This window comes from Bradyrhizobium sp. 2TAF24, from assembly GCF_052115025.1.
GTDB lineage: Bacteria > Pseudomonadota > Alphaproteobacteria > Rhizobiales > Xanthobacteraceae > Bradyrhizobium_A.
In genome coordinates, this window is record NZ_JBFRFW010000007.1 from 55,251 (window position 1) to 111,358 (window position 56,108).

Here is a 56,108-nt window from a genome sequence, read left to right on the forward strand (position 1 = left end):
AGCTCGAGGTCGCCGTCGCCTCGGACCAGGTCGACAAGACCATCGACGCCATCACCGGCGCGGCCAAAACCGGCCAGATCGGCGACGGCAAGATCTTCGTCATGAGCCTCGAACACGCGGTGCGCATCCGGACCGGCGAGTCCGACGCGGCTGCCCTCTGATTTCGCGCTTTTCATTCACTCAGGAGTAAAACATATGACGTTCAAGCGTCCTACCGGCGCGGGATTGGCAGCTCTTGCCGTCGGCGTTCTCGCCGCGACTGCCGCGCATGCCGAACCCACGGTCAACAAGGGCGACAATGCCTGGATGCTGACCTCGACGGTGCTCGTGCTGTTGATGACCATCCCCGGCCTTGCGCTGTTCTACGGCGGCCTCGTCCGCTCCAAGAACATGCTGTCGGTCCTCGCCCAGGTGTTCTACACCGTCTGCGTCGTCTGCGTGCTGTGGGCGCTCTACGGCTACAGCCTCGCCTTCACCGGCGGCTCGCCCTACATCGGCGGCTTCTCCAAGGCCTTCATGATGGGCATCACGCCCGACTCGATGGCGGCGACCTTCACCGCCGGCGCCAACATCTCCGAGCTCATCTACTTCTGCTTCCAGATGACCTTCGCGGCGATCACGCCAGCTCTCATCGTCGGTGCCTTCGCCGAGCGCATGAAGTTCGCGGCGATCGCGCTGTTCATCCCGCTGTGGGTGACGATCATCTACTTCCCGATCGCCCACATGGTCTGGTACTGGGCCGGCCCGGACGCCATCGTCGATGCAGCGAAGGCGCTGGCGGCGGCGGCTCCCGATGCCAAGGCGGCGGCGCAGGCCAAGCTTGACGAAGTGATGGCCGATGCCGGTCAGGTGTATCTGTGGGGCGCCCTCGACTTCGCGGGCGGCACCGTGGTGCACATCAACGCCGGCATCGCCGGCCTCGTCGGCGCCCTGCTGATCGGCAAGCGCACCGGCTACGGCAAGGAGCTGATGGCCCCGCACTCGCTGACCATGACCATGATCGGCGCTTCGCTGCTGTGGGTCGGCTGGTTCGGCTTCAACGCCGGCTCCAACCTCGAAGCCAACGGCGGCGCCGCGCTTGCGATGACCAACTCGTTCCTCGCCACCGCCGCTGCGGCGCTGTCGTGGATGTTCGCCGAGTGGATCATCAAGGGTCATCCCTCGCTGCTCGGCGCGCTGTCGGGTGCGGTGGCGGGCCTTGTCGCGGTGACGCCGGCGGCCGGCTACTCCGGCCCGATGGGCGCCATCGTGCTCGGCCTCGTGGTCGGTGTGGTCTGCCTGTTCTTCTGCACCGTCATCAAGAACGCGCTCGGCTATGACGACTCGCTGGACGTGTTCGGTGTGCACTGCATCGGCGGCATCGTCGGCGCGCTCGGCACCGGCATCCTCGTCAACCCGGCGCTCGGCGGCACCGGCGTGATGGACTACGTCGCCGGCAAGATCGGCGACTACGACTTCACCACCCAGATGATCGCGCAGTTCAAGGCCGTGGCCACCACGCTGGTGTGGTCGGGCATCGGCTCGGCGATCCTCTACAAGGTGGTCGACGTCATCGTCGGTCTGCGCGTCAATGTCGAGAAGGAACGCGAAGGCCTCGACGTCACCGAGCACACGGAGCGCGCCTACAACATGTAAGGCGGCGCTTCTCAAGGGACACGGTTGGGGCACTAACCCGGCAATGCCCCGTCCGTACGAAGGGCCCCGGCGCAAGCCGGGGCCCTTCACCTTTTCGGAACCGGCATAATCACTGCCGCCGGTCCCGCGCTCTCGCCGATGGTTAATCGCGTCTTAACCTCGCCGCATCTATGGTGATCTGATCCGGTCCCGTTCGATCTCACGGTGCGATCGACAGATCAAAAGTGCTGGCGTTTCAAGATGGTTACACCCGCTTCTCCCTCCCCGGCGCAAGGCAGCCAGGACAGCGAGCGCTCGCCGTTCGCGCGGCTGACCGACCTGCTGAGGGGACTTGAGCCGGGCAAGCCGCTGATCAACCTGTCGCTCGGCGAGCCGCAGCACCCGGTGCCGGCCTTCGTCGGCCCGGTGCTGACCCAGCATGCCACCGAGTTCGGCCGCTATCCCGCCGCCAAGGGCATCGAGCCGTTCCGCAAGGCCGCCGCCAGCTGGCTCGACCGCCGCTTCACCCTGCCCCGGCCGATCGATCCGGACACCGAGGTGCTGGTACTCAGCGGCAGCCGCGAGGGGCTGTTCTTCGCCGCCATCGCCGCGTCGCGCCATGTCGGGCCGCGCCCGGGCAAGCCCGCGATCCTGCTGCCGAACCCGTTCTATCCCGCCTATGCGGCCGGCACCGATGCCGCCGGCTGCGAGCGCGTGCTGCTGCCGACCACGCCGGACAACGGCTTCCTGCCCGACCTCGACGCCCTCGACGAGGCGACGCTGGCGCGCACCGTGGCGTTCTTTCTCGCCTCCCCCGCCAACCCGCAGGGCGCGGTGGCCTCATCAGACTATTTCAGGCGTCTGAAGGCGCTCGCCGACCGCCATGGCTTCGTGGTGCTGAGCGACGAGTGCTATTCGGAGATCTATACCCATGCCGCGCCGGGCAGCATTCTCGAATGCGCCGGGCCCGACTTCGCCAATGTCGCCGTGTTCCAGTCGCTGTCGAAGCGCTCGAACCTGCCGGGCATGCGCGTCGGCTTCGCCGCCGGCGACAAGGCGTTCCTCGCCCGCATGCATGAACTGCGCAACGTCGCGGCGCCCACGGTGCCGGTGCCGCTGCAGCATGTCGCCGTCGCCGCCTATGGCGACGAGGCGCATGTCGAGGACAACCGCGCGCGCTACCGCCTGAAGTTCGACCTCGCCGACCAGATCCTGGGATCGCGCTTCGGCTACAAGCGCCCGGCCGGCGGCTTCTGCCTGTGGCTCGACGTCTCCGCCCATGGCGGCGACGAGGCCGCCACGGTCAGGCTGTTCAAGGAGGCCGGGGTGCGGGTCATTCCCGGCAGCTATCTGGCGCGACAACAGGCTGACGGCAGCAACCCCGGCGCCGGCTACATCCGCGTCGCGCTGGTGCAGGAAAGCGACATCACCGCGGATGCGCTGCACCGCATCGTCGCCGTGCTGGACGGGGCCCCCGCGCAGGAGGCGCGATGAGCATGCCGGCGATCGAGCGCGTCATTCCGCTGGTCGGCCAGCTGCCGGACCCGCTGCGCGAGATGGTGGTGCGCCGCCTGCGCGAGCTTGCCGGCCTCGGCCTCGTCGCGCTTTCCGGCGTCATGGCTGCCGCGCTGATCACCTGGTCGGTGCAGGACCCGAGCCTCAGCCACGCCACCGCTGGCAAGATCCACAACATCATGGGCTTCCCCGGCGCCATCGGCGCCGACCTGCTGATGCAGATCATGGGGCTCGGCGCCGTCATGATCGTGCTGCCGGTCGCGGTGTGGGGCTGGCGCATGATGACCCACCGGCCGTTCGACCGCGAAGCGCTGCGGATCGCGAGCTGGATTCTCAGCGCCACCATCGCCGCCGGCTTCTGCAGCTGCTGGCCGCGCTCGGCGACATGGCCGCTGCCCACCGGGCTCGGCGGTGTGGTCGGCGATGCCCTGGTGCGGGCGCCCGCGGTCATTTTCGGGCCCCCCGGCTTTACCTATCGCGCTGTTCTCGGCGGCATCCTGTTCGTGGCCATGGCGGTGACGTTCCTGTTCGCCTGCGGCCTCGGCGCGCAGGAAAGCATCGCCGACGCGCGCACCCCGGCGCGCGACGAGGATGACGATCTGCCGATGGACGAGGACGAGGAGCGTCGCTCGGTGTCGCTGGGATGGCTGGTGCACGGCCTGCTCAGCCTGAAGGCGCAGCTGTGGCGCGCGATGCGGATCGGCTATGGCCTGCTGGTCGCCAACCGCGAGACCGCGCGGGCCGCGCCGCTGGAACGGCGCGAGCCGCGGCTCGGCGACCGCAAGAGCCCGTCGATCGCCCCGCATCACGACGACGACGAGGAAGACGACGACTACGCCGCCGCGGCCGAGCACGATGTCGAGGCGGAAGATGTCGGCGAGGACGAGGAGGACGACGAGGAGCCGGTCGCCCCGCCGCCGCGCAAGCGTGCGGCGAAGCCCGCGCCGCCCGCGAAGAAATCGTCCGTCGCGTTCGCCCTGCCGCCGCTGTCGGTCCTCGCCGCACCCAAGGCCGGCGACCGCAAGCCGCTCAGCAAGGCCGAGCTCGAGCACAACTCCAAGGCGCTCGAGGGCGTGCTGCAGGACTTCGGCGTCCGCGGCGAGATCACCAATGCACGGCCCGGCCCCGTGGTCACGCTGTACGAGCTCGAGCCGGCGCCCGGCATCAAGTCGTCGCGCGTCATCGGCCTCGCCGACGACATCGCGCGGTCGATGAGCGCGCTGTCGGCCCGCGTCGCGGTGGTCCCCGGCCGCAACGCCATCGGCATCGAGCTGCCGAACGAGCACCGCGAGAAGGTCTATTTCCGCGAGATGCTGTCGACCAAGGAGGGCGCGGAGTCGACCGCCAAGCTGCCGCTCTGCCTCGGCAAGAACATCGGCGGCGAGCCGATCGTGGTCGATCTCGCCCGCATGCCGCATCTCCTGATCGCCGGCACCACCGGCTCCGGCAAGTCGGTGGCGATCAACACCATGATCCTGAGCCTCGTGTACCGGCTGCGCCCGGACCAGTGCCGCCTGATCATGGTCGATCCCAAGATGCTGGAATTGTCGGTCTATGACGGCATCCCGCATCTTCTGACCCCGGTGGTCACCGACCCGAAGAAGGCGGTCGTGGCGCTGAAGTGGGCGGTGCGCGAGATGGAGCAGCGCTACAAGAACATGGCCAAGCTCGGTGTGCGCAACATCGACGGCTACAATGTGCGGCTCGCCGAAGCGCGCGCCAATGGCGAGGAGCTGACCCGCACCGTGCACACCGGCTTCGACAAGGAGACCGGCAAGGCGATCTACGAGGAAGAGAAGCTCGATCTCGATCCGCTGCCCTACATCGTCATCATCGTCGACGAGATGGCCGACCTGATGATGGTGGCCGGCAAGGACATCGAAGGCACCGTGCAGCGCCTCGCGCAGATGGCGCGCGCCGCCGGCCTGCATGTCATCCTCGCGACGCAGCGTCCCTCGGTCGACGTCATCACCGGCACCATCAAGGCCAACTTCCCGACCCGCATCTCCTTCCAGGTGACGTCGAAGATCGACAGCCGCACCATTCTCGGCGAAATGGGCGCCGAGCAGCTGCTGGGACAGGGCGACATGCTGTACATGGCCGGCGGCGGCCGCATCAGCCGCGTCCACGGCCCGTTCGTGTCCGACGACGAAGTCGAGAAAGTGGTGCGCCATCTCAAGGCGCAGGGCTCGCCGGAATATCTCGAAGCCGTCACCACCGAGGAAGAGGCCGAGGAGGATGGCGCGGTGTTCGACTCCACCGGCATGGGTGGCGGCGAAGGCAACGACCTGTTTGCGCAGGCGGTCCAGATCGTCAAGCGCGACCGCAAGGCCTCGACCAGCTACATCCAGCGCCGGCTGCAGATCGGCTACAACCGCGCCGCCTCGCTGATGGAGCGGATGGAGCAGGAGGGTATCGTCGGTCCGGCCAACCACGCCGGCAAGCGCGAGATCCTCGTTGGTGAGGAAGAAGAGCGCTACTGAGCCGTGGTGACATCAGTGATACAGCACCTGCGGACCGGGTCGCGAAATCGCCACAGCTTTGGGCTAGCGCCAGCCGGGAAAACGGCTAGTGTCCCGGTTCTGACATTCGCACCCTTTCGCGGCGGACTCTCTGCGCATGTTGGAGCCATCGGAGACACCAGCAAGTACAGGTTTCCAGTATGGTTTTTGGATCAGACATTCGCTCGGGGGACTCACGGCAAATGCTGAGCGAATATCAGATCCGCCACACTGGTCTACCGGCCCTCGGCTCATTCGCCCCCCGCTCGAGGGAACTGGTCTTTCACGCACGCCGGATTCGACTTTGCCGGACAGACGCCGCACCGGACGGATCAAACCATTGAGCATGATTGCAGATCGACCATCGGCCTCTTCGGCAAGGGCGCGCGCCGCGCATCTGCGCTGCGCTGCGACCGGCCTTGCCATCGCGCTGCTCGCCGGCGTGCTGGTGCCGGCGGCCATGGCCCAGGCGATCCCGCTGCCGAAGCCCGCGCCGAAAGGGCGCGACGGCAACACGGCGTCGACCGTGCGCTCGGTGACGCCGGCAGCACCCGCAGCGGCGGCTGCGGCGACACCACCCGACCCGGTGATTCCCGATCCGCGCAACCGCGCGGTCACCAGCATCTTCACCACCTTCGACACCAACCAGCGTGCGCAAGCCGCCAAGATCAGCAGCTACCTGTCGTCGCTGCAGAACCTGTCCGGCAATTTCGTACAGGTCGGTCCCGACGGCACGCGATCGACCGGCAACTTCTACATCCAGAAGCCCGGCAAGGTGCGCTTCGAGTATGATCCGCCGAGCAAGATCGCGATCATCGCCGACGGCTCGTCCGTGGTGGTGCGCGACACCAAGCTCGCAACGCAGGACCTCTATCCGCTGTCGCAGACGCCGCTGCGCTTCCTGCTGTCCGACCGCATCGACCTGATGAAGGACACCAATGTGGTCAGCGTCAGCGCCGACGACATGTTCGTCAGCGTCACCATCGAGGAGAAGCAGCCGCTGGTCGGCACCAGCCGGCTGATGCTGATGCTCGGCGCCAAGGACAACCAGCTCAAGCAGTGGACGATCACCGATCCGCAGGGCTACGACACCACGATCGCGATCTACAACCTCGACAGCATCAGGAAGATCGATCCCGGCCTGTTCAAGATCGACTATGCGATCGATCAGTACCGCAATCCGCAATAGTCCGGCGCCGTTTCACACACGATCCCGCTCATGCGCCTGACGCTGACCACCTGGAACATCAATTCGGTGCGCCTGCGCATCGAGCTGGTGGCGAGGTTCATCAAGACGGTCCGGCCGGACGTGCTGTGCCTGCAGGAAACCAAGTGTCCCGACGACGCCTTTCCGCTGAAGCGCTTCAAGCGCCTCGGCTATGAGCATGTCGCGCTGAACGGGCAGAAGGGCTATCACGGTGTCGCCATCGTCTCAAAGCTGCCGTTCGATTCGCGCGACGCCCGCAGCTTCTGCGGCAAGCTCGACGCCCGCCATGTCTCTGCGACCTTCGGCGCCGCCGCGGGCCTTGCCGCACCGCTGACGGTGCACAACTTCTATGTGCCGTCCGGCGGCGACATTCCCGACCCGGCGCAAAATCCGAAGTTCGCCCACAAGCTGTCGTTTCTCGACGAGATGCAGGCCTGCGATCCGCTGCATCCCTCGGCGACTGATCGCCACGTCCTGGTCGGCGATCTCAACGTCGCGCCGCACGAGCATGACGTGTGGTCGCACAAGCAGTTGGTCGACGTCGTGTCGCACACCCCGATCGAGTGCGAGAAGCTGCTCGGCGTGCAGGCGCGCGGCCAGTGGATCGACGTCGCGCGGCAACGCATTGCGATGACGGAGAAGGTCTACACTTGGTGGAGTTATCGCGCCGCCGACTGGGTGGCGTCGAATCGCGGCCGCCGGCTCGATCACATCTGGGTGTCCCAGGCGCTCGGCGACCGTGTCGGCGATTTTGCCATCACCAGCGCCGCGCGTGGCTGGGAGCGTCCATCCGATCATGTGCCGGTAAGCGCGACGCTCGAGGTTTAGCGGGGCAATGCTGTTGTTCTCCGATTGCGTCAGCGACCTGGCGATAGTTCGAAGCGAGGCTCGGTTGGATCAGCAATCGCAAGATCAGGCGAGCCAGCGGCTATCTTCGCCGCCTGCGCCAGGCCGCGGGGAAGGTCGTCACCAGTGCGCGTCGCACGCCGGGCTTCCGCGGCTCACCCCGCATCGTCTCTGCGCGATGGTCGGCAGCCATTGACAAACAGGCGCACGGCCATACGGAGGCGCCGATCCTCGTCTTCGGCGCTTTCGCGAATGCCCATCAGTGCGAGACGCTGCGGAATACCGATCACCGAAATAAAGAATTGCTCGATCATCAGCTGCGGATGCTGAAGCTCGATCTCGCCGCGATCGGCATAGAATCGGAACATGTGTTCGACGGGGCCGAGGGCGCGCTCGCGATTGCGCTCGACGAAGCGCTTTGCGATGTCGGGAAATTGCGGGGCGGACGATACGAATAGTCGATGCAGCGCAATCGCCTCCGGCTGCAGCGCCATGGTGACCCATTTCTGTCCGAATTCGTAGAGGTCGCGTTCGACGCCACGGTGCGACGGCTTGATGGCATGCAGCGTGTCTTCCAGACTGCCGAGGAAGCTATGCTCGGCAGCGGCGATGAACAGCTCGGCCTTGTCGCCATAGCGCGCATAGATGAATCGTTTCGCAACGCCGGCCTGCTTGGCGATCTCCTCGACTGAAGTCGCATCAAAGCCGCGCTCCAGGAACAGCCGCATCGCGGCTTCCAGAACCGTGCCAAGGCGCCGCTCGGCCTCCGCGCGGGTCGGACGCCCTCCGGGGCCGCGTTTGAATTCAGCAAGCTCTGTCATCCCAGCCGGTCCATCGGTGTTGTCATAGCACAGTTTTGGGCTATAATGCAACGATACCGTTTCGTTGCAAACTATCGGGTGGTTCGATGCGCGGCCGAGCGTTCATGTTTAGTGTCGTCCTGATTGCGATCGCCGTTGGGCTCGGCGTCTGGTGGTACCCGCGCGCGCCGGCTCGCATCGTTTGGCAGGGCTATGCCGAGGCCGATTATGTGAAAGTCGGCCCGACCCAGCAGGGCCTGCTGACAGCGGTGAACGTCGTCCGCGGCAGCGAGGTCGAGATCGGCGCGCCGTTGTTCGTGCAGGATGAAACGGCGGACCGCGCAGCACGCGATCAGGCCGCGCGCCAACTTCAGCAAGCCAGGGATCAGCTTGCGAATCTCGAATCCGCCGGCAAGCCGACCGAGATCGACCAGGCGGAAGCCAATCTCGCCGACGCCCGCGCCACCGTCGAACGCACCAAGGTCGATCTCGATCGTGCGCAGTCGCTCATCAGGGATGGCGCCGTCACGGTGCAGACACTGGATCAACGGCGAGCGGACTTCAGGTCGGCCACCGCGCGCGTTGCTGCGATGGAAGCGGCACTGGCGCAGGCCCGCGCGCCCATGGGACGTCAAGGTGAAATCAAGGCGCAGCGCGCCGCCGTCGAGGCGGCGCAAGCCGCGCTCGAGATGGCCGAGTGGCGGCTATCGCAGCGTCGGGTGTGTTCACCCGTGAGAGGCCGTGTGGCCGATGTGCTCGCCCGACCCGGAGAAACCATGGCGGCCGGCGCGCCGGTCGTGTCGCTGCTGCCGCCCGGCAATATTTTCGTGCGCTTCTTTGTGCCTGAGGCGTATCTGGCGCGTATTCATCGTGGCGACGCCGTAAGACTCAATTGCGACCGCTGCCGCGCCGGCATCAGTGCGAGGGTCTCGTTTGTCTCACCACAGGCCGAATACACCCCGCCCGTCATCTACAGCGAGGAAAGCCGCGCCAAGCTCGTCTACATGATTGAGGCAAGGCCGCAACCCGAAGACGCTCTGCTGTTCAATCCCGGTCAGCCCGTGACAGTCGCGCCGGCCGCGGAGGTGCGCCAGCCATGAGCGAATTCGTCATCGACGTTCGCGACCTCCACAAGAGCTTTGGCGCGCGCAGCGTGGTCGACGGACTGACGCTCAAAGTCGCGCAAGGCGAGATCTGCGGGTTTCTAGGTGCCAATGGCAGTGGCAAGACCACCACCATCCGCATGTTGTGCGGCCTGCTCACGCCTGACAGCGGCGAGGGCACTTGCCTCGGCCTCGACCTCCGCAAGGCGGGACCGGCGATCCGCCGCCAGACCGGCTACATGACACAAAGATTCAGCTACTACGACGACCTCACGGTCAGGGAGAATCTGGAGCTTGTCGCCGGCGTCTATGAAATGGTCGATGGCAACGAGGCGGTCCGCGCCATCGTCGCACGGATGGGGCTCCGCGCTTACGAGACCCAGCTCGCGGGACATCTGTCCGGCGGCTGGAAGCAGCGGCTCGCGCTCGCGGCCTGCGTGCTGCATCGGCCAAAACTGTTGCTGCTGGATGAGCCGACCGCCGGCGTCGACGCCAAGGCGCGCCGCGAGTTCTGGGACCTCATTCACGACATGGCCGGTGAAGGCCTGACCGTGCTCGTCTCGACCCACTACATGGACGAGGCGGAGCGCTGCAATCGCATCGTCTATCTCGCCGATGGCCGTATTGTCGTTAGCGGCACTGCCGACGAAGTCGTCCGGGGCGCCGGCCTCATCATTTTCGAGGCTGCGGGCGACGGCATCGACGAGGTCACTCGCCGTGTCCGTCGCATGCGGGGCGTCGAGGCGGCGGCGGTGTTTGGACACGCCTTGCGCGTCGCCGGCAATGACCGCGCTGCCCTGGAAGAGGCTACGCGCGCATTTCCAAGCCTCGACTGGCATGAGGCCGAGCCGCGCCTCGAAGACGTATTCATTCATCAATTGGCCGCAAAGGAGGCGGTGCAGTGACCGGCTTCTCCTTTAAGCGGTTGTATTCGCTGCTGCGCAAGGAATGGATCCAGGTGCGGCGCGATCGCATGACGCTCCGCCTGATCATTGCCCTGCCGATCATGCAGCTCTTTCTGTTCGGCTACGCGATCAACTCTAATCCGAAACATCTGCCCACAGGGCTCCTGCTAGCCGAGCCGTCGAAATACGAGCGGACCATCGTCTCCGCCCTGCAGAACACCGGCTACTATGACGTCCGGCTGTTCTCGTCTGAGGCCGAGGCCGAGCGCGCGATCGAAACCGGCCAGGCGCTGTTCGTCGTCAACGTGCCCGCCAACTTCGACCGGTCGGTCGATCGTGGCGAGCAGCCGCAGATCCTGATCGATGCCGACGCCACGGATCCGACGGCGATCGGCAATGCTACTGCTGCGCTGTCGGCCGTCGTCAGCGAAATCAACCGCGACCTGCCACCGATCCGGCAGGGTCAGTCGACCACGCAACCGTTCCAGTTCGTGCTTCACGCCCGCTACAATCCCGAGCAGCTCACAGTCCTCAACGTCGTGCCCGGCCTCACCTGCATCGTGCTGCTGATGTCCACGCTCCTGATCACGACGCTTTCCATTACGCGCGAGCGCGAGCGCGGCACGATGGAGAACTTGATGGCAATGCCGGTCCGCCCGATCGAGATCATGCTCGCCAAGATCGTTCCCTACGTCATCATCGGATACGTCCAGGTGATCCTCATCCTTGTCATCTCGTCGGTCGTGTTCCAGCTTCCGATCCGCGGATCGATCCCGCTGCTTTTGCTTGCGCTTGGATCGTACATCGCAAGCAACCTCGCGCTCGGCCTTGCCTTCTCCACGGTTGCGACGAGCCAGATGCAGGCGCAGCAGCTCGCACAGTTCACGTTGCTGCCGTCCGTCATGTTGTCGGGTTTCATGTTCCCATTTGCCGGCATGCCGATCTGGGCGCAGTGGCTCGGCGAAGTGTTTCCGACCACGCACGCTATTCGCATCGTGCGCGGCGTGCTGCTCAAGGGCAATGGCTTCGCTACAATCGCACCGGAGCTCTGGCCAATCGCACTGTTCACGCTCGCCGTCCTCGCCGCCGCGGTCTGGTCCTATCGGGAAACGCTGGACTGATCTGCGTCGTCGCTGGGAGCGCCCATCCGATCATGTGCCGGTGAGCGCGATGCTCGAGGTTTAGCGCACAGTCCGTTTGGGTTGAGCTCTATTCCGTCATCCTGACGTGCGAGCGGAGCGAGCCTCGAAGGATGTACGGCCGGAGTCTTGGACACTCGGGCCGTCGCCCTTCGAGGGTCCCGCTTCGCGTGACCACCTCAGGGTGACGGATGACCTCGAGCAAACCTCAGATCATCATCCTCCGGCAGACGCCGACCGCGTCAGCTCAGCTTGCCGCTGACCAGCAGGATGTCACTGGCGATCTGGCTGGTGCGGCCGGCGAGATCGTCGCGCAGCCGCTGCGCCGCGTCGGGATGGGCTTCGAGCACGCGCTGAAACAAGCTGCGTGAGATGCGAATGGTCGACGATGCTTCGATCGCGGTAACCGTCGAGGGCCGCTGCATCGGCACGATCAGCGCCAGCTCGCCGATCAGCGCGCCCGGCCCGGCGATCACCTCATGCTGGCTGCCATCGTCGGCGCTGACGCGAAACGTCCCGCTCTGCACCACGAAGCCCGCGTCGGCGGTGTCGCCGCTGCGAAACAGGATCTCGTTGCGCGCGACATCGCGCTGCTCGGAGCCAAAGGCGAGATTGCGCAAGGCCTCACGTCCCAGCAGCCGCAGCGTGGGGACGCGTTCGAACAAGGCAACATCGTCGTCAATCGACATCCAAGACCGTGCAATCGGAGCGCTCGCCGTCCGCGGCATGAAGCCGCGGACCAACAAGGCGAATCATGCTCCGAATCGTATCACGGTACCAGCTTGTAGCCGCCGGATTCCGTCACAAGGATCTCCGGGGTGGCGGCGTCGCGTTCGATCTTCTGGCGCAGGCGGTAGATATGGGTTTCCAGGGTGTGCGTGGTGACGCCCGAGTTGTAGCCCCACACTTCCTGCAGCAGCGTTTCGCGCGACACCGGTTGCTGGCCGGCGCGGTAGAGGAAGCGCAGGATCGCGGTTTCCTTCTCGGTCAGGCGCACCTTCTTGCCGCTGGTCGCGGTCAGCATCTTGGAGCCTGGCCGGAAGCTGTAGGGGCCGACCGAGAACACCGCGTCCTCGCTGGCTTCGTGCTGGCGCAGCTGGGCGCGAATCCGCGCCAGCAGCACCGCGAAGCGGAACGGCTTGACGACATAATCATTGGCGCCGGATTCCAGGCCAAGGATGGTGTCCGAATCGGTGTCGTGGCCGGTGAGCATGATGATCGGCGACTTGAAGCCGCCCTTGCGCAGGCTGCGCACCACCTCGCGGCCATCGGTGTCGGGCAGGCCGACATCCATCAGCACGAGATCCGGGGTGTTGGCCTTGGCCGCCTGGGCGCCCTTGGCGCCGGTATCGACCGCAGAGGCTTCGAACTCCTCGTGCAGCGACAGCTGCTCCACCAACGCCTCGCGGAGATCGGTGTCGTCATCAACGATCAGGATCTTGCGGGCATTCGCCATTGCGTCCAATCCTTAAAGTTGGCGGGTTTTCGGTGCCGGAATAGAGCACGTGCCGCCAAAAGTGCAAGGTAGAGTTATCGGCTCGCATGGGAACACGCGATTTTCCAATCACTTATCGAACACCGAAGCGTGATCGGGCAGCTGCCGTGATCGCCGTGCGCGCCGCCGCCGGCCATCCCAGCCGGGGCTGGCTGATGGTCGACGGGCAGACCATTCCTGTGGCGCTCGGCCGTGGCGGAATCAGGGCCGACAAGCGCGAGGGCGACGGCGGCACCCCGCGCGGCGTCTTCCGGCCCCTGCGGCTGTGGTATCGGGCCGACCGGCATCCGCGCCCCGGGACCTTGCTGCCGGTCCGCGCCATCACCCCGACCGACGCCTGGGACGAAGACCCCCGCAGCCGCCACTACAACCAGGCGGTCCGTCGTGCGGTGGAGGCCCCGGGCGACCACCTGCGGCGGGCCGACCACCTCTATGATTTCATCATCGAGATCGACCACAACACCCGTCCCCGGGTGGCGGGCCGCGGCAGCGCCGTGTTCCTGCATCTGGCACGGCCGCAATTCGGTCCAACCGCCGGATGCGTGGCGATGACCCAAGGCGCCATGCTGCGGCTGCTGCGGCGCCTCGGCCCGCGGACGCGGATCGTTATCGGGCGGTAAGCGGCGGCCGGTGGCCGAAGATCGCCGAGCCGACCCGCACATGGGTGGCGCCGAACTGGATGGCGATCGCAAAATCGGCGCTCATGCCCATCGACAGCAGCTTGAGACCGTTGCGCGCGGCGATCTTCGCCGTCAGCGCGAAGTGCGGTCCCGGCGCGTCCTCGACCGGAGGAATGCACATCAGGCCGGCAATCTCGAGCCCATAGGCCGAGCGGCAGCGCGCGATGAAATCATCGGCATCCTGCGGCGCGATGCCGGCCTTCTGCGGCTCCTCGCCGGTGTTGAGCTGCACGAACAGTTGCGGCTTGCGCGCCTGCTTCTCGATTTCCCTGGCAAGCGCCTCGCACAGGCTCGGCCGGTCCACCGAATGGATGGCGTCGAACAGCGCAACCGCTTCCTTCGCCTTGTTCGACTGCAGCGGACCGATCAGATGCAGTTCAAGGCCCGGATGGGCGGCGGTCAGCGCCGGCCATTTCGCCTTGGCCTCCTGCACGCGGTTCTCGCCGAAGACCGTCTGGCCCGCAGCGATCACCGGCACGATGTCATCGGCCGCGAACGTTTTCGACACGGCCACCAGCGTCACCGACGCGCGATCACGCCTGGCGTCGCGGCACGCGGCCGCGATCTCGCGCTCCACGAGCGCGAGCCCTGTTGGTAAAGAAGTGGTTACGATCTGCGGGTCCGTGGCTGCCATGGCGTCAATCGAATCTTGAATTTTGAAGGTAGCTCAAATTTTAGCGAAAGTTGGAAAGCGATTTTGAGTTCCCCCACCGTATAGGTTCGCGACGGGGCAAGGGGGAGCATGTCGGTGTCTGGTAGTCATCTCGGCAACAGAACGTCAAGACTGAAGGCGCTGTTCGGCATTCGCACGCGCCTCGTGATCCTGGCCCTGATCCTGGTGGTCCCGCTGATGCTCGACCGCGTGCTGGTGCTGGAGAACGCGCGCAGCAATCAATTCAAGGCAGCGACCGACGAGCTGATGAAGCTCGCCAAGCACAGCGCCGCCGCCCAGCGCGAAGTGATTTCCTCGGTCGAGGCCATGCTGCGCTCGACCGCCTACATCCATGTCGCCTCCGAACAGACCGGCCGGAGCTGCGCGATCCTGCGCGCCAGCCTGCGTGTCGAGATGCCGTGGATCACCAGCCTGTCGGTGGTCGGCCCCAATGGACGCATCACCTGCTCGACCGCGCCGACCTATGTCGGCCTCGATATCAGCGACCGGCCCTATTATCACAAGACGCTGGAAACCCACGGCTTCGTGCTCAGCGACCTGATCCCGAGCCGGCTGACCGGCAAGCCGCTGCTGCTCGCCAACTATCCGACCTCGGCGGTCGAAGGCGGCGAGCCATCGGTGATCATCGCCGGCCTCAATGTCGACTGGATGGCCAAGCTGATGTCCAATCTCGGCGAGCGCCCCGGCGTCGAGGCCCTGCTGATCGATGGCAAGGGTACCGTGCTGGCCGCCCAGCCGAACGGCCAGGACATCACCGGCCGGCCCTATGCGGGCGTCGATCCGCAGGTCAATCCGAATGCGGACACCGGATCGACATCGGTGACGATCAACGGCGTCAAGAAGTTCATCTCGTTCGTGCGGCTGTCGGGTACCGATGCACGCCTCGTGGTCAGCATCGACCATGACGCCATGCTGGCGCCGATCAACCGCGACATTCAGAAGGCCTATGTCCAGCTTGCCTTTGTCAGCCTGCTTGCGCTGCTCGGCGCCTGGCTGGTGGGTGAGCAGTTCATCATGCGCCCGATCCGCACGATGACAAGCATGGCCAACCGCTTCGGCCAGGGCGACCTGACGGCACGCGCCACCGCCGACAGCCTGCCGGCTGAGTTCAAGCCGCTCGCCACCGCGTTCAACGGCATGGCCGCCCAGCTCGCCGAGCGTGAGCGCGACCTGATCGCCAGCAACGACCGTCTCACGGTGATCGCGTCCGTCGACATGGTGTCGGGCCTCGCCAACCGCCGCGGTTTCCAGAGCCGGCTCGAGTTCGAGTGGCTGAAGACGCAGCAGACCGAGGGCAAGCTGGCGCTGATGATGATCGACGTCGACCATTTCAAGCTGTTCAACGACAGCTACGGCCACCCTGAAGGCGACGCCTGCCTCGGCCGGATCGGCGAGACGCTGGCGCGCATCGCCAACGACACCGAGGGGTTTGCCGCCCGCTATGGCGGCGAGGAGTTCTGTCTGCTGCTGCCGGGCGTCGACGCTTCCCGCGCCATCGCGATCGGCGAGGCCGTCCGCGAGGCGGTCGCCAGGCTGTCCATCCCGCACATCATGAGCGAGCATGGCCATGTGACCGTCAGTGTGGGCGTCAGCGCGGTGTTCCCGAACCTCGAACAGTGCCCTTCCGAGCTGATCGAGGCCGCCGATGCCGCCCTCTACGCCGCCAAGCACCAGGGCCGGAACCGGGTCGTCGCGCATGGCCTTGCCGCGCCGGTCGTCCCCGTCATCTCGATGGCCGGGTGAGGACTGCGAAATCGCCGCCTGGCGGCGATTCCGCCCCCTAAAACATTGACCCGCCGCACTCTTTCATGTCCTAGTCGGCCGCCCCGGCCGTCCCGGTTCTGGCGTTTGCATCCGTTCGCCATGAACGCCGATACCACCGCCAGATCCGATAAGACACCGGCATCATGATGATTTAAGTGCGGTTTTGGATTTGTCGTGGCAACGACGGACCGGCGGAGACGCCGGGAGCAATGCCGGACCCGCCGACGGACGCATAAAGACTGCAGATGACCAACGAACGCTACAACGCCCGTGACGCCGAACAGCGCTGGCAGCGCATCTGGGACGACCGCGCCATCTTCACCACGGCCAACGACGACCCCCGGCCGAAGTACTACGTGCTGGAGATGTTTCCCTATCCGTCGGGACGCATCCATATCGGCCATGTCCGCAACTACACGCTCGGCGACGTGATCGCGCGCTACCGGCGCGCCCAAGGCTACAACGTGCTGCATCCGATGGGCTGGGACGCCTTCGGCCTGCCTGCCGAGAACGCCGCGATCGAGCGCAAGATCGCGCCGAAGGCCTGGACCTACGACAACATCGCGGCGATGCGGAAGCAACTGCGGACCATGGGGCTGTCGCTCGACTGGTCGCGCGAGTTCGCAACCTGCGATCCCACCTACTACAAGCATCAGCAGAAGCTGTTCCTGGATTTCCTCAAGGCTGGACTGGCCGAGCGCGAGAAGCGCAAGGTGAACTGGGATCCGGTCGACATGACCGTGCTCGCCAACGAGCAGGTGATCGACGGCCGCGGCTGGCGCTCCGGCGCGCCGGTCGAATTGCGCGAGCTGACCCAGTGGGTGTTCAAGATCACCACGTATGCGCAGGAGTTGCTCGACGCACTGGATACGCTGGATCGCTGGCCCGACAAGGTCCGCACCATGCAGCGCAACTGGATCGGCCGTTCCGAAGGCCTGCTGGTCCGCTTCGCGCTCGCCGCGGGGACGCCCGGCGGCGCGAGCGAAATCGAGGTCTTCACCACGCGTCCCGACACCCTGTTCGGTGCCAAGTTCGTCGCTGTGTCGCCGGATCATCCGCTCGCCACCGAAGCGGCCAAGAGCAATCCGAATCTCGCCGCCTTCATCGAAGACTGCCGGCGCATCGGCACCGCGCAGGAGGCGATCGACACCGCCGAGAAGAGGGGCTTCGACACCGGCATCAAGGCCAGCCATCCGTTCGACCCGAACTGGACGCTGCCGGTCTATGTCGCGAACTTCGTGCTGATGGACTACGGCACCGGCGCCATTTTCGGCTGTCCGGCCCACGACCAGCGCGACCTCGACTTCGTCAACAAATACGGCCTCGGCAATACCCCGGTGGTGTGCCCCGAGGGCCAGGACCCGGCGACATTCGTGATCACCGACACTGCCTATGACGGCGATGGTCGCATGATCCATTCGCGTTTCCTCGATGGCCTGACCATCGCGGAAGCGAAGGAAGAGGTCGCCAAGCGGCTGGAGACCGCGCAGCTCGACGGCAAGCCGGTCGCCAAGCGCCAGGTCAATTTCCGGCTGCGCGACTGGGGCATTTCACGCCAGCGCTACTGGGGCTGCCCGATCCCGGTGATCCACTGCCCGGCCTGCGACGTGGTGCCGGTGCCGGAACAGGATCTGCCGGTGGTGCTGCCTGACGACGTCACTTTCGACAAGCCCGGCAACGCGCTCGATCATCATCCAACCTGGAAGCACGTCACCTGCCCGCAATGCGGCGGCAAAGCCCAGCGCGAAACCGACACGATGGACACCTTCGTCGACTCGTCGTGGTACTTCGCGCGCTTCACCGATCCCTGGAACGAGCAGGCGCCGACCACCCGCACCGTGGTGGACCGAATGATGCCGGTCGACCAGTACATCGGCGGCGTCGAGCATGCGATCCTGCATCTGCTGTATGCCCGCTTTTTCACCCGCGCCATGAAGGCCACCGGCCATATCGCGTTCGACGAGCCGTTTGCCGGCCAGTACACCCAGGGCATGGTGGTCCACGAGACCTATCGCAAGCCCGACGGAACCTGGGCCTCGCCCGGCGAGATCAGGATCGAAACCGTCGGCAACGACCGCCACGCCACCCTGCTCTCGACCGGTGAGACCGTGACCATCGGCTCGATCGAGAAGATGTCGAAGTCGAAGCGCAACACCGTCGACCCCGACGACATCATCGCGACCTACGGCGCCGACACCGCACGCTGGTTCATGCTGTCGGACTCGCCGCCCGATCGCGACGTGATCTGGAGCGAGGAAGGCGTCAAGGGCGCCAGCCGGTTCGTGCAGCGGCTGTGGCGCATGGCCAACGAATCCGCCGAGATCGCCAAATCGGCGCCGCCAGCACGGCCGGCCGCCTTTGGCGCGGAAGCCCTGGCACTGCGCAAGGCCGCCCATGGCGCCCTCGACAGGGTTTCGGCCGGCATCGAGAAGATGCACTTCAATGTCTGTCTGGCGCATATCCGGGAATTCGCCAATACGCTGGCGGACGCCCTGGCGCGCTCGGGCCCGTCCTCGGCTGATGTCACACCCGACCTGGCCTGGGCGATCCGCGAGGCGGCGAACATCCTCGTGCAGCTGTTCAGCCCGATGATGCCGCATCTTGCCGAGGAGTGCTGGGTGGCGCTTGGCCAGTCCGGGCTGGTATCCGAGGCCGCCTGGCCCCAGATCGAGCGAGACCTGCTGGTCGAGGACACGATGACTCTCCCGGTCCAGATCAATGGCCGCAAACGCGCCGATGTCACAGTCGCCCGAAATGCGGCCAGCGGCGAAATCGAAGCTGCCGTTTTGGCCCTCGATGAGGTAAAACGGGCGCTGAACGGGGCTGCCCCGCGCAAGATTATCGTGGTTCCTCAGAGGATTGTGAATGTCGTGGCTTGATCCGCGCCTTGTTCGGAACGCCGGCCGGTGGCTCACCGTGGCCGCGCTGGCCGCATTCACGGCGGGCTGCTTCCAGCCGATGTATGCCGAGCGCACGGACGGCAAGCCGGCCCTGCGCGCACGGCTGCAGGGCGTCGAGGTGCCGTCGTTGAGCTATCCCACCGCCTCGCGGGAAGCCCGGGTCGGCCTCAACATTCGCAACGCCCTGATGTTCAGCCTCTATGGCGAGGGGGCCGGCGGCCCGCCGACCCATCGCCTGTTGATGAGGCTCAGCACCTCGCGCACCTCGATCATCCTCGACCCCGGCACCTCGCTGCCGGCGGTCGAGAACTACGCGCTCGACGTCACTTACGAGCTCAAGGACAACGCCACCGACAAGACGGTGCTGACCGGCAATACCTTCGCCAGGGTGTCCTACGACATCCCCGGCCAAGAGCAGCGCTTCGCCAAGACGCGCGGCCTGCGTGACGCAGAGGACCGTGCCGCCAACTCGATCGCCGAAAACATCTCGAACCGGCTCGCGGCGTATTTCTACGCCGGCAGCTGACCGCGGACGACAGCCCTTGGTCGCGCTTCGGGGCAAGGAGATCGACAGCTTTCTGGCAAAGCCCGATCCCGGCCGGCCCATCATCCTGTTGTATGGACCGGACACCGGGCTCGTGCGCGAGCGCGCCGATGCGCTGATGGCCTCGGCGGTCGACGATCCCAACGATCCGTTTTCCCTGATCCGCCTCGACGGCGACGAGCTCGCCGGCGAGCCGTCACGGCTGGTCGACGAGGCCATGACCATCCCGCTGTTCGGCGGCCGCCGCGCCATTCGGGTGCGCGCCGGCAGCAAGAATTTTTCCAGCGGCATCGACACCCTCGCCGAGATGCAGCCCAAGGATTGCCGTATCGTCATCGAGGCCGGCGAGCTGCGGCCCGACGCGCCGCTGCGCAAGGCCTGCGAGCGCGCCAGGACCGCGGTTGCGATCGCCTGCTATCCCGACACCGAACGTGACCTCGCCAAGCTGATCGACGACGAGCTGCGCAGCTTCGATCAGCGGATCGCCCAGGACGCCCGCGCCACGCTGATGTCGCTGCTCGGCGGCGATCGCCAGGCGTCACGCAACGAGATCCGCAAGCTTGCACTCTATGCCCGCGGCACCCGCGAGGTGACGCTCGAGCATGTCATGGCCGTGGTCACCGACGCCTCGGCGCTCGCGCTCGACGCCATCGTCGACGGCGCGTTTGCCGGCAAGCCGGCCGACGTCGAAAGCGCATTCACCAAGGCGGTGGCCGCCGGCACCTATCCCGGCATGATCGTCGCGGCGGCGCAGCGCCAGGCGGCGCTGCTGCACAAGGCGCGGCTGTCGGTCGAGGATGGCATGCCGGCATCCTCCGCCGCCGAGGCCGGTTTTCCGCGGCTGCACTTCTCGCGAAAAGGCGCGGTCGAAGCCGCGCTGCAAGCCTCGACCTCCGATCGGCTGATGAAGATCATCGCCCAACTCGCCGACGCCGCGTTCGAGATGCGCAAGCAGTCCGACCTCGCGGCTGCGATCGCCCAGCGCGCGCTGCTGGCCATCGCGGTCAACACGCGACGGCGCGGCTGAGGCCAGCGCTTGCCCATCGGCGGGGAATGCAAAGCTCACATTGGATGATGTCGCGTTCCGCCCTGAGGCTGGATCGTGCAGAGCATGGCTGTCAAACGACAACAGCTCCGACAGGGAATGTCGCAGCCGTTTCAGGTGAGCCAGCTGACAGCTAACCCTGCTCGAGCCGGCGGACGATCTCGTCGAGCTGATCGAGATCGCTGTATTTGATCTGCACGGTGCCGCCGGGGTCGCGGTGCTCGACGCTGATCTTCATGCCGAGCGCGTCGCTGATGCGCTTCTCCAGCGCAATCGTGTCCGCGTCCTTGGCGGCCTTGGCGGCGCGCGGCTTCTGCGGCTTGCGCTCCGGCACGCCGGCCTCGTGCGCGAGCTCCTCGGTCTGGCGCACGCTGAGGCCTTCCGCGACGATGCGCTGTGCGGCAGCGACCGGATCCGGCACGCCGATCAGCGCGCGGGCATGGCCCGCGGAAATCTGGCCGGACGAGATCAGCGCCTGCACGTCGTCGGGCAGCCTGGTCAGCCGCATCATGTTGGCGACATGGCTGCGGCTCTTGCCGACGACCTTGGCGATGGTCTCCTGGGTGTGCTTGAACTCGTCGGCGAGCGCGTGGTAGCCGCGCGCCTCTTCCATCGCGTTGAGGTCCTCGCGCTGGACGTTCTCGATGATCATGATCTCGAGCGCGTCGGTGTCGCTGACCTCGATCGGAACGATCGGCACCTCGTGCAGGCCGGCGCGCTGCGACGCGCGCCAGCGCCGCTCGCCGGCGATGATCTCGAAGCGATCGGTCGAGCCCTTGAGCGGACGGACCACGATCGGCTGAATGACACCGTGCTCCTTGATCGAGGCCGCGAGCTCGTTGAGCTCGCCGTCGTCGAAGCTGCGGCGCGGGTTGCGCGGATTGGCCTTGAGGAATTCGATCGGCACCTTGCGCTGCGCGCGCGGCCGCTCGGCATGCGCTGCGGCTTCGCCGCCGACGTCGCCGATCAGGCTTGCCAGACCACGTCCCAACCGCGAGCGCGCCTCATCGGCCATCGCCATCTCCCTCGGATTCAACTTCGCGCTCCACTCTCGGCATGACTGTCAGAAACGAAGCGGCGCGCGCGACCATTCGCGCGCAGCCGGAAACACGTCAGTGCGTGCGCAGCTCACGCTCGCGCTGGATCACCTCGGTGGCGAGCTTGAGATAGGCTTCGCTGCCGACGCATTTGAGGTCGTACACCAGCACCGGCTTGCCGTAGGACGGCGCCTCGGAGATACGCACGTTGCGCGGGATCATGGTGTCGTAGACCTTGCTGCCCATGAACTGGCGCACGTCGGCGACGACCTGGTTCGACAGGTTGTTGCGCGAGTCGAACATCGTCATGACGATGCCGTGGATCGACAGGTTCGGGTTCAGCGTCGAGCGCACCTGCTCCACGGTCTGCAGCAGTTGCGACAGACCTTCCAGCGCGAAGAACTCGCACTGCAGCGGCACCAGGATCGCGTCCGACGCGGCCATGGCGTTGACCGTGATCAGGTTGAGCGACGGCGGGCAGTCGACCAGCACATAGGTGAAGTCCTGGCCCTCGGCATGATTGTCGTTGAGCGCGGCGATGGCGTTGCGCAGGCGGAAGGCGCGGTCCCGCGCGGTGCCGAGCTCGAGCTCGAGGCCCGACAGGTCGAGGGTCGAGGGCGCGATGTGCAGCCGCGGCACCGCGGTTGCCACGATCGCCTCACGCAGCGGCGCCTCGCCGATCAGCACGTCATAGGTCGAGCAGTCGCGATGACGACGGTCGATGCCGAGGCCGGTCGAGGCGTTGCCTTGGGGATCGAGGTCGACGATCAGCACCCGCTCGCCGATGGCGGCGAGTGCTGTGCCGAGGTTGATGGCGGTGGTGGTCTTGCCGACACCGCCCTTCTGATTGGCGAGCGCAATGATGCGCGGCCGGAACGGCTCCGCGTCGCCCTGGTTAAAGTCTTGATTTTCTTTAATATTTTCGCTCATGCGCAGGACCGTTGGGTTGCCGGGGATGCAGAGCGCCGTTCGATCCCATCGAATTCGGCGATCCAGCCCTGTCCGGTGCGGCTAGGATGAAGGATTGGCTTAATATTCCAATATTTAGTGGCTTCCGTCAATTCGGACTCTACATCTTGTCCCTTGAGGAACAGAGCTTTCGCGCCCAACGCAACGGGAGATTTTGCAAATCCTAACAAGACGTTAAGCGAAGCCAGGGCGCGCGCGGTGATGCAATCGGCACGGTCATGGTTACTATCCACATAATCCACGATATCCGACAGGTGCACCGTGCCGCGGCCGCCGGTGACGCGCAGCGCCTCCCGCAGGAACGCAGCCTTCTTGGCGTTGCGCTCGACAAGATGGACCATCGCGCCATCGTGCTCCGCCATGGCACAGGCCAGTACGACGCCGGGAAAGCCGCCGCCGCTGCCGAGGTCGATCCAGATCCGCGCCGCCGGGGCCAGCGTCAGAAGCTGCAGCGAATCGGCGATGTGCCGTGTCCACAGCTGGGGCAGCGTCGAGGGCGCAACCAGGTTGGTGGTCGCCTGCCAGGTCAGCAGCAGTTCGACATAGCGGTCGAGCCGCGCCTCGAGCGCGGGCGACACCGGCGTCAGCGCCAGGGCCGCCGCCTTGTCGGCGGGCGAGAGGGAGGATGTCTTGGACGCCGGCGCACGGGCCACGGCTGTCACCTTTCAGTTCGAGGTCACGTCGGGCCGGCCGCCGCGCGGCCGACATCGTCCGTCCGGTTGCGGCTGCGCGCCTGGCGCCGCAGATATGCGGCGAGAATGCCGAGCGCCGCCGGCGTCACGCCATCGATCCGGCCGGCCTGTCCGACAGTGCGCGGTTGTGCGGTCGTCAGCTTCTGCCGCACCTCGTTGGATAGTCCCGGTACGTCGGCGTAATCGACGTCCGCCAGCAGCAGGCTTTCGTCACGCCGGAAGGCGTCGACGTCGGCGGTCTGGCGCGCGAGGTAGACGTCGTACTTGGCATCGATCTCGACATGCTCGGCAATCGAGGGATCGACCCCGTTCAGTTCCGGCCAGATACCAGCCAGCGTCGCCCAGCCGATCTCGGGGTAGGACAGGAGGTCAAAGGCCGAGCGGCGATGACCGTCACGGTTGAGCGCGAGCCCCCGCTTGTTGGCTTCGGTCGGGGTGATCGACAGCGACTGCGCGAGGCTCTTGGCCGCGTCCAGCGCCGCCATCTTGGTCTCATGGAAGGCACGCCGCTCGGCACCAACGCAGCCGAGCGCGATGCCGCGCGCCGTCAGGCGCTGGTCGGCGTTATCGGCACGCAAGGTCAGGCGATATTCGGCACGCGAGGTGAACATCCGGTACGGTTCGGTGATGCCGCGGGTGACGAGATCATCGATCATCACCCCGAGATAGCCGTCGGCGCGGTCGAACACGATGGGATCTGCGCCGCCCGCAACCAGCGCGGCATTGAGACCGGCGACCAGGCCCTGGGCGGCCGCCTCCTCATAGCCCGTGGTGCCATTGATCTGACCCGCCAGGAACAGGCCCGGCATCCGGCGGGCCTGCAGTGTCGGATCGAGTTCGCGCGGATCGACGTGATCGTATTCGATGGCGTAGCCGGGCCGGATCATCCGCACCCGCTCGCACCCCGGAATCGTCGCCAGGATCGCCTTCTGCACCTCTTCCGGCAGCGAGGTCGAGATCCCGTTGGGATAGACTGTGGGATCGTCGAGGCCTTCCGGCTCCAGGAAGATCTGATGGCCGTCGCGGTCGCCGAACCGCACGATCTTGTCCTCGATGGAGGGACAATAGCGCGGCCCGCGGCTTTGGATCTGGCCGGAATACATCGGCGAGCGATGCACATTGGCCCGGATCACCTCATGGGTGGCGGGAGTGGTGCGGGTGATGCCACATTCGATCTGCGGCGTGGTGATCTTGCGGGTCAGGACCGAAAACGGCTCCGGCGGATTGTCACCGGGCTGCATTTCGACCGCCGTCCAGTCGATGGTGGTGCCGTCGAGCCGCGGCGGCGTGCCGGTCTTGAGGCGGCCGAGGCTGAAACCGATCTGCTCAAACGATGTGGAGAGCCCCATCGCAGGCGCCTCACCCACCCGACCGGCCGGCCAGGAGGTCTCACCGAGGTGAATCAGCCCCCGCAGGAACGTGCCGGTGGTCACGACCACCGCACCGCAGGCGAATTCACGCCCGTCGGCCAGTCGAAGGCCGGTGATCCGGCCGCTGGACCACAGAAAAGCCTCCGCCTCCCCCTCGACGACGTCGAGATTGGCGGTGTCCCGGATCGCGGCCTGCATGGCCGCGGCATAGAGCTTGCGATCGGCCTGCGCCCGCGGTCCGCGCACGGCAGGACCCTTCCGGCGATTGAGCAGGCGGAACTGAATGCCGCCAGCGTCCGCTACCCGGCCCATGACACCGTCCAGGGCGTCCACTTCCCGCACCAGATGGCCCTTTCCGAGCCCACCGATCGCCGGATTGCAGGACATCGCCCCGATGGTGGCAAACTGATGGGTCACCAGCGCCGTCCGGGCACCCATGCGGGCAGCCGCGGTCGCCGCCTCACAGCCGGCGTGGCCGCCCCCGATCACGATGACATCGAATGTGCTCATGGACGGGACTTCTACAGCTCAAATACGAAACCCGAAAGGCATTCGGAGCGGCTTAAGGAATGCTTAACCACGTCAGGAACGTTTCACGTGAAACATCGGGAACGCTTCAAGGCGTGTTTCACGTGAAACATCGGTCGGCCACCCCGCAACAAGCGGTGTTTCACGTGAAACACCGCCGTCGTGACCCAATCCAGGATCACTTCCCGATGCAGAAGTCACGGAAGATCACATCCAGCACGTCTTCGACATCGACCCGGCCCGTAACCCGTCCCAGGGAACGCGCCGCCATGCGCAGCTCCTCCGCGATCAGTTCATCACCCAGTTCCCGTGCGGCGAGCGCTCGCCCCAACCCCTCGACGGTATCCTGCAGAAGGACCCTATGGCGTGTCCGCGTAACCAGGGCAGCCTCACTCCCGCCGAAGTAACTTTCCGCAAATCCGACCAACGCTGCAGTGAGATCATCGAGACCGTCGCCCCGCCCGGCCGAGATATCGAAAGCCTGAGCGCCGGCTGCGCCAGCGACATCCAAATCCGTGAGATCGACTTTGTTACGCACTCGCCAGACCGGCGCGCCGCCATCGCCTGCGGTTGACGGATCGACGCCCTCATCGCGGGCGTCGGTCATCCAGAGCACAAGATCCGCCGAGGCCGCGCGATCCCGCGCACGCCTCACCCCTTCCTGCTCTACCGGATCGCTGGTCTCGCGAACGCCCGCCGTGTCCAGCAGCGTGACCGGATAACCGTCGAGGTCGAGATGCACCTCGATGACGTCGCGTGTCGTGCCGGCATGGGGTGAGACGATCGCAGCATCGCGCCGCGCCAGCCGGTTGAGCAGGGTCGACTTGCCAGCATTGGGCGGTCCAGCAATCGCAACCACCAGGCCCTCGCGCAGCCGCTCGCTTCGGGCGGAGGCTGCAAGCGCCGTCTCGATCTCGTACTTCAGCGCCGCGATGCGCGCGAACGCCGGCGCGGTCAGGCTGTCCGGCACATCGCCCTCGTCGGAAAAATCAATGCCGGCCTCGATCAGGGCCGAGGCCTCGATGATCTGCTGCCGCCAGATTTCGGCCTGTGCGCCGAGCTGCCCCTTCAGCTGGCGCAGCGCCTGGCGCCGCTGCCGGTCAGTGTCGGCATGGATCAGGTCATCGATCCCCTCGGCCTCGGTCAGATCGATCTTGCCGCTCTCGAATGCCCGCCGGGTGAATTCGCCGGGTTCGGCAGGGCGCAGGCCCTCCATGGCACCGAGGACTTCAAACAGCGCGGCAAGCACCGCGCGTCCGCCATGGACATGCAGCTCGGCGACATCCTCACCCGTGGCGCTGTGCGGCGCCGGAAACCACAGCGCTACCGCCTCGTCGATAGGCTGGCGGGACCCGTCCCGCAGCGTCGCCAGCGTCGCGACGCGCGGCGATGGGCGGCGGCCACACAGATGATCGAGCACAGTCCCGGCGCGCGATCCGGACAGGCGCACGACAGCGATCGCCGACGGAGCTCGTCCGGACGACAACGCAAAGATGGTTTGATCTCGGAAATCCATGGCCTATTTGTCACTGCAGATGTCGCGCCGCAAAGGGTTTGGCCCATGACATCGGTTATGTTGCATCGCAACAATTTACATCACAAGATTATGCTGCGATGCAGCAAATTCAGAAGTCGGCCAATGACCTATATTGCATCGCACAATAATCGCCTCGCTGCGGAAACGAGCCCTTACCTGCTGCAGCATCAATCCAACCCCGTGGACTGGTGGCCGTGGGGCCCCGCCGCCCTGGCCGAGGCGCAGCGAACCAACAAACCCATCCTGCTGTCGGTCGGCTATGCCGCCTGCCACTGGTGCCATGTCATGGCACATGAAAGTTTCGAGGATGCTGCGACAGCGCAGCTGATGAACACGCTGTTCGTGAACATCAAGGTCGACCGCGAGGAGCGGCCCGACATCGACCAGATCTACATGACCGCGCTGCATCACCTCGGCGAACCAGGCGGCTGGCCGCTGACCATGTTCCTGGCGCCCGACGGCGCGCCGTTCTGGGGCGGCACCTATTTTCCCAAACACGCGCAGCACGGCCGCGCCGCCTTCAGCGATGTGCTGCGCGAGGTGGCGCGTGTCTTCCACGACGAGCCGGACAAGGTCGCAAACAACCGCAGCGCCCTCACCGCTCGCCTCGCGCATCGTGCGCGCGTCGACAACCCCGGCAGCCTCGGCACGACCGAACTCGACAATGCCGCGGTGTCGATCGCGCGCGCGACCGATCCCGTGCATGGCGGCTTGCGTGGCGCGCCGAAATTTCCCCAGTGCACGATGCTCGAATTCCTCTGGCGCGCCGGCGCGCGGACATCAGATCCGCGCTTCTTCGTCACCAGCACGCTGGCGCTGACGCAGATGAGTGAAGGCGGCATCTACGACCATCTCGGCGGCGGCTATGCGCGCTACTCGGTCGACGAGCGCTGGCTGGTGCCGCACTTCGAGAAGATGCTCTACGACAATGCACAGATCCTCGACCTGCTTGCGCTCGAACACAGCCGCGCCGCGAACCCGTTGTTCCGTCGGCGCACTGAGGAAACCGTCGGCTGGTTGCAGCGTGACATGCAAATCACCGACGGCGGCTTCGCGTCATCGCTCGATGCGGATTCGGACGGCGCGGAAGGCAAATTCTATGTCTGGTCGCCGGCCGAGATCGAACAACTGCTCGGCCCCGCCGACGCGGCGCTGTTCAACGCGGCTTATGACGTCACTGCGGCCGGCAATTTCGAAGGCCACTCCATCCTCAATCGTCTCGCAGATGTCGGCAACGCCGAGGTCGATGAGCCGCGTCTTGCGACACTACGGGCAAAACTTCTTGCCGCGCGTGACAAGCGCGTTCGCCCTGGCCTCGACGACAAAGTGCTCGCGGACTGGAACGGGCTGGTGATCACCGCGCTGGCTCACGCCGCGCAGGCATTCGACCGGCCGGATTGGCTGGCGGTCGCACGCACGACCTTCGGCGTCATCACCCAGCAGATGACACGGGACGATCGTCTCGGCCACTCATTACGCAGCGGCAAACTGCTGCTGCCCGGCCTCGCCTCCGACTTTGCCGCGATGATTCGCGCAGGCCTCGCTCTCCATGAGGCCACCGGTGATGGCAGTTTCCTTGAGCAGGCGATCCGGTGGCAACGCGCGCTCGACCGCCACTACACCGATCCCGAACACGGCGGCTACTATCTCACGGCCGACGATGCTGAGGGCCTGATCGTGCGGCCGCATGCGACGGTCGACGATGTCATTCCGAACCATGTCGGATTGATCGCACAGAATCTCGTCCGCCTCGCGGTGCTGACTGGCGATGACCATTGGCGCCGGCGGCGCGACGATCTGTTCGGTATGTTGCTGCCGAAGGCCTCCGACAATGTGTTCGGGCACCTGTCGGTGCTCAACGCACTCGACCTTCATCTGACCGGCGCCGAGATCGTCGTCACCGGCGACGACGACACGGCGCGATCTCTCCTCGCCGCGGCCCGTCGTCTGCCGTATGCGACTGTAATCATCTGCCATGTCACCGCGGCCGATCGGCTCGCGACCGACCATCCCGCCCGGGACAAGATCACCGCCGCGCGCGGCAAGGGCGCCGCCTTCGTCTGCCGCGGTCAGAGCTGCTCGCTGCCGGTCACGGATCCCGGGGCTCTGGCCGCTCTCGTCCGGCCACAAGCGACATAACAGCTCACCGCAAATGAAAACGGCCGGACCGCTTCCTCAGCGATCCGGCCGCAATTGTCAGCAATGCCGTTCGAATCAGGTGTTCATCGAATCGAAGAACTCTGAGTTGCTCTTGGTGTTGCGCAGCTTGTCGAGCAGGAAGTCGATCGCATCCATGGTGCCCATCGGGTTGAGGATGCGGCGCAGCACGTACATCTTCTTGAGCTGCTGCGGATCGGTGAGCAGCTCTTCCTTGCGGGTGCCGGAGCGGGTGATGTCGATCGCCGGGAAGGTACGCTTGTCCGACACCTTGCGGTCGAGGATCAGTTCCGAGTTGCCGGTTCCCTTGAACTCTTCGAAGATCACTTCGTCCATGCGGCTGCCGGTGTCGACCAGCGCGGTCGCGATGATGGTCAGCGAGCCGCCCTCCTCGATGTTGCGCGCCGCACCGAAGAAGCGCTTCGGGCGCTGCAGGGCGTTGGCGTCGACACCGCCGGTCAGCACCTTGCCTGAGGACGGCACCACGGTGTTGTAGGCACGGCCGAGGCGGGTGATCGAATCCAGCAGGATGACGACGTCGCGGCCATGCTCGACCAGGCGCTTGGCCTTCTCGATCACCATTTCCGCAACCTGGACGTGACGCACCGCCGGTTCGTCGAAGGTCGACGACACCACTTCGCCCTTCACCGAGCGCTGCATGTCCGTGACTTCTTCGGGACGCTCGTCGATCAGCAGCACGATCAGGTAGCACTCGGGATGATTCGCGGTGATCGAGTGCGCGATGTTCTGCATCAGCACGGTCTTACCCGTGCGCGGCGGCGCGACGATCAGTGCGCGCTGGCCCTTGCCGATCGGCGCCACGATGTCGATGACGCGGGCCGAGAGGTCCTTGCGGGTCGGATCCTCGAGCTCGAGACGGAAGCGCTCGTCCGGGAAGAGCGGCGTCAGGTTGTCAAAATTGACCTTGTGCTTGGCCTTTTCGGGATCCTCGAAATTGAGGGTGTTGACCTTCAGCAGCGCGAAGTAGCGCTCGCCTTCCTTAGGCGAGCGAATGTGGCCTTCGATGGTATCGCCGGTGCGCAGGCCGAAACGGCGGATCTGCGACGGCGAAACGTAGATGTCGTCCGGGCCGGGCAGGTAGTTTGCGTCCGGCGAGCGCAGAAAGCCGAAGCCATCCGGCAGCACCTCGACGACGCCTTCGCCGATGATGTCGATTTCCTGAATGGCCAGCTGTTTGAGAATGGCGAACATCAGCTCCTGCTTGCGCATGGTGCTGGCATTCTCGACCCCAAGCTCTTCCGCGAATGAGACGAGTTCGGCTGGGGTCTTGGACTTGAGGTCCTGGAGTTTCATTTCCCGCATGGGATGGTCCTGGTGGGTGCGGAGAGGGGATGGAGCAGGGCGGCGTCGACTGAGCGGATTGCGACCAGAAGGGAAATCCGCAGGTCTTGAGCGCGAAGGAACCGTTGACGGGCCTGGAACTTGATGTGGCGACCGGTTCAGAAAACAAACCGCGTCACAACCACATCCGCCTGCGTTGGGTGGGATGTCACAAATATAGAAAGCGGCGCTGCGTTACGCAAGATCGTTTCCACGGCACCATGACGCAGCCGCAGCCAGTGTGCCGGCACGCCCGTTCTATCCAGGCGTGCGAATCGCTCGGCAGCAGCATCGGCGGCCGAGATCACGCCGTCAGAACGGCCTGACGATCACCATGACGACGATGCCGACCATTATCAACGTGACTACCTCGTTGATAATACGATAAAATTTTTGACTTCGGGCGTTTCGGTCAAGAGCGAAGTCCCGCACCCGCGCGGTGAAGAACCCGTGCAGCGCCGACATCGCCAGCACCAGTACGAATTTCACCTGAAACCAGGGCGCCGTGTACAGGTGACCGGACCAGGCGAGGTAAAGTCCCACCACCCAGGTCACAACCATCGCCGGGTTGATGATCGCCTTCAGCAGCCGCCGTTCCATCACCTTGAAGGTCTCGGACTGCTTCGATCCGACCTCCGCATCGCAGTGATAAACAAACAGCCGCGGCAGATACAGCATGCCCGCCATCCACGAGATCACGGCGATGACATGCAGCGCCTTCAACCACTCGTACATTGCTCACCTCAGCCCTTGCGCACCCGCGCAAGCATGCGCTCGACGTGGGCGATCGGCGTCTCCGGCAGGATGCCGTGACCGAGATTGAAGATGAAACGACCGCTGCCGAATTCGGCGAGAATGCGATCAACAGCGCGATCGAGTGCCTCGCCGCCGGCAAGCAGCACCAGTGGATCGAGATTGCCCTGCACCGCGACCTTGGGCTGAATCCGTGACCGGATCATGGAGCGATCAGCCATCCAGTCGACGCTGACGGCGTTCACCGCGACCCGATCGATGTAATCGCCGAGCATGGCGCCGGCGCCGCGCGGAAAACCGATCACTTTGACATCCGGAACCAGTCGCCGCAGGCCCTCGACGATGCGTGCCGCCGGTTCGATGCACCATCGGACGAATTCTTCCGGCGGCAGCACACCCGCCCACGTGTCGAACAGCTGGACCGCATCGGCACCCGCCTCGATCTGGCGATGGAGATAAACGATCGAGTTGTCGACCAGGCGATCGATCAATCTGCCGAATGCAGCCGGATGACGATAGGCGAACAGCCGTGCCGGCGCCTGATCCGGTGTTCCATGGCCCGCGATCATATAGGTCGCGACCGTCCACGGCGCGCCGCAAAAGCCGAGCAGCGCCACCGACGGATCAAGAGCCGTCCTTACCCGCCGCACGGTTTCGTAGACCGGCGCCAGAATCGCCTGATCGACATTCACAGGCAAACGGTCGATCGCCGCCTCGTCCCCCAAAGGTGCAAGCTGCGGCCCCTCCCCGACGGCAAACCTTACGGTCTGGCCGAGAGCATGCGGGATCACCAGGATGTCGGAAAACAAAATCGCCGCATTGAAACCGAACCGGCGGATCGGTTGCAGGGTCACCTCGGCGGCCATGTCCGGATTGAAGCACAGGTCGAGGAACGAGCCGGCCTTGGCGCGCAGCTCGCGATACTCCGGCAGGTAGCGTCCTGCCTGCCGCATCATCCAGACGGGAGGGGTGGTCGCCGACTGACCAGCCAGCACTTCGAGAACAGGGTTACGCACTGACTTGCCGTCCATCTCTCTTCTCTAAAATCTATTCTAAGATTCTTAGGTTAGTAGTTGTTAGGCGGTGGACTGGACTCACACAAAACCCTCGACTCCCTGTCCCCGTCCTGTCCACACCCCGACGGACTTATCCGCGTCATCCCGCTGCTTTCGGCCGGCGCCGAAACACGATGATTTTGAAGGACTTCGCGGACGTTTGGCGGCGATTATCAAGAGACAAATCCACATAACCTGACTATCATCGCCCACGTTCGCCGCACTTCATCCCATAAGAAGGGCTGTGAAGCAAAACCAGCGTTGTCCAGAGCCGACGGGCCCTCCTCCGATCATGCCGCGAACACCCCACATTGATTCACAGGATATCCGGTGCGATGACGACTAGCACCGGCAACTATTTTCACCTTCATATGGTGTCGGACTCCACTGGCGAGACGCTGATCACGGTGGCGCGCGCGGTGGCGGCGCAGTACTCCCATGTCAGCCCGGTCGAGCACGTCTATCCGCTGGTGCGCAGCCAGAAGCAGCTCGACCGTGTGCTGGCCGAGATCGAGGAATCGCCGGGCATCGTGCTGTTCACCCTGCTCGAAGAGGAGCTGGTGTCCCGTCTCGAGGGCAAGTGCAAGGAAATCAACATTCCGAGCCTGTCGATCATCGGGCCGGTGCTGCAATTGTTCCAGGCCTATCTCGGGGTCTCGACCTCGCACCGGGTGGGTGCGCAGCACACCCTCAATGCCGAATATTTCAAGCGCATCGACGCCCTGAACTACACCATGATGCATGACGACGGTCAGCATGTGGAGGGGCTGGAGGAGGCCGATGTCGTGCTGGTCGGCGTGTCGCGCACCTCCAAGACGCCGACGTCGATCTATCTTGCCAACCGCGGCGTGCGCACCGCCAACGTGCCGTTGGTTCCCGGTATTCCAATCCCGCGGCAGCTCGAAACGCTGACCAAGCCGCTGGTGGTCAGCCTGCATGCCGCGCCGGAGCGCCTGATCCAGATCCGCCAGAACCGCCTGCTCGGCATCGGTGCCCGGGTCGACAACGATACCTATATCGATCGCCAGGCCGTGACCGATGAAGTCACCTTCGCGCGCCGGCTCAGCGCCAGGTACAACTGGCCGCTGATCGACGTCACCCGCCGCTCGATCGAGGAAACCGCGGCCGCGATCATGAAGCTCTTTGCCGACCGGCAGCGGCAACGGGGATGATACGATGACGCTGTGGCGCGGCGACACGCCGCTCGTTCTCGCCTCGCAAAGCCGTTCGCGCCTGATGTTGCTGCAGCAGGCCGGGCTCGCCTGCGCCGCCATTCCCGCCGCCATCGACGAGCGGACAATCCAGCAGTCATCTGGCCTGACGTCGCCTGGCGATGTCGCGCGGCTGCTGGCGGGCGAGAAGGCGCGCGCGGTGGCGGCGTCGCAGCCCGGTCATCTGGTGATCGGCGCCGACCAGACGCTGGCGCTCGGCCAGCGCCTGTTCAACAAGCCGGCCGGACGCGCCGAGGCCTTCGATCAGCTGCAGGCGCTGGCGGGTCAGGCCCATGAGCTGCATAGTGCCGTCGCGGTGGCGCGTGATGGCGATCTGCTGTTCGAGCATGTCGCGGTGGCGCGGCTGACCATGCGCCCGCTGGCGGCGACGGCGATCTCGGCCTACCTCGATGCGGCGGGCGATGCCGTCACGACCACGGTCGGGGCCTATCAGCTTGAGAAGCTCGGCGTGCACCTGTTCGAGCGGATCGAGGGTGACCATTTCACCATTCTCGGCCTGCCGCTGCTGCCGCTGCTGGATTTCTTCCGCAGCGAAGGCGTGCTTGCGTTTTAGGCCGACGATGGCTGGCCGCTGTCGCGTGACATGAAGAGGGATTGATGCGGCTGCTCGGACTGACCGGCTCGATCGGCATGGGAAAATCGACCACAGCAAAGCTGTTCGCCGAGGCCGGCGTTCCGGTCTATGACGCCGACGCCACCGTGCACCTGATCTACCAGGGCGAGGCCGCGCCGGCGATCGAGGCCGCCTTTCCCGGCACCACCGTGGGTGGCAAGGTCGATCGCCAGAAACTGTCGGCGCGCGTGGTGCACAATCCCGATGCGATGAAGCAACTGGAGACGATCGTGCATCCCATGCTGCGCTCGCACCAGCAGGCGTTTCTCGACGCCGCCGAGCGCGCGGGTGCGCCGGTTGCCGTGCTCGACGTGCCGCTGCTGTTCGAGACCGGCGGCGATGCGCGTGTCGACGCGGTTGTGGTGGTGACCACCTCGCCGGAGGAACAACGGGCGCGGATACTGGCGCGCGGCACCATGACACCGGAGGCGCTCGACGCCATCCTGACGCGGCAGATGCCCGATGCCGAGAAGCGCAAGCGGGCGGATTTCGTGGTGGATACCTCGGACGGGATCGAGCCGGTGAGGCAGCGAATCCGGGAAATTCTCGCCGAGGTCGGTAAAATGCCGCGGCGGCGGGCCTGATTCGGCGACCCCCGAGCGGATCCTTTATCTCATGCGCGAAATCGTCCTCGATACTGAAACCACCGGCCTCGATCCGCTGCGCGGCGATCGCCTGGTGGAAATCGGCTGTGTCGAGGTGTTCAACCGCATGCCCACCGGCCAGACCTTCCATCGCTACATGAACCCCGAGCGGGACATGCCGCAGGAAGCGTTCGCGGTGCACGGCCTGTCCACCGAGTTCCTGTCCGACAAGCCGCTGTTCGCGGCCGTGGTCGACGAGTTCCTGGAGTTCATCGGTGATGCGCCGCTGGTGATCCACAACGCTTCGTTCGACATCAGCTTCATCAATGCCGAGCTCGAGCGCATCAAGCGGGTGCCGATCGGGCGCGATCGGCTGGTCGACACGTTGCTGCTGGCGCGGCGCAAGCATCCGGGCGTGTCGAACCGGCTCGATGATCTCTGCTCGCGCTACAACATCGACAATTCCCACCGCACCAAGCATGGCGCTCTGCTCGATGCCGAGCTGCTGGCCGAGGTCTATATCGATCTCGTCGGCGCCCGGCAGTCGCAGCTTCTGCTGGCCGACACCCCGCGCGCGGAGTTGCAGGCACTCACCGATGCGCCGCGGCGGCAGCGGCCGGTGCCGCTCGTCCCGCGCGTCACCGACGCCGACCGTGAGGCCCATCGCGCCTTTGTCATGACCTTCGGTGAAAAGCTGATCTGGAAGGAATTTCTGCCGGATCTCACTCCGCCGGCGGGCTGATCGTCCAGCCTCAATCAGAAAGCTCAGAAAAAAAACAGCCCGGCGCATCGCTGCCCGGGCCGTGAATATTGCACGAGAATGCCGTTCCGATCAGCTCGGACGGATCTGCTCCGCCTGACGCTCCATGTTCTGGCGGTACAGGCCGACGAAATCGACCGGGTCGAGCATCAGCGGCGGGAAGCCGCCATTGCGCACCGAGGTCGCGACGATTTCGCGGGCGAACGGGAACAGCAGCCGCGGGCACTCGATCATGATCAGCGGATGCAGGTTCTCCTGCGGCACGTTCTGGATGCGGAACACGCCGGCATAGGCGAGCTCGAAGCCGAACAGCAGGGTGCCGGCGCTTTCCGCCTTGCCCTCGATCGACAGCGTCACTTCATAGTCGTGCTCGGCGACGTTGCGGGCGCCGACATTGATCTGGATATTGATGGAGGGCTGCTGCTGCTGCGGCGCGAGCGAGACCGGCGCGTTCGGATTCTCGAACGAGAGGTCCTTGACGTATTGCGCCAGCACGTTGAGCTGCGGCGGAGGGGCGTTCTCGTTCGGTGCGCCGTTGCCGTTGGTCATACAAATTTCTCCAGACGCAGGTTCAGGCGAAGGAATATCCGGCTCGCGTGAAGGCCGCGTTCAAATAGAGGCTTCGTCCCAGGGTTCAAGCCGACGGGAATTTGGGCAAATCCGGACGCTGACACGCATCCATGCCTTCCGACCACCGCCCGGTGGCGGGAAAGCCCCCGTCCGGGCGAGTGGCTAACACAGGCCCGGCGCCTTCGACAAGGATCACGCGCGCCGATCGGCGGCCGGAGAGGTTGGCCCGGGCCGCGGGATCGTCTAGAATCCGCCGAAAATCGACGCCAGAAGGGTTACCTTGACCATCGTGACCGTATCGAGCGGAAAAGAGGTGGTTCGGGTGTCCGTGCCAAAAGGCGTCATTGGCGTGGTCGGGTTTGGCCCCTACATCAGACAATGACGTAGGGGGTGTCGATCCGGAGGCGATGCCGGCGCTTACCGGAGCGTTCTTGCAACTGGAACGATGATGCGCCGGGGCGTGTGGTCCCCAGCCGATCAGAAAGCGAATGAGACGTGGATATTTACACCATCATCTTCCTGGCGCTGGCCGTGTTCATCTTCCTTCGGCTGCGCAATGTTCTCGGCCAGCGAACCGGCAGCGAGCGCCCGCCCTATGACCGCGCCGCGCGCGACATCGCCAACGGAGCGGCCAGCGGCAATGTCGTTCCCCTGCCCGGAACCGTGATCGACCAGGCGCCGCCTGCGCCGACCGCCGCCCCTGCCATCGATCGCTGGAAAGGCGTCACCGAGCCCGGCTCGTCATTGGCCAACGGCCTCGATGCCGTGGTCTCCGCCGATCCCTCCTTCGAGCCGCAACACTTCATCGCCGGTGCCAAGAGCGCCTATGAGATGATCGTGCTGGCGTTCGCCAATGGCGACCGCCGCACGCTGAAGGACCTGCTGTCGCGCGAGGTGTATGACGGCTTCGACAATGCCATTCGCGAGCGGGAGCAGCGTGACCAGAAGACCGAGACCCGTTTCGTCGGCATCGACAAGGCGGAGCTGGTGGGGGCCGAGCTGCGCGACCGCAGCGCCCAGGTGACGGTCCGTTTCCACTCGCAGATGGTGACCGTCACCCGCGACAAGACCGGCGCGGTGGTCGATGGCAGCCCCGAAAAGGTTACCGATGTCACCGACATCTGGACCTTCGCGCGGGATACGGCGTCGCGTGATCCGAACTGGAAGCTGGTCGGCACGGAGAGCGGACATTAAGGCGCGCCGCGCAGTCCCATCTCTGCTACTGGCGTTCTGCGCGCTACCCCTGGTGGTGCCGCTGTTGAGTTCGGACTCCCAGGCGGCCCGCCGGCACCATGCGCGGCCCCAGCTTCCGAAAGTCGAATTCCCCCACCGTCCGCAGCCGGCATGGCCGCTCGAAATTCCGGGCGCTCAGTATAGCCCGGTGAGCTGGGCGGATATTCCGGGCTGGACCGAGGATGACCAGCTCGCGGCGCTGCGCAGCTTTCGCGCGAGCTGCGGACCGATCCTCGCGCCGAGCAGCCCGCCCGCGGAGGCGCAGGCGTTGGGGGGATCGCTGCGCGACCCCTGCCGGGCCGCGAAATCGGCTGCAATCACCACCAGCGCCGAGGCCCGCGCTTTCTTCGAACGCCATTTCAGCCCGGTACGGATCATGCGGCTCGGAGAGAACGAGGGCTTCGTCACCGGCTATTATGAGCCGATCGTCGAGGGCTCGCGCACGCCGACCGGTGCCTACACCATTCCGGTCTATCGCCGCCCGTCCAATCTGTTCGTGCGCGGCTTCAGCCAGGATGCGGCCAGCCTGCCGAACAAGGGGCTGGTGTTCCGCAAGATCGGCCGGCGCAAGCTCGTGCCCTACTATGACCGTGGCCAGATCGAGGACGGCGCCATCGCCGGCCGCGGCCTCGAGATCTGCTGGCTGAAGAACCAGACCGATCTGCTGTTCATCCAGATCCAGGGCTCGGCGCGGATCCGCCTCGACGACGGCTCGATGGTGCGAATCAACTACGATGCCCACAACGGCTATCCTTATACGCCGGTCGGCCGCGTCCTGATCGAGCGCAACATCATCCCGAAAGAGCAGATGTCGATGCAGCGCATCCGGCAATGGATGGAGGACAATCCGGACGGCGCCAAGGAGCTGCGGCGGCAGAACCGTTCCTATGTGTTCTTCCGCGAGGTGAAGCTGGCGGCGGATGAGGAGGCGGTCGGCGCCCAGGGCGTGCACCTGACCGCGGGCCGCTCGATCGCCGTCGACAAGGCGCTCCATGTCTATGGCACGCCGTTCTTCATCGCGGGCAACCTGCCGCTTGAGTCCGAGCAGACCAGGACGCCGTTCCGCCGTCTGATGGTGGCGCAGGACACCGGCTCCGCGATCGTCGGGCCAGCCCGCGCCGATATCTATTTTGGGGCCGGTGTCGAAGCCGGGCAGGTGTCCGGCCGGCTGCGCAACGGCGCTGAGTTCGTGATGCTGGTGCCGAACAGCCTCGCTCCGGAGGCCCGCGGCCGCGCCATGCCGCTGCCGGAGGCCCGGCCGTCGGCCAGGATCGCCAAGCTGTTTCCCCAGCAGGCCGTGCCGGCAAAACCGGAGGCACTTAAGGAAGCGCCCAAAGACACGCTTAAACCCGATGCGCCGGCGCCGGACACCGGCAAGGGCGCCATCAAGGACGCCGCCAAAACGGCGCCCACGACACCCACCGTCGGTGCGGCCGCGGACAGGCCGGCCGTGCCATTGCCGGAAGCGCGCCCTGCCGCCGCACCGGCCGAGCGCCGGCATCATGGCCGCCGGCATCATCGCCGGCCCGAGCAATGAAGCGCGTCGTGCCACCCGGGGCCGGCACGGCGGAGCCACCCGCTTCACGCCGCCGACGGGCGCTCAGCGCCGAGGAGCGCGCGCTGTGGCACGTGGTGGCGGACTCGACCAAGCCGCTGAAGAAACGGCCGCGCCTCACCCGCGTCGCGGCGCCAGAGACCACCAAGGACGCCGGGAAGACGGCGTCGGTGACGCCGCCGCCCGCCGCCGGCAAGCGCGAGATCGCGACCGCGACCGTGCCTGCGCGTCGTCCCGAGCCGCCGCCGCTGATCGGCATCGCCCGGCGCGAGCGCCTCCAGCTGTCGCGCGGGCGCAAGGACATCGACGCCCGGCTCGACCTGCATGGCATGACCCAGGCCCGCGCCCATCGCGTGCTGCTGCATTTCCTGCAGCAGGCGAGCGAAGAGGGATTGTCGTTCGTCCTCGTCATCACCGGCAAGGGCCGTGTCGGTGAAGCTTCGGAGCGCGGCGTGCTGCGCCGCCAGGTGCCGGAATGGCTGTCGCTGCCGGAGTTTCGTGGCTGCGTAGCCGGCTTCGAGGAAGCCCATGTCGGCCATGGCGGCGGTGGCGCGCTCTATGTCCGCATCCGCCGGCCGCGGCGGCGCTGACACAGGACGTTCAGAACGGCGTCACCGTGCCGACACGCGGGATCAGCGTCACGGCCCAGCCGCAGGCCCGCACCCAGCGGTTGGCGCCATCGATCGGGGCCGGCTGTTGCGCGGCGGGCAGCTGCCGGACCGCGTGCAGCAGCAGGATCATGCAGCTGCCAAAGCTCGACACCCAGCGCGCGTAGTCGAACACGGTCAGGACAATCACCAGATAGCCGAAGGTAACCAGCACGATCAGCGCAATCACCAGGCGCCGATGGGCGGGCTCGGCCAGGCCGCGCACCAGCTCGCGAAAAGTGCCGATCAACGGCGCGTGGAGCGCGATCAGCACGAGGTAGATCGGCAGGCGCCGCAGGTTGCGCGCCATGAACTGCCAGGTGTCGCGCAGCTCGTCGGCGAACGTGCGGTAGAAGATGCCGGGCATGATGCCAGTCTCGGTCGGGTCGGTCATGCGGGCGCGCAGATGCGCCTCGAACACCTCGGGTGCCACCGCCGGCGCGCCGTAAAACTGCACCAGCACGAACACGACAGCGACAGCCAGCGTCAGGCCGGCGGCCAGCGCCAGATCCGCCGCGCGAAAGCCGCGCGGCAGATGATGCCGCAGGACGACGATGGCGCCGATGGTCGGGATATAGAGCAGCAGATGCAACTGGTGGATCAGCAGCAGCACGATGGCGCCAGCAGTCGCGCCGAGCACATAGAGCACCGAGCGCGCCGGCACCAGCAGCAGCACGATCGCCAGCAGCGCGCCGTAGATGTCGTAATACCCCAGCGTCTGCACGAAATTCTTCAGGAACAGCGGCGATCCCGCGGTGAACACCAGCAGCGGCAGGGTGCTGCCGGTCAGGCCGAACGTCGTGCGGAATAGACGCAGGAACAGCACCGTGGTGACAAGCCACGGAATGGCGCCGACCACATAGGTCGCAGAGCTCGGCAGCACCGGAAAGGCAAGGCCCACCAGCGCGCCGATCAGCGATCGCTTGGCGAAGCCGAAATGATAGTCCGACAGCAACTGGGTGTAGGGCAGATCCGGATAGCTGAGAGCGCACTTGTAGACGAACAGCGCCGCGATCAGGGCGATGTTCACGGCGATCATGGCGCGCCAGGGCGCTGTCGGTGAGGTCGGCATGTCGGTCGGCAGCCCCTGCGGCGGACTGTGCCAGTCTGCCGCAGGTCGAATCCCGGATTCAATGGGCATCCTGTGAATCCGGGGCAGAACCGGCCGTCAGAGGATGAAGCGGCTGAGGTCGGTGTTCCTGGCGAGATCGCTGACATGCTTCTGCACATAGGCGGCGTCGATCCGGACGGTGTCGCCGTTGCGGTCGGGCGCCACGAACGAAATCTCGTCCAGCACCCGCTCCATCACGGTCTGCAGCCGCCGCGCGCCGATGTTCTCGACACTGGCGTTGACGGCCACCGCGACGTCGGCGAGCGCGTCGATGGCGTCGTCGGTGATCTCCAGCGTCACGCCCTCTGTCTGCATCAGCGCGACATACTGCTTGATCAGCGAGGCCTCCGGCTCGGTCAGGATGCGGCGGAAATCGTCACGGGTCAGCGCCTGCAGCTCGACCCGGATCGGCAGGCGGCCCTGCAGCTCCGGCAGCAGGTCGGAAGGCTTGGCGACATGGAAGGCGCCGGACGCAATGAACAGGATGTGGTCGGTCTTGACCTGGCCGTGCTTGGTGGTGACCGTGGTGCCCTCGATCAGCGGCAGCAGGTCGCGCTGCACGCCCTCGCGGGAAACGTCGGCGCCGACCCGACCGTCGCGGGCGCAGATCTTGTCGATCTCGTCGAGGAACACGATGCCGTTGTTCTCGACGGCCTGGATCGCTTCCAGCACCAGCTTGTCGTCGTCGAGCAGCTTGTCGGATTCCGCGTTGATCAGGATCTCGTGGGATTCGGCCACCGTCATCCGGCGCGGCTTGGTGCGGCCGCCCATCTTGCCGAAGATATCGCCGATCGAGATCGCGCCGATCTGGGCGCCGGGCATGCCGGGAATGTCGAAGGTCGGCAGCCCGCCGGAGCTCGGCACCTCGATTTCGATCTCCTTGTCGTCGAGCTCGCCGGCGCGCAGCTTGCGGCGGAACGAATCCCGCGTCGCCGCGCTGGCGTTGGCGCCGACCAGCGCATCCAGCACCCGCTCCTCGGCGGCGAGCTGGGCGCGGGCCTGCACGTCCTTGCGCTTGCGCTCGCGGGTCTGTCCGATCGCGACCTCGACAAGGTCGCGCACGATCTGCTCAACGTCGCGGCCGACATAGCCGACCTCGGTGAACTTGGTGGCCTCGACCTTGATGAACGGCGCGCCGGCGAGCTTGGCGAGCCGGCGCGAGATTTCGGTCTTGCCGACGCCGGTCGGCCCGATCATCAGGATATTCTTCGGCAGCACCTCCTCGCGCAATGCACCCGAAAGTTGCAGGCGGCGCCAACGGTTGCGCAACGCGATCGCGACCGCGCGCTTGGCGTCGGCCTGGCCGACGATGAAGCGGTCGAGTTCGGAAACGATTTCACGGGGGGAGAAGTCGGTCATAGGGTGCGTACCATCAGGAGGGCGGGGCCGTCGGGCGTGTCGACATGACGATCTCTGCGAAAACCGGCTTTTTCATAGGCGCGGATCGCACGGGCGTTGTCGGGCGCGGGATCGGTCAACATCCGCGGCGTTCCCGCCGCCAGCAGGCGGTCGGTGAAGGCGCGAATGAAGGCCGAGCCATGCCCGCGGTCGAGCATGTCGGGCTCGCCGATGAACTGGTCGATGCTGCACGTGCCGGCGGGCTGCGGGCCGAAGCTGTCGTCGAAACCGTCCTGCGGCGTATAGCATTGCAGGTAGGCGAACGGCCGGTCGCCGCGGGCCACGATCCACTGCGCCATCGCCGGCTCGTCGAGATCGGCGCTGATCAGCGCATGCTGTTCGTCGACGCCCTGCCACCAGTGCGCGACGTCAGGTGTCGCCAGCCACTGCCGGATCATCGGCAGGTCGGCGGCGGTCAGCGGCGTGAAGGTGTAGGTCATGTCGGTCATCATGCGGTCAGAGCCCGGCCTGCCAGTGCCTGACAGCGTCGACCGGGTACAGCAGCATCAGGATATTGAGCGTCAGGTTATCCCTGATGACATAGGCCGCCACCAGCTCGAACACCAGCGCCAGCGTCACCGTGAGCCACACCGGCAGCTTTGCCGCCGCAATGAAGCCGGTCAGCGCGGCCAGCGTATCCGATACCGAGTTGACGATGCTGTCGCCGAAATAGTCCAGCGAGATGGTCGCGGCGCGATAGCGCTGGATGATCATGTCGCTGTTCTCGACGATCTCCCACACGCCCTCGAGCCCGACCGCGAGCGCCAGCCGCAGCCCCAGCGGGACGCGCGGCAGCGCGAGCCACAGCACGAGGTAGAACAGGAAACCGTGGATCAGGTGCGACAGCGTGTACCAGTCGGTGATGTGCTGCGAGTTCTCCGAGCTGTTCACCACGCCGTGCCACAGCTTCACTGTGCCGCAGGCGCAGATCGGCAGCCGGCCCATGGCGTAGAGGATCATCGCCTGTGCGGCGATCAGGACGCCGGCAATCATCAGGCCATGGGTGAGCGACACCGCCGGCGCCGCCGGGCCGTGCGAGGGTGCGCCGTCGACCCTGCTCATGCGCCCAGCGTTTCGAGGGTCACGTTGCGGTTGGTGTAGACGCAGATGTCGGCGGCGATGTCGAGCGCCCGCCGCACGATGGTTTCGGCGTCCTTGTCGGTGTCGACGAGGGCCCGCGCCGCCGCCAGGGCGTAGTTGCCGCCCGAGCCGATCGCCATCACGCCGCCCTCCGGCTCGAGCACGTCGCCGGTTCCGGTCAGCACCAGCGACACGTCCTTGTCGGCGACGATCATCATCGCCTCCAGCCGGCGCAGGTAGCGGTCGGTGCGCCAGTCCTTGGCGAGTTCCACGGCGGCCCGGGTGAGCTGCCCGGGATACTGTTCCAGCTTGGCCTCCAGCCGCTCGAACAGGGTGAAGGCGTCGGCGGTGGCGCCGGCGAAGCCGCCGATGACGTCGCCCTTGCCGATCTTGCGCACCTTGCGCGCGTTGGACTTGATCACGGTCTGGCCGATCGACACCTGGCCGTCGCCGCCGATCACCACCCGTCCGCCCTTGCGGACGGTGACAATGGTGGTGCCGTGCCAGACGGGGGCGGGTTCGGAATGGCTTGCGTACATGTGCTGTCCATCGGCGTGGCCGGCCGGGACAGACGCCGGGTCTGCCCGCCGGACCGCGCAAAACTCTCAAAAAGGGGGCGCCGCCGCCGCTGCGGGCGGGGCCGGCGCTGCCCGGCGCGATCGGTCAGATTTAAGGTTCGCAGGGCAGCGTTGCAATCGCCGCAGCCGGACGGGCCGGATTCCGGTCACCATAGCCCGACGTGACGTTACTTTGGCGTCATACTGCAGTAGCGAAGGCAGCCCACGCCTGTTAAAAGGGCCCGGTTCCGGCCCCATCGGGGCCTTCAGAGATCAAGCGGGACGCTTTCAGCCATGCGCACGGCCGAGATCAAGCGCAAGACCAAGGAAACCGACGTCGCGGTCGCCGTCAATCTCGACGGCACCGGCGTTGCCACCGTGTCCACGGGCATCGGTTTCTTCGATCATATGCTGGATCTGTTGGCGCGCCATTCCCGCATCGACATCACCGTCAAGGCGGTGGGCGACCTCCATGTCGACTTCCACCACACCACCGAGGACGTTGGCATTGCGCTGGGCCAGGCGGTGAGGCAGGCGCTCGGCACCATGGCGGGGATCACCCGCTATGCAGCGGTTCACATGCCGATGGACGAGACGCTGACGCGGGTGGTCATCGACGTGTCGGGCCGGCCGATGCTGGTGTTCAAGGCTGCGTTCCCGCGCGACAAGATCGGCGAGTTCGACACCGAGCTGGTGCGCGAGTGGTTCAATGCGTTCGCCATGAACGCCGGGATCACGCTGCACGTCGAGACGTTGTATGGCGAGAACAGCCATCACATCGCCGAATCCTGTTTCAAGGGGCTCGCGCGGGCGTTGCGGGCGGCGGTGGAGATCGATCCGCGGGCGGTGGGCGAGGTGCCCTCGACCAAGGGGCAGCTCGGCGGCTAGGCCGCGATCCGCGCGATGGCGCGCGGCGCATCTTGAAAGACATCCGGAGAGTTGCATGCCGGTCTATACAGTTCATGCTCCCGTTCGGGCCGGTGTGGTGGATTCCGCCGCGACCGACCGCTTCGTGTTTGTGCGTGACGGCTTTCATCTGTGGGCGGCGCTGTTCGGCGCCCTGTGGTTCGTGGTTCACCGCCTGTGGTGGGCCCTCCTCGGCTATCTCGTCGTCGTGCTGGCACTCGTGGCCGGGCTATGGGCGCTGCGGGTCGGCTCGGATGTCCGGGTCACGGTGATGCTGCTGGTCGCGCTGCTGACGGGGTTCGAGGCCGAGAGCCTGTGGCGCTGGACGCTGTCGCGCGGCAAATGGCGCCAGCTCGATGTCGTGGTCGCCGACAACCGTGAGGCGGCGGAGCGGCGTTTCTTCGACCGCTGGGCGGCGGGCCAGACCTCCGGCGACGGCGCCACCGTCGATCGCGGCGAGCCGCCGCCGGTGCGCCCCGCGGGCGGCGCCGGCGCCAATGGTGAGATCATGGGACTGTTTCCCCAGCCCGGAGCAAGCCGGTGAGCGTCGCGATCATCGATTATGGCTCGGGCAACCTGCACTCGGCGGCGAAAGCCTTCGAGCGTGCGGCGCGCAGCCTGCCGACGCCGCCGGCCATCGTCGTCACCAGCGATCCCGACGTGGTGGCGAAGGCCGACCGCGTCGTACTGCCGGGCGTCGGCGCCTTCGCCGACTGCCGCCACGGCCTCGATGCGCTCGACGGCATGGTCGGCGCGCTGAACGAGGCGGTGCGCGCCAAGGGCCGGCCGTTCTTCGGCATCTGCGTCGGCATGCAGCTGATGGCGACCCGCGGCAAGGAATACGTCACCACCGACGGCCTCGACTGGATCGCCGGCGACGTCGAGAAGATCACGCCGGCCGACGCCGGACTGAAGATCCCGCACATGGGCTGGAACACGCTCGACGTCGCGCGGGCCCATCCGATGCTGAAAGACCTGCCGCTCGGCGACGACGGCCGGCACGCCTATTTCGTGCATTCCTATCACCTGCATGCGGCTGACGACGCCGATGTGGTGGCGCGCGCCGATTATGGCGGCCCGATCACCGCTATCGTCGCCCGTGACACCGCCTTCGGCACCCAGTTTCATCCCGAGAAGAGCCAGCGTTTCGGCCTCGCCCTGATCGGCAACTTTCTGATGTGGACACCGTGATCCTGTTTCCTGCCATCGACCTGAAGAACGGCACCTGCGTGCGCCTCGAGCAGGGCGACATGGCGCGCGCCACCGTGTTCAATACCGATCCCGCTGCCCAGGCCCGGAGTTTCGAGGCCCAGGGCTTCGAGTACCTGCATGTCGTCGATCTCGACGGTGCCTTTGCCGGCAAGCCGATGAACGCGCAGGCGGTCGACAGCATGCTGGCCGCGGTGCGCATGCCGGTACAGCTCGGCGGCGGCATCCGTGACCTCGCCACCGTCGAGGCCTGGCTGAGCAAGGGCATCGCCCGCGTCATCATCGGCACCGCAGCGGTCCGCGATCCGGAGCTGGTGAAGACCGCGGCCAGGCGCTTTCCCGGCCAGGTCGCCGTCGGCCTCGATGCGCGCGACGGCAAGGTCGCGGTCGAAGGCTGGGCAGAGACCTCGCAGGTCACCGCGCTCGATATCGCCCGCCGTTTCGAGGATGCCGGCGTCGCCGCCATCATCTTCACCGATATCGCCCGCGACGGCCTGCTCAAGGGCCTCAACCTCGACGCCACCATCGCGCTCGCCGACGCCATCGCGGTGCCGGTGATCGCGTCCGGCGGCCTCGCCTCGATCGCCGACGTCCGCGCGCTGCTCGAGCCGCGCGCGAAAAAGCTCGCGGGCGCGATCTCCGGTCGCGCGTTGTATGATGGACGGCTCGATCCGGCGGAAGCGATGGCGCTGATCCGCGCCGCGCGTCAGGCGGCCTGACATGTTCAAGGTCCGCGTCATTCCCTGTCTCGATGTCAAGGACGGCCGGGTCGTCAAGGGTGTCAACTTCGTCGACCTGCGCGATGCCGGCGATCCGGTGGAGGCGGCGATCGCCTATGACGCGGCCGGCGCCGACGAGCTGTGCTTCCTCGACATCACCGCCACCCATGAGAACCGCGGCACCATGCTGGACGTGGTGCGCCGCACCGCGGAAGCCTGCTTCATGCCGCTGACGGTCGGCGGCGGCGTGCGCACCATCGACGACATTCGCACCCTGCTGGCGTCGGGCGCCGACAAGGTGTCGATCAACTCGGCCGCGGTCAGCCGGCGTGAATTCGTCAGGGAAGCGGCCGAGAAGTTCGGCGACCAGTGCATCGTGGTCGCGATCGATGCCAAGCGCGTCAGCGCGCCGGGCGAGCCGGACCGCTGGGAGATCTTCACCCATGGCGGCCGCAAGGCCACCGGCATCGAGGCGCTCGGCTTTGCCGAGGAGGTGACGGCGCTCGGTGCCGGCGAGATCCTTCTGACCTCGATGGACCGCGACGGCACCCGCCAGGGCTTCGACATCGCGCTGACGCGGGCCCTCGCCGACCGCATCAATATCCCGGTGATCGCGTCGGGGGGCGTCGGCAACCTCGATCATCTCGTCGCCGGCATCCGCGATGGTCACGCCACCGCGGTGCTCGCCGCCTCGATCTTCCATTTCGGGGAGTTCACCATCCGTCAGGCCAAGGAGCACATGGTCCGCGCCGGTTTGCCGATGCGGCTGGACCCCTGACGTCGTCGGGCGCGGCGTGGACCGCGCCGAAGGGAGATAGGAAACGCACGATGGCTCGCTTTACGATCCATGATCTGGCCGCCACCATCGATGCCCGCGCCGCGTCGAGCGGCGACGTCTCGTACACCCGCAAGCTGCTCGACAACGGGCCCGCCTACTGCGCCAAGAAGTTCGGCGAGGAGGCGGTCGAGGCCGTGATCGCGTCGATCGAAGGCGATCGCGATCATCTGCTTGCCGAGACCGCGGACGTGATGTTTCACCTGCTGGTGCTGCTGAAGTCGCGGGGCGTGTCGCTGGAGGACGTCGAGGACGTGCTTGCGCAGCGCACCCACAGGTCGGGACTCGAGGAAAAGGCGGCGCGCAAGCGCGATTAGGGAGCGGCTTCCATGGATGCGCGAGCAGGTACCCAGTACAATCCCTACCGGATCTACTCGCGCGACGATTGGGCGAAACTGCGCGACGACACGCCCATGACGCTCGACGCCAGCGAGATCGCGGCGCTGCGCTCGATGCACGACCGGCTCGACCTCAAGGAGGTCGAGGAGATCTACCTGCCGCTGTCGCGGCTGCTGTCGATGTATGTGGCGGCGGCGCAGCGGCTGTTCATCGCGCAGCGGCGTTTCCTCGGCATCGAGGATCGCAAGATGCCCTACATCATCGGCGTCGCCGGCTCGGTGGCCGTGGGCAAGTCGACCACCGCGCGCGTACTGCAGGCGCTGCTGGCGCGCTGGTCGCCGCGCCCCAAGGTCGATCTCGTCACCACCGACGGCTTCCTCTATCCCAACGCCGTTCTCGAGCGGCGCGGCGTGATGCAGAAGAAGGGGTTTCCCGAGAGCTACGACCTGCCGGCCCTGCTGTCGTTCCTCAGCGATATCAAGGCCGGTCGCCGCGGCGTGCGCGCGCCGATCTATTCTCACCACACCTACGATATCGTGCCGCATCAGACGGTCGAGATCGACCAGCCCGACATCCTGATCCTCGAGGGTGTCAACGTGCTGCAGACCGGCCGGCTGCCGAGCGACGGCAAGGCGGTGCCGTTCGTGTCCGATTTCTTCGACTTCTCAGTCTATATCGACGCCGAGGAGCCGGTGCTGCGCAAGTGGTATGTCGAGCGTTTCCTGGCGCTGCGGGACACCGCGTTCCACGACCCGAAGTCGTATTTCCATCGCTATGCGCTGCTGTCGGACGCCGAGGCGATCGCTACCGCGACCGCGATCTGGGAGCGCACCAACCTCGCCAATCTGGAAGACAACATTCTGCCGACCCGGCCACGCGCCACCCTGATCCTCAAGAAGGGCGGTGAGCACGTCATCGAGACGGTGTCGCTGCGCCGGCTGTAACGCCGGCGTTATCGGCTCAGGCCGCGTGGCGGCTGGCGTCGGCGCCGAAGTGATCAATGTAACGCGAGCTGATCGACGACACCGGCAGCACGATCAGCACGTCGGTGGTGCCGAACTGGTGGTCGATCACCGCGCCGTCGCCGATGAAGGCGCCGAGCCGCAGATAACCCTTGATCAGTGGCGGCAGCTCGTGCAGCGCGGCCTTCGGGTTGATCGCCTCCTTCGCCATCCGGTTCATCTCGACCCGGCGCGAAGGATGGGCTGCGGCACGCCAGGCGTCCGGCGCGCGCGAATAGTGATGCAGGAACGACAGCGGCAGCGCGAGGCGGTCGGGGTCGGTGCCCTCGAAGGAGGCGCAGCCGATCATCACGTCGCAGCCATGCTGGCGGACATAGCTCCAGATGCCGTGCCAGAGCAATTCCACCGTGCGCTTGTTGCGGTAGGGCGGCAGTACGCAGGAGCGGCCGAGCTCGAGGAATTTCAGGTCCTGATGGCGCTCGACGAGGCCGGAGATGTTGAACTCATTGTCGGTGTAGAAGCCGCCGTGACGGCTCGCGACATCCTGCCTCAACAGGCGGTAGGTGCCGACCACAGGCTGCTTGCCGCTCAGCGAGGGCTTGGCGGCATGGTCGATCACCAGCAGGTGGTCGCAGAACGCGTCGAACGCATCCTTGTCGCGCTGTGCCAGCATGGTTGCAGCATCGGCGATGGCGGTGCCGTTCTTGTAGAACACCTTGTAGCGCAGCTTCTGGGCGCGCTTGACGTCCTTCTTGGTGTGCGCGAGGCGCACTTCAAGCGGCCCGAGGCGGCCGAGCGGAGCGATCGCAGTCGGCTTGAAGCGGATCGCCGCCTCGGTGACGAAAGCCGGCACCAGCAGACTGGCCATTGCCTTGGCGTTCGCCATCATATTGGCGGTCATCGGGGTTTTCTGCGACGCCAGCCGAAGCGCTTTCTTCGGCGTGAGGCGGGAGTGCGCGATGGCATCGCCCTTTGCGGGCTTCATCGGGGTCATGGACGTCCTCGTGGATCGCATCGAATCGACGCGGCCACGATCCATTAATCACGTGCCTTCGACGGATTTATGACAGGCGCAGGGCTATCCCGGCGTTTTGGAATCAGCCGACGAGATGGGGCATCGCGGCGAGGCCCGCGAGGACCTCGTCGAGCTTGTCGCGATCGAGCGGCTTCACCAGGAAGCCGTCCATGCCGGCGCTGAAGCAGGCGTAGCGGTCCTCGACCAGGGCGTTGGCAGTCAAGGCCACGATCGGTGCGCGCCGCAGTTGCTGCGCGGCTTCGCGGGCCCGGATGCGCCGGGTCGCCTCGATGCCGTCCATGACCGGCATCTGCACGTCCATCAGCACGAGGTCGTAAGGCGTGCCGGCGGTCGTCGCCGCGAGCCAGGATTCCACCGCCTGAGCGCCGTTGACGGTCACCACCGGGCGGTGGCCGAGGCGGCTGAGCAGCGAGCGCATCAGCAGCGCATTGATCTCGTTGTCCTCCGCGACCAGGATCGAGAGCCCGGCGGACGGCGGCGGCGCGGCCGCGTCGGGCGCGGCCTGGCCATCGTCATGGCCGAGCCGCGGCGCGTCGCTGGCGAGGGGCGTGGTCAGGCGCGCGGCGAGCGATGCCGCGCGCAGCGGCTTGACCAGATAACCGGTGAAGTTCGGCGTGTGCGCGGGATCGAGCTCGCGCCGCGCCGCCGGTGTTACCATGATGATGCGATGGGTGGCATGAAAGCGCGCCGCTTCCCCCAGGCGAGCGAGCTCGGCAGCATCGAGGTCGTGGCTGGCGATCAGGGCGTGCCAGGGCCGCTCGGGCAGCAGCGCGCCGGCGACCACCGCGTCGGTCAGCGTGCAGGTCTGCGCGCCCCAGCGTTCCAGCCGCCGCGCCACCAGTGCGGTCTCGATCGCCTGCGGCGCCACCAGCATCACCGCCTTGCCCTGCAGGTCGGGCGCGGTGAAGGCCGGGCCGATATCGGCGGCCGAGGTTGCCGCCAGCAGCGGCACCGCCACCTCGAAGGTCGAGCCATGGCCGGGGGCGCTCTCCAGCGTAATGCGGCCGCCCATGCGCTTGATGATGCGCTCGGAGATGCTGAGCCCGAGACCGGTGCCGCCAAAGTCGCGGGCGATGCGGTCGTCGGCCTGCTCGAACTCGCGGAAGATGCGCTCCCGCGCCTCCGGCGCGATGCCGATGCCGGTATCGCGCACCAGGAAACTGATCTCGTTCGGCCAAATGCCGGGCTCGACGATCAGCGCGACGCCGCCGGTGGTGGTGAACTTGATGGCGTTGCCAGCGAGGTTGAGCAGCACCTGGCGCAGCCGTGCCGCGTCGCCGATCACCTCGGCCGGCAGGCGCTCGTCGACATAGGCGGCGATTTCCAGCTTGCGGGCCTGCGCGCGCGGCGCCAGCAGCTCGGCGATCTCCTCGATCAGCGCGGTCAGCGCGAACGGGCGGTGCTCGAGGTCGATCTTGCCGGCCTCGATCTTGGAGAAGTCGAGCAATTCGTCGATCAGCAGCAGCAGCGCCTCGCCGGACGTCTTCACCGCGCGGGCGTAGGTGGTCTGCTCGGCGTTGAGCGCGGTGTCGAGCAACAGCCCGCCCATGCCGATGATGCCGTTCAGCGGCGTGCGGATCTCGTGCGAGGCCATCGCCAGGAAGCGCGACTTGGCGCGGTTGGCGGCGTTGGCATGGTCGCGGGCGTCGCCGAGTGCCCGCTCGGTCTCAGTGCGGTCGGTGACGTCGCGGCCGACGCTCTGCATCTCCGCGGGGCGGCCGGCATCGATGCGCACGAGGCTCTCGCGCCAGGCCACCCAGCGCGGCCCGAGCGCGCTTGCGATCTTCTGGTCGTGCACGCGGGTGCCGTCCGGCTCGACCGCGGCGTCGCCCTGCTCGATCACCGGCAGTGCGAACACCGAGCCGATCAGCTCGCTGCGCGGCTTCTGCGCCAGCAGGCAGAATGCGTCATTGGCGAAAGTGATGCGCTCGCTGGCGTCGCGCAGCACGATCAGGTCGCTCTGGGACTCGAACAGGCTGCGGGCGCGCTCCTCGGCTTCCTTCAGTTCCCAGTTGCGGTCGACCAGGGCTTCGTTGCGCTGGGCGATCTTCTGCATCTGCTTGCGCAGCATGCGCATGCGGAAACTCAAGGTCGCGAGCGCAAGACAGGCGAGGGCAAACAGGAAGCTGGCGCCGACTGCGAAGGCGTGCGGATCGTAGGTGTCGGACCGGCTGCCGGCGATGAAGCCATAGGCGCCACCGAAGGTGGCGGAGAAGATCATCATGGAGCGCACGGCGAAGGCGATCCACGGATGGCGGCGCGCAAACCGCCGCAGCCGCAGCTTGATCCGAAGTCCCCGCGTCATGGCCGTGATCCCGTCATTGCCGCGGCCTGTGCGTTCGGCGACCGGGGCGCACCGCAGGCGGTGCAGAACCGATGATGCCGTCGCCGTCAGCCGCTCCCGCTGGTCCGATGCAATCCCCGCGCAAGACCTTGCCGCGGGGAGGTTGCGAACTGTTTGAGGGCTCCGCGCCATCCCCGGCGGGTTGGCGTCAGGGTAAATAAAGCGTTAACGCGCCCTACAGCGCGTGGACGAAGGGCTGGCGCCGCCCGCCATGGGCGCCGACCACGAGGGCGGCGGCGTCCCGCACGGTGAAGGTCCGCGACCGGACATAAATGCGATAGTCCGCCTCGCCATCATGGCTGAGGTAGATCACCGTCGGGGCCCTGGCCTGGCTCTCGTCGATGCCGATGAGCTCCGCGGGGCCGCGGCCAGCGCAGCCGTCGAGCTCCGCCGTCTGCGCGTCATCGACCACGGTGAAGTCGGCGCTCTCCGGGCTGTCGACGATTCGGACGCGCACGGTGGCGTCGGTCGGGCGCGCGGTGAAGCTGACGCGATGCCGGGCCAGCCAGGCGAATTCGGCGAGCTGGACGGACGATCCCGCGGTTGCGATGCAGGGATGGACACGCGGGGCGATCTGGTCGCTGGCGAAGATGCCGACCACGACCAGCGGCACGACCGAGGCGAGGAACTTGTAACGCGACATGACTGGAACTCGGCACGCGACGGAACACGGAACAGGCCGAACGGCGTCGGCTTATGGTTCCTGAAGGGTAAAGAAAATTCGTTACCGGAGCGTTTGCTCAGGTCGCATCATGCGGGATTTCGCACGTTGCAGGGGCCGCGATCAGTGCGCGTGCGATGGCACGGCTGATCTTCTGCTCCGTCGCAATCTCGACAAAGAGATACTGGCCACCTGGATTGACCTCGAAGAACCAGTATTTCCCTTCGGCATCCCTGCGAAGATCGTAAGCGCCATAGCGCAGGCCGAGTTCCTTCTGCATGCGCTGGATCGCGCCCGCCACCTCGTCCGGAAGGGTGTGAGCATGAACGTCGATGGCGGGATCAAGCCGCCAGTCGAGCTGCGCACCGGGATGGCGTGCCCGGATCTCGGCCGCGAAAATCTCATCCTCGACAATCGTCGCCCGAATGTCGGCGCCGCCGTCGATCCGCCGCTGAATGATGCAGGGGGAGAAGCGCAGCAGCGCCAGATTGCCTCTTGCTTCCTCGTCGAGAGGGCGTGTCTCGACGATCATCGACGCCGGCGTGGTGAGACCCTTGTAGATGAATTCGCCGTCGTGACGGGACAGCAGCGCCCTGACATCGTCCGGTGAGCTGGAGATGACCGTGGACGGGTGGCGCAGGCCGCAGCGCCGGGCATTCGCCAGTTGAACCGGCTTGCGGCGAGCGGCCAGTTCCGCCGCCAGCGGATTGATGACGCGCGCGCCGAGGGCGTAAATCCAGCCTTCGAACAGCGCCGCACAATCGTCACGGCACAGTCGGCGGTGCTTGTCGTCGGTGATCGCTTCGGAAACGGCAAATGGGCGCGTCCGCCGCCACCACACCCCGCTGATCGCAGCATCCGTGACCACGCCTTCGGCGGTGATGACGTCGAAGCGAGGGGCGTCGCCCTCGTCCGCGGTCAAGGAGATCGACCACAGATTCGGAAAATCCGCGGTATTGAGAATGATGACCGAGCCGCCGCATTGCCGAATTTCCCACGCGACCGTCAGCGCATGGAGATCCTCAGGGGGAGCGATGATAATGGCTGGCAATGGCTGTTGACCATCAACGACGAGATGGATGCGCACCATTCATGCCGGTCGGCATATGGCGTGTACGCCGCCGTCGGCGTGCTACTGGTCGCTGTGGTCTTCGTCAGGCTCGTTATAGGTCTTTTCATCGGAATCGATGAATGGACCTTCCGGCGGCGTGCCGGTCGATTTTGTCACCTGCTTCTTCGTCCAGGTCAGCGATGCGCTGATGTCGGACACGTCAATTCCGCGCGCGGTGAAGAAGGCGAGGTCACGTTGATGCGTGCTTTCGAGATCCGCGTCCGCCGCCGTGACCCCGGATGCACGCGATTCCTGCGCCAGGATGAAAGGAAGCATCGCAATTCCCTCCAAAATAAATATCAAGCAATGCGTCAAGAATTCACGGTTTTGGCGGCGGAGGCAAGCCCAAACTGACGCGCCTCGGGGCCAATCGCCGGGGTCGGGCTGGATCGTTTGGCCGCATCGGCTGCGTCGGTGCTGTTACGCCGCGTTGCGCACGCCGTCGGCAAGCGCGCGGTAGGACAGTGCTTCGGCCAGATGCAGCCGGCCGACATGCTCGGTGTTGTCGAGGTCGGCCAGCGTGCGCGCCACCCGCAGCACGCGGTGATAGCCGCGTGCGGACAGGCGCAGGCTCTCGGCGGCATCGCGCAGCAGCGTCAGCCCGGCGGCATCCGGGCGGGCGATCTCTTCCAGCACCGCGGCAGGGGCTTCGGCATTGGTGCGGATGTGCGGAAGGCCGAGGGCGGCATAGCGCGCCGCCTGCCGCGCCCGGGCCGCGGCGACGCGCGCGGCAACCTCCGCGGATCCTTCCGCCGGCGGCGGCAGGATCAGGTCGGCGGCGGTGACCGCCGGCACCTCGATGCGCAGGTCGATGCGGTCGAGCAGCGGACCCGAAATGCGGCTCTGGTAGTCGGCGGTGCAGCGTTCGATGCGGCCGCGCTTGCAGACATGGTCGGGCTCGAACGCCTGGCCGCAGCGGCACGGGTTCATCGCTGCCACCAGCATGAAGCGCGCCGGATAGGTGACGCGATGGTTGGCGCGCGACACCGACACCTCGCCGTTCTCCAGCGGCTGGCGCAGCGAATCCAGCACCCGCGGATCGAACTCCGGCAGCTCGTCGAGGAACAGCACGCCGTTGTGGGCGAGCGATACCTCGCCGGGCCGCGCGCGCGTGCCACCGCCGGTCAGCGCCGCCATGCTGGCGGAGTGGTGCGGCGCGCGGAACGGCCGCCGTGACGTCAGCGCGCCGTCCTTGATCTCGCCGGCCACCGAGGCGATCATCGAGACGTCGAGCAGCTCCTGCGGCGACAGCGGCGGCAGGATCGACGGCAGTCGCGCCGCCAGCATCGATTTGCCGGCGCCCGCGCTTCCGGTCATCAGGAGATGATGGCCGCCAGCCGCGGCGATCTCGAGCGCGCGCTTGGCGCTTTCCTGGCCCTTGATGTCGCGCAGGTCCAAAAGGCTCGCGGTCTCCGCGCGGATCTTCGGCTGCGGCGGCGACAGCACCTGGCTGCCCTTGAAATGGTTGGCGAGCTGGATCAGCGAGCTGGCGGCGATGATCGGCAGATCGGCGCTCGCCCAGGCCGCTTCCGGTCCGCAGGCCGCGGGGCAGATCAGGCCTTCGTCACGCATGTGTGCCCCCATCGCCGCCGGCAGCACGCCGGCGACCGCGGCGATCGAGCCGTCGAGGCCGAGCTCGCCGAGCACGGTGAAACCACTCAGCGCGTCGGAGGGGATAGCGCCGATCGCGGCCATCAGGCCGAGCGCGATCGGCAGGTCGTAATGGCTGCCCTCCTTCGGCAGGTCCGCGGGGGCGAGATTGACGGTGATGCGCCGCGCCGGCAGCGCGAGGCCCGAGGCGATCAGCGCCGAACGCACCCGTTCGCGCGCTTCGGATACGGCCTTGTCAGGCAAACCGACGATCGCAAAAACCGGCAGCCCTGGCGCCACCTGGACCTGCACATCCACGGCGCGGGCCGTGATGCCTTCGAACGCCACCGTGGACACGTGCTGGACCATGCCGCCCCTCTGTCAGCCGCAAGGCTAGCCGACGGGGATGACAGGCGCAAGAACATTTAGGGAACATGAATGTGGTGGCCGCGCAGCTGATTGGCCTTGCCCCGGAGTGGCCTGCCCCGGCTGCCAGCAGGCTTCGCGTCGCGGGTTGTCGTTGCTTCAATTGTCTGGTGCTGCAGGGGCCTGTCATTGGAGGTGGCGGATGTCCGGAGGATTCTGACATCGGCTTCATTGCGATATCGATACTTCATCTCTGCTTCGCCAAGGATTGGCCGAGGATTTGCCATGGATGCACAGCGACAATGTGCACTGTCCATTTTCAGCCTTGTCGATTTGACGACATGTTTTTTCGTGTGCTGATAGCCCTGATTGCAATCGCGGCCGTGTTGGGCCTCGTGCCGGCGAAGGCGAGCGGTATCGACTGTGGCCGTCAACCGACGCTGACGTGTCTTGCCCCACATATCCTCGCGCTCGCGCAAACCCTCCTGAAGGACAAGTATCGCGCGCAGCACGTTCGGTT

At 66.2% G+C, this 56,108-nt stretch carries 54 protein-coding genes (2 of these 54 cut by a window edge); 30 read left to right on the forward strand and 24 right to left on the reverse strand.

The annotated features are described in order from the left end of the window. The 6 genes from AB4Z37_RS12780 to AB4Z37_RS12805 all read left to right on the forward strand — a co-directional run. Positions 1-161: the 3' end of a P-II family nitrogen regulator gene (locus tag AB4Z37_RS12780; RefSeq protein ID WP_441517113.1), read on the forward strand. 178 nt of this gene lie to the left of the window's left edge; 161 of the gene's 339 nt are visible here — the last part of the coding sequence; its start codon lies off the left edge, out of view; the stop codon is at positions 159-161. A gap of 34 nt (positions 162-195) precedes the next feature. Next, positions 196-1,635, forward strand: a complete 1,440-nt coding sequence (locus AB4Z37_RS12785; protein ID WP_441517114.1) for an ammonium transporter — start codon at positions 196-198, stop codon at positions 1,633-1,635. Between the two features lie 240 nt (positions 1,636-1,875). Further along, on the forward strand, positions 1,876-3,108 hold the full coding sequence (locus AB4Z37_RS12790) for an aminotransferase class I/II-fold pyridoxal phosphate-dependent enzyme (protein WP_441517115.1): 1,233 nt from the start codon (positions 1,876-1,878) through the stop codon (positions 3,106-3,108). Further along, positions 3,105-5,612, forward strand: coding sequence for a DNA translocase FtsK (locus tag AB4Z37_RS12795; RefSeq protein ID WP_441517116.1), 2,508 nt, complete (start codon positions 3,105-3,107; stop codon positions 5,610-5,612). Before AB4Z37_RS12790 ends, AB4Z37_RS12795 begins: the two co-directional genes overlap by 4 nt. Before the next feature lie 478 nt (positions 5,613-6,090). Next, positions 6,091-6,819, forward strand: a complete 729-nt coding sequence (locus AB4Z37_RS12800) for an outer membrane lipoprotein carrier protein LolA (RefSeq protein ID WP_441517328.1) — start codon at positions 6,091-6,093, stop codon at positions 6,817-6,819. A gap of 30 nt (positions 6,820-6,849) precedes the next feature. Beyond that, positions 6,850-7,665, forward strand: a complete 816-nt coding sequence (locus AB4Z37_RS12805; protein WP_441517117.1) for an exodeoxyribonuclease III — start codon at positions 6,850-6,852, stop codon at positions 7,663-7,665. A 173-nt stretch (positions 7,666-7,838) separates the two neighbouring features. Here AB4Z37_RS12805 and AB4Z37_RS12810 read toward each other — a convergent pair whose 3' ends face one another. Continuing rightward, on the reverse strand, positions 7,839-8,411 hold the full coding sequence (locus AB4Z37_RS12810; protein ID WP_441517118.1) for a TetR/AcrR family transcriptional regulator: 573 nt from the start codon (positions 8,409-8,411) through the stop codon (positions 7,839-7,841). A 197-nt stretch (positions 8,412-8,608) separates the two neighbouring features. Between AB4Z37_RS12810 and AB4Z37_RS12815 the strand changes: the two genes are divergently transcribed. The 3 genes from AB4Z37_RS12815 to AB4Z37_RS12825 are packed head-to-tail and all read left to right on the forward strand — an operon-like array spanning position 8,609 to position 11,612. After that, a complete protein-coding gene (locus AB4Z37_RS12815) occupies positions 8,609-9,583 on the forward strand; it encodes an HlyD family secretion protein (RefSeq protein WP_441517119.1) in 975 nt (324 codons plus the stop codon). Continuing rightward, positions 9,580-10,491: an ABC transporter ATP-binding protein gene (locus AB4Z37_RS12820; RefSeq protein ID WP_441517120.1), complete on the forward strand. Its 912-nt coding sequence runs from the start codon at positions 9,580-9,582 to the stop codon at positions 10,489-10,491. Before AB4Z37_RS12815 ends, AB4Z37_RS12820 begins: the two co-directional genes overlap by 4 nt. Continuing rightward, the gene (locus AB4Z37_RS12825; RefSeq protein WP_441517121.1) at positions 10,488-11,612 is read left to right on the forward strand and encodes an ABC transporter permease; all 1,125 of its coding nucleotides are present in this window, start codon (positions 10,488-10,490) and stop codon (positions 11,610-11,612) included. The genes AB4Z37_RS12820 and AB4Z37_RS12825 overlap by 4 nt, the downstream gene beginning before the upstream one ends. A gap of 260 nt (positions 11,613-11,872) precedes the next feature. On the opposite strand, the gene AB4Z37_RS12830 is transcribed toward AB4Z37_RS12825, so the two are convergent. Together AB4Z37_RS12830 and AB4Z37_RS12835 are read right to left on the reverse strand one after the other, a co-directional pair. Continuing rightward, positions 11,873-12,319 carry a cyclic nucleotide-binding domain-containing protein gene (locus tag AB4Z37_RS12830; RefSeq protein ID WP_441517122.1) on the reverse strand — a complete coding sequence of 149 codons (447 nt, stop codon included), beginning with the start codon at positions 12,317-12,319 and terminating at the stop codon, positions 11,873-11,875. An 80-nt stretch (positions 12,320-12,399) separates the two neighbouring features. Then, entirely contained in the window at positions 12,400-13,086 is a 687-nt protein-coding gene (locus tag AB4Z37_RS12835) for a response regulator transcription factor (RefSeq protein ID WP_441517123.1), read from the reverse strand. An 86-nt stretch (positions 13,087-13,172) separates the two neighbouring features. Between AB4Z37_RS12835 and AB4Z37_RS12840 the strand changes: the two genes are divergently transcribed. Next, complete coding sequence (locus AB4Z37_RS12840; protein WP_441517124.1) at positions 13,173-13,745, forward strand: L,D-transpeptidase family protein; 573 nt, start codon at positions 13,173-13,175, stop codon at positions 13,743-13,745. Here AB4Z37_RS12840 and AB4Z37_RS12845 read toward each other — a convergent pair. Further along, entirely contained in the window at positions 13,732-14,439 is a 708-nt protein-coding gene (locus AB4Z37_RS12845; RefSeq protein WP_441517125.1) for a YggS family pyridoxal phosphate-dependent enzyme, read from the reverse strand. The two genes, AB4Z37_RS12840 and AB4Z37_RS12845, sit on opposite strands and share 14 nt — an antisense overlap. 114 nt (positions 14,440-14,553) lie before the next feature. Here AB4Z37_RS12845 and AB4Z37_RS12850 point away from each other — a divergent pair, with 114 nt between their 5' ends. The 4 genes from AB4Z37_RS12850 to holA all read left to right on the forward strand — a co-directional run bounded on the left by AB4Z37_RS12850 (position 14,554) and on the right by holA (position 20,713). Then, positions 14,554-16,221: a diguanylate cyclase domain-containing protein gene (locus AB4Z37_RS12850; protein WP_441517126.1), complete on the forward strand. Its 1,668-nt coding sequence runs from the start codon at positions 14,554-14,556 to the stop codon at positions 16,219-16,221. Positions 16,222-16,487: 266 nt separating this feature from the next. Continuing rightward, a complete protein-coding gene (gene leuS, locus AB4Z37_RS12855) occupies positions 16,488-19,121 on the forward strand; it encodes a leucine--tRNA ligase (RefSeq protein WP_441517127.1) in 2,634 nt (877 codons plus the stop codon). Continuing rightward, entirely contained in the window at positions 19,108-19,668 is a 561-nt protein-coding gene (locus AB4Z37_RS12860; RefSeq protein ID WP_441517128.1) for an LPS assembly lipoprotein LptE, read from the forward strand. The genes leuS and AB4Z37_RS12860 overlap by 14 nt, the downstream gene beginning before the upstream one ends. Positions 19,669-19,684: 16 nt before the next feature. Beyond that, positions 19,685-20,713, forward strand: coding sequence for a DNA polymerase III subunit delta (gene holA, locus AB4Z37_RS12865; RefSeq protein ID WP_441517129.1), 1,029 nt, complete (start codon positions 19,685-19,687; stop codon positions 20,711-20,713). A 151-nt stretch (positions 20,714-20,864) separates the two neighbouring features. On the opposite strand, the gene AB4Z37_RS12870 is transcribed toward holA, so the two are convergent. From AB4Z37_RS12870 to mnmE, 5 genes are all read right to left on the reverse strand, one after another. After that, a complete protein-coding gene (locus AB4Z37_RS12870) occupies positions 20,865-21,746 on the reverse strand; it encodes a ParB/RepB/Spo0J family partition protein (RefSeq protein ID WP_441517130.1) in 882 nt (293 codons plus the stop codon). 97 nt (positions 21,747-21,843) lie between these two features. After that, a complete protein-coding gene (locus AB4Z37_RS12875; RefSeq protein WP_441517131.1) occupies positions 21,844-22,698 on the reverse strand; it encodes a ParA family protein in 855 nt (284 codons plus the stop codon). After that, complete coding sequence (rsmG, locus tag AB4Z37_RS12880; protein WP_441517132.1) at positions 22,695-23,390, reverse strand: 16S rRNA (guanine(527)-N(7))-methyltransferase RsmG; 696 nt, start codon at positions 23,388-23,390, stop codon at positions 22,695-22,697. The genes AB4Z37_RS12875 and rsmG overlap by 4 nt, the downstream gene beginning before the upstream one ends. Before the next feature lie 23 nt (positions 23,391-23,413). After that, complete coding sequence (gene mnmG, locus AB4Z37_RS12885; protein ID WP_441517133.1) at positions 23,414-25,309, reverse strand: tRNA uridine-5-carboxymethylaminomethyl(34) synthesis enzyme MnmG; 1,896 nt, start codon at positions 25,307-25,309, stop codon at positions 23,414-23,416. Positions 25,310-25,505: 196 nt separating this feature from the next. Then, positions 25,506-26,843 (reverse strand): tRNA uridine-5-carboxymethylaminomethyl(34) synthesis GTPase MnmE, encoded by a 1,338-nt coding sequence (mnmE, locus tag AB4Z37_RS12890; RefSeq protein ID WP_441517134.1) that lies wholly within the window; start codon positions 26,841-26,843, stop codon positions 25,506-25,508. Positions 26,844-26,966: 123 nt separating this feature from the next. Here mnmE and AB4Z37_RS12895 point away from each other — a divergent pair, with 123 nt between their 5' ends. Next, positions 26,967-29,003 carry a thioredoxin domain-containing protein gene (locus tag AB4Z37_RS12895; RefSeq protein WP_441517135.1) on the forward strand — a complete coding sequence of 679 codons (2,037 nt, stop codon included), beginning with the start codon at positions 26,967-26,969 and terminating at the stop codon, positions 29,001-29,003. A 75-nt stretch (positions 29,004-29,078) separates the two neighbouring features. Here the strand turns inward: AB4Z37_RS12895 and rho are convergent, their stop codons facing one another. The 3 genes from rho to hemE all read right to left on the reverse strand — a co-directional run bounded on the left by rho (position 29,079) and on the right by hemE (position 32,146). After that, the gene (gene rho / locus AB4Z37_RS12900; RefSeq protein WP_211968667.1) at positions 29,079-30,344 is read right to left on the reverse strand and encodes a transcription termination factor Rho; all 1,266 of its coding nucleotides are present in this window, start codon (positions 30,342-30,344) and stop codon (positions 29,079-29,081) included. 330 nt (positions 30,345-30,674) lie between these two features. Beyond that, the gene (gene hemJ / locus AB4Z37_RS12905) at positions 30,675-31,097 is read right to left on the reverse strand and encodes a protoporphyrinogen oxidase HemJ (RefSeq protein ID WP_441517136.1); all 423 of its coding nucleotides are present in this window, start codon (positions 31,095-31,097) and stop codon (positions 30,675-30,677) included. Between the two features lie 8 nt (positions 31,098-31,105). Then, on the reverse strand, positions 31,106-32,146 hold the full coding sequence (gene hemE / locus AB4Z37_RS12910) for a uroporphyrinogen decarboxylase (protein ID WP_441517137.1): 1,041 nt from the start codon (positions 32,144-32,146) through the stop codon (positions 31,106-31,108). A 359-nt stretch (positions 32,147-32,505) separates the two neighbouring features. Here hemE and AB4Z37_RS12915 point away from each other — a divergent pair, with 359 nt between their 5' ends. Genes AB4Z37_RS12915 through dnaQ form a run of 4 tightly spaced genes read left to right on the forward strand, consistent with a single transcriptional unit; the run spans position 32,506 to position 35,341 of the window. Then, on the forward strand, positions 32,506-33,342 hold the full coding sequence (locus AB4Z37_RS12915; protein WP_441517138.1) for a pyruvate, water dikinase regulatory protein: 837 nt from the start codon (positions 32,506-32,508) through the stop codon (positions 33,340-33,342). Between the two features lie 4 nt (positions 33,343-33,346). Continuing rightward, a complete protein-coding gene (locus AB4Z37_RS12920; protein ID WP_441517139.1) occupies positions 33,347-33,955 on the forward strand; it encodes a Maf family protein in 609 nt (202 codons plus the stop codon). A gap of 44 nt (positions 33,956-33,999) precedes the next feature. Next, positions 34,000-34,599: a dephospho-CoA kinase gene (gene coaE / locus AB4Z37_RS12925; RefSeq protein ID WP_441517140.1), complete on the forward strand. Its 600-nt coding sequence runs from the start codon at positions 34,000-34,002 to the stop codon at positions 34,597-34,599. Positions 34,600-34,618: 19 nt separating this feature from the next. Further along, positions 34,619-35,341 (forward strand): DNA polymerase III subunit epsilon, encoded by a 723-nt coding sequence (gene dnaQ, locus AB4Z37_RS12930; protein ID WP_441517329.1) that lies wholly within the window; start codon positions 34,619-34,621, stop codon positions 35,339-35,341. A gap of 90 nt (positions 35,342-35,431) precedes the next feature. Here the strand turns inward: dnaQ and secB are convergent, their stop codons facing one another. Next, positions 35,432-35,908: a protein-export chaperone SecB gene (gene secB / locus AB4Z37_RS12935; protein WP_441517141.1), complete on the reverse strand. Its 477-nt coding sequence runs from the start codon at positions 35,906-35,908 to the stop codon at positions 35,432-35,434. Between the two features lie 516 nt (positions 35,909-36,424). Here secB and AB4Z37_RS12940 point away from each other — a divergent pair. From AB4Z37_RS12940 to AB4Z37_RS12950, 3 genes are read left to right on the forward strand one after another with little or no spacing between them, the layout of a single operon-like run. Continuing rightward, complete coding sequence (locus tag AB4Z37_RS12940) at positions 36,425-37,123, forward strand: Tim44/TimA family putative adaptor protein (protein WP_441517142.1); 699 nt, start codon at positions 36,425-36,427, stop codon at positions 37,121-37,123. Further along, positions 37,038-38,699, forward strand: a complete 1,662-nt coding sequence (gene mltA / locus AB4Z37_RS12945) for a murein transglycosylase A (protein WP_441517143.1) — start codon at positions 37,038-37,040, stop codon at positions 38,697-38,699. The genes AB4Z37_RS12940 and mltA overlap by 86 nt, the downstream gene beginning before the upstream one ends. Next, positions 38,696-39,307 carry a Smr/MutS family protein gene (locus tag AB4Z37_RS12950; protein ID WP_441517144.1) on the forward strand — a complete coding sequence of 204 codons (612 nt, stop codon included), beginning with the start codon at positions 38,696-38,698 and terminating at the stop codon, positions 39,305-39,307. Before mltA ends, AB4Z37_RS12950 begins: the two co-directional genes overlap by 4 nt. 10 nt (positions 39,308-39,317) lie before the next feature. Here the strand turns inward: AB4Z37_RS12950 and AB4Z37_RS12955 are convergent, their stop codons facing one another. The 5 genes from AB4Z37_RS12955 to hslV are packed head-to-tail and all read right to left on the reverse strand — an operon-like array spanning position 39,318 to position 43,492. Continuing rightward, positions 39,318-40,505 carry a hypothetical protein gene (locus AB4Z37_RS12955; protein WP_441517145.1) on the reverse strand — a complete coding sequence of 396 codons (1,188 nt, stop codon included), beginning with the start codon at positions 40,503-40,505 and terminating at the stop codon, positions 39,318-39,320. Between the two features lie 27 nt (positions 40,506-40,532). Further along, complete coding sequence (gene hslU / locus AB4Z37_RS12960; protein WP_441517146.1) at positions 40,533-41,834, reverse strand: ATP-dependent protease ATPase subunit HslU; 1,302 nt, start codon at positions 41,832-41,834, stop codon at positions 40,533-40,535. Continuing rightward, a complete protein-coding gene (locus AB4Z37_RS12965) occupies positions 41,831-42,313 on the reverse strand; it encodes a GNAT family N-acetyltransferase (RefSeq protein WP_441517330.1) in 483 nt (160 codons plus the stop codon). Before AB4Z37_RS12965 ends, hslU begins: the two co-directional genes overlap by 4 nt. 16 nt (positions 42,314-42,329) lie before the next feature. Further along, entirely contained in the window at positions 42,330-42,935 is a 606-nt protein-coding gene (locus AB4Z37_RS12970; RefSeq protein ID WP_441517147.1) for a DUF2585 domain-containing protein, read from the reverse strand. Further along, a complete protein-coding gene (gene hslV, locus AB4Z37_RS12975) occupies positions 42,932-43,492 on the reverse strand; it encodes an ATP-dependent protease subunit HslV (protein ID WP_441517148.1) in 561 nt (186 codons plus the stop codon). Before hslV ends, AB4Z37_RS12970 begins: the two co-directional genes overlap by 4 nt. Positions 43,493-43,804: 312 nt before the next feature. Between hslV and hisB the strand changes: the two genes are divergently transcribed. From hisB to coaA, 7 genes are read left to right on the forward strand one after another with little or no spacing between them, the layout of a single operon-like run. Next, on the forward strand, positions 43,805-44,398 hold the full coding sequence (hisB, locus tag AB4Z37_RS12980) for an imidazoleglycerol-phosphate dehydratase HisB (protein ID WP_441517149.1): 594 nt from the start codon (positions 43,805-43,807) through the stop codon (positions 44,396-44,398). A gap of 55 nt (positions 44,399-44,453) precedes the next feature. Next, positions 44,454-44,960 (forward strand): DUF2628 domain-containing protein, encoded by a 507-nt coding sequence (locus AB4Z37_RS12985; protein WP_441517150.1) that lies wholly within the window; start codon positions 44,454-44,456, stop codon positions 44,958-44,960. Continuing rightward, complete coding sequence (hisH, locus tag AB4Z37_RS12990; RefSeq protein WP_441517151.1) at positions 44,957-45,607, forward strand: imidazole glycerol phosphate synthase subunit HisH; 651 nt, start codon at positions 44,957-44,959, stop codon at positions 45,605-45,607. The genes AB4Z37_RS12985 and hisH overlap by 4 nt, the downstream gene beginning before the upstream one ends. Next, positions 45,595-46,344 (forward strand): 1-(5-phosphoribosyl)-5-[(5-phosphoribosylamino)methylideneamino]imidazole-4-carboxamide isomerase, encoded by a 750-nt coding sequence (gene hisA / locus AB4Z37_RS12995; protein ID WP_441517152.1) that lies wholly within the window; start codon positions 45,595-45,597, stop codon positions 46,342-46,344. Before hisH ends, hisA begins: the two co-directional genes overlap by 13 nt. A gap of 1 nt (position 46,345) precedes the next feature. Continuing rightward, on the forward strand, positions 46,346-47,122 hold the full coding sequence (hisF, locus tag AB4Z37_RS13000) for an imidazole glycerol phosphate synthase subunit HisF (protein ID WP_441517153.1): 777 nt from the start codon (positions 46,346-46,348) through the stop codon (positions 47,120-47,122). 50 nt (positions 47,123-47,172) lie between these two features. After that, positions 47,173-47,496 carry a phosphoribosyl-ATP diphosphatase gene (locus tag AB4Z37_RS13005; RefSeq protein WP_441517154.1) on the forward strand — a complete coding sequence of 108 codons (324 nt, stop codon included), beginning with the start codon at positions 47,173-47,175 and terminating at the stop codon, positions 47,494-47,496. A gap of 12 nt (positions 47,497-47,508) precedes the next feature. Next, complete coding sequence (coaA, locus tag AB4Z37_RS13010; protein ID WP_441517155.1) at positions 47,509-48,462, forward strand: type I pantothenate kinase; 954 nt, start codon at positions 47,509-47,511, stop codon at positions 48,460-48,462. Positions 48,463-48,478: 16 nt separating this feature from the next. Here the strand turns inward: coaA and AB4Z37_RS13015 are convergent, their stop codons facing one another. The 6 genes from AB4Z37_RS13015 to AB4Z37_RS13040 form a co-directional block, all read right to left on the reverse strand. After that, positions 48,479-49,474 (reverse strand): GNAT family N-acetyltransferase, encoded by a 996-nt coding sequence (locus tag AB4Z37_RS13015; RefSeq protein WP_441517156.1) that lies wholly within the window; start codon positions 49,472-49,474, stop codon positions 48,479-48,481. 103 nt (positions 49,475-49,577) lie between these two features. Then, positions 49,578-51,821 carry an ATP-binding protein gene (locus AB4Z37_RS13020; protein ID WP_441517157.1) on the reverse strand — a complete coding sequence of 748 codons (2,244 nt, stop codon included), beginning with the start codon at positions 51,819-51,821 and terminating at the stop codon, positions 49,578-49,580. Between the two features lie 214 nt (positions 51,822-52,035). Continuing rightward, positions 52,036-52,503: a hypothetical protein gene (locus AB4Z37_RS13025; RefSeq protein WP_441517158.1), complete on the reverse strand. Its 468-nt coding sequence runs from the start codon at positions 52,501-52,503 to the stop codon at positions 52,036-52,038. A 97-nt stretch (positions 52,504-52,600) separates the two neighbouring features. After that, positions 52,601-53,611: an MvdC/MvdD family ATP grasp protein gene (locus AB4Z37_RS13030; RefSeq protein ID WP_441517159.1), complete on the reverse strand. Its 1,011-nt coding sequence runs from the start codon at positions 53,609-53,611 to the stop codon at positions 52,601-52,603. Between the two features lie 42 nt (positions 53,612-53,653). Then, the gene (locus AB4Z37_RS13035; protein ID WP_441517160.1) at positions 53,654-53,923 is read right to left on the reverse strand and encodes a hypothetical protein; all 270 of its coding nucleotides are present in this window, start codon (positions 53,921-53,923) and stop codon (positions 53,654-53,656) included. A gap of 129 nt (positions 53,924-54,052) precedes the next feature. Continuing rightward, on the reverse strand, positions 54,053-55,591 hold the full coding sequence (locus AB4Z37_RS13040) for a YifB family Mg chelatase-like AAA ATPase (protein ID WP_441517161.1): 1,539 nt from the start codon (positions 55,589-55,591) through the stop codon (positions 54,053-54,055). 338 nt (positions 55,592-55,929) lie between these two features. On the opposite strand from AB4Z37_RS13040, the gene AB4Z37_RS13045 reads away from it, so the two are divergent. Then, positions 55,930-56,108, forward strand: partial view of a hypothetical protein gene (locus AB4Z37_RS13045; protein WP_441517162.1) — the 5' end (the start) only. The gene runs 1,051 nt beyond the window's last position; 179 of the gene's 1,230 nt are visible here — the first part of the coding sequence; its start codon is at positions 55,930-55,932; its stop codon lies beyond the right edge, outside the window.

Excerpts from the sequence above, each read along its gene's own strand:
- AB4Z37_RS12785 (WP_441517114.1), top strand. The coding sequence starts at position 196 with ATGACGTTCAAGCGTCCTACCGGCGCGGGATTGGCAGCTCTTGCCGTC.
- AB4Z37_RS12790 (WP_441517115.1), top strand. The coding sequence starts at position 1,876 with ATGGTTACACCCGCTTCTCCCTCCCCGGCGCAAGGCAGCCAGGACAGC.
- AB4Z37_RS12795 (WP_441517116.1), top strand. The coding sequence starts at position 3,105 with ATGAGCATGCCGGCGATCGAGCGCGTCATTCCGCTGGTCGGCCAGCTG.
- AB4Z37_RS12800 (WP_441517328.1), top strand. The coding sequence starts at position 6,091 with ATGGCCCAGGCGATCCCGCTGCCGAAGCCCGCGCCGAAAGGGCGCGAC.
- AB4Z37_RS12805 (WP_441517117.1), top strand. The coding sequence starts at position 6,850 with ATGCGCCTGACGCTGACCACCTGGAACATCAATTCGGTGCGCCTGCGC.
- AB4Z37_RS12810 (WP_441517118.1), bottom strand. The coding sequence starts at position 8,411 with ATGCGGCTGTTCCTGGAGCGCGGCTTTGATGCGACTTCAGTCGAGGAG.
- AB4Z37_RS12815 (WP_441517119.1), top strand. The coding sequence starts at position 8,609 with ATGTTTAGTGTCGTCCTGATTGCGATCGCCGTTGGGCTCGGCGTCTGG.
- AB4Z37_RS12820 (WP_441517120.1), top strand. The coding sequence starts at position 9,580 with ATGAGCGAATTCGTCATCGACGTTCGCGACCTCCACAAGAGCTTTGGC.
- AB4Z37_RS12830 (WP_441517122.1), bottom strand. The coding sequence starts at position 12,319 with ATGTCGATTGACGACGATGTTGCCTTGTTCGAACGCGTCCCCACGCTG.
- AB4Z37_RS12835 (WP_441517123.1), bottom strand. The coding sequence starts at position 13,086 with ATGGCGAATGCCCGCAAGATCCTGATCGTTGATGACGACACCGATCTC.
- AB4Z37_RS12840 (WP_441517124.1), top strand. The coding sequence starts at position 13,173 with ATGGGAACACGCGATTTTCCAATCACTTATCGAACACCGAAGCGTGAT.
- AB4Z37_RS12845 (WP_441517125.1), bottom strand. The coding sequence starts at position 14,439 with ATGGCAGCCACGGACCCGCAGATCGTAACCACTTCTTTACCAACAGGG.
- leuS (WP_441517127.1), top strand. The coding sequence starts at position 16,488 with ATGACCAACGAACGCTACAACGCCCGTGACGCCGAACAGCGCTGGCAG.
- AB4Z37_RS12860 (WP_441517128.1), top strand. The coding sequence starts at position 19,108 with ATGTCGTGGCTTGATCCGCGCCTTGTTCGGAACGCCGGCCGGTGGCTC.
- AB4Z37_RS12870 (WP_441517130.1), bottom strand. The coding sequence starts at position 21,746 with ATGGCCGATGAGGCGCGCTCGCGGTTGGGACGTGGTCTGGCAAGCCTG.
- AB4Z37_RS12875 (WP_441517131.1), bottom strand. The coding sequence starts at position 22,698 with ATGAGCGAAAATATTAAAGAAAATCAAGACTTTAACCAGGGCGACGCG.
- mnmG (WP_441517133.1), bottom strand. The coding sequence starts at position 25,309 with ATGAGCACATTCGATGTCATCGTGATCGGGGGCGGCCACGCCGGCTGT.
- mnmE (WP_441517134.1), bottom strand. The coding sequence starts at position 26,843 with ATGGATTTCCGAGATCAAACCATCTTTGCGTTGTCGTCCGGACGAGCT.
- AB4Z37_RS12895 (WP_441517135.1), top strand. The coding sequence starts at position 26,967 with ATGACCTATATTGCATCGCACAATAATCGCCTCGCTGCGGAAACGAGC.
- rho (WP_211968667.1), bottom strand. The coding sequence starts at position 30,344 with ATGCGGGAAATGAAACTCCAGGACCTCAAGTCCAAGACCCCAGCCGAA.
- hemJ (WP_441517136.1), bottom strand. The coding sequence starts at position 31,097 with ATGTACGAGTGGTTGAAGGCGCTGCATGTCATCGCCGTGATCTCGTGG.
- hemE (WP_441517137.1), bottom strand. The coding sequence starts at position 32,146 with ATGGACGGCAAGTCAGTGCGTAACCCTGTTCTCGAAGTGCTGGCTGGT.
- AB4Z37_RS12915 (WP_441517138.1), top strand. The coding sequence starts at position 32,506 with ATGACGACTAGCACCGGCAACTATTTTCACCTTCATATGGTGTCGGAC.
- AB4Z37_RS12920 (WP_441517139.1), top strand. The coding sequence starts at position 33,347 with ATGACGCTGTGGCGCGGCGACACGCCGCTCGTTCTCGCCTCGCAAAGC.
- coaE (WP_441517140.1), top strand. The coding sequence starts at position 34,000 with ATGCGGCTGCTCGGACTGACCGGCTCGATCGGCATGGGAAAATCGACC.
- secB (WP_441517141.1), bottom strand. The coding sequence starts at position 35,908 with ATGACCAACGGCAACGGCGCACCGAACGAGAACGCCCCTCCGCCGCAG.
- mltA (WP_441517143.1), top strand. The coding sequence starts at position 37,038 with ATGTCACCGACATCTGGACCTTCGCGCGGGATACGGCGTCGCGTGATC.
- AB4Z37_RS12950 (WP_441517144.1), top strand. The coding sequence starts at position 38,696 with ATGAAGCGCGTCGTGCCACCCGGGGCCGGCACGGCGGAGCCACCCGCT.
- AB4Z37_RS12955 (WP_441517145.1), bottom strand. The coding sequence starts at position 40,505 with ATGCCCATTGAATCCGGGATTCGACCTGCGGCAGACTGGCACAGTCCG.
- hslU (WP_441517146.1), bottom strand. The coding sequence starts at position 41,834 with ATGACCGACTTCTCCCCCCGTGAAATCGTTTCCGAACTCGACCGCTTC.
- AB4Z37_RS12965 (WP_441517330.1), bottom strand. The coding sequence starts at position 42,313 with ATGACCTACACCTTCACGCCGCTGACCGCCGCCGACCTGCCGATGATC.
- AB4Z37_RS12970 (WP_441517147.1), bottom strand. The coding sequence starts at position 42,935 with ATGAGCAGGGTCGACGGCGCACCCTCGCACGGCCCGGCGGCGCCGGCG.
- hslV (WP_441517148.1), bottom strand. The coding sequence starts at position 43,492 with ATGTACGCAAGCCATTCCGAACCCGCCCCCGTCTGGCACGGCACCACC.
- hisB (WP_441517149.1), top strand. The coding sequence starts at position 43,805 with ATGCGCACGGCCGAGATCAAGCGCAAGACCAAGGAAACCGACGTCGCG.
- AB4Z37_RS12985 (WP_441517150.1), top strand. The coding sequence starts at position 44,454 with ATGCCGGTCTATACAGTTCATGCTCCCGTTCGGGCCGGTGTGGTGGAT.
- hisF (WP_441517153.1), top strand. The coding sequence starts at position 46,346 with ATGTTCAAGGTCCGCGTCATTCCCTGTCTCGATGTCAAGGACGGCCGG.
- AB4Z37_RS13005 (WP_441517154.1), top strand. The coding sequence starts at position 47,173 with ATGGCTCGCTTTACGATCCATGATCTGGCCGCCACCATCGATGCCCGC.
- coaA (WP_441517155.1), top strand. The coding sequence starts at position 47,509 with ATGGATGCGCGAGCAGGTACCCAGTACAATCCCTACCGGATCTACTCG.
- AB4Z37_RS13015 (WP_441517156.1), bottom strand. The coding sequence starts at position 49,474 with ATGACCCCGATGAAGCCCGCAAAGGGCGATGCCATCGCGCACTCCCGC.
- AB4Z37_RS13020 (WP_441517157.1), bottom strand. The coding sequence starts at position 51,821 with ATGACGCGGGGACTTCGGATCAAGCTGCGGCTGCGGCGGTTTGCGCGC.
- AB4Z37_RS13025 (WP_441517158.1), bottom strand. The coding sequence starts at position 52,503 with ATGTCGCGTTACAAGTTCCTCGCCTCGGTCGTGCCGCTGGTCGTGGTC.
- AB4Z37_RS13030 (WP_441517159.1), bottom strand. The coding sequence starts at position 53,611 with ATGGTGCGCATCCATCTCGTCGTTGATGGTCAACAGCCATTGCCAGCC.
- AB4Z37_RS13040 (WP_441517161.1), bottom strand. The coding sequence starts at position 55,591 with ATGGTCCAGCACGTGTCCACGGTGGCGTTCGAAGGCATCACGGCCCGC.